Raw genomic sequence first — 57,671 nt, forward strand, 5'->3', positions numbered from 1 at the left:
CAGCGGCACGAGCGCCTTGACGACGCGGTTGCCGTGCAGTTCATCCATGGACTGGATCGAGCCACGACGCGAGTTCAGGTCACCGATGACGGTGCCCAGGTAATCCTCGGGCGTGGTGACCTCGACGGCCATGATGGGCTCCAGGATCGCCGGGTCCGCCTTGCGGGCGGCTTCCTTGAACGCCATGGAGCCGGCGAGCTTGAACGCCAGTTCCGAGGAGTCGACGTCGTGGTAGGCGCCGTCGGTCAGGGTCACCTTGATGTTGTCGACCGGGTAGCCGGCGAGCACGCCGAACTGCAGGGCCTCCTTGACACCCGCGTCCACCGCCGGGATGTACTCGCGGGGGATGCGGCCGCCGGTGACAGCGTTGATGAATTCGTACCCTGAGCCCGGTTCCGTCGGCTCGAGGTCGATGATCACGCGCGCGAACTGACCCGAACCGCCGGTCTGCTTCTTGTGCGTGTACTCGATCTTCTCGACCTTGCGGCGCAGGGTCTCGCGGTACGCCACCTGGGGCTTGCCGATGTTGGCTTCAACCTTGAACTCACGACGCATGCGGTCGATGAGCACGTCCAGGTGCAACTCGCCCATGCCGGCGATGATGGTCTGCCCGGTCTCCTCGTCGGTGTGAACGCGGAACGTCGGGTCCTCCTCGGCAAGACGCTGGATGGCGTGCGAGAGCTTCTCCTGGTCCGACTTCGTCTTCGGCTCGATGGCCTGTTCGATGACGGGGTTCGGGAAGGTCATGGACTCCAGCACGATCGGGCTGGCCGGATCGCAGAGGGTCTCTCCGGTCCCGGTGTCCTTGAGGCCCATGACGGCGCAGATCATGCCGGCGCCGATCGAGTCGATCTCCTCACGCTTGTTGGCGTGCATCTGGTAGATCTTGCCGATGCGTTCCTTCCTGCCCTTGGTGGCGTTGAGCACCTGCGTGCCCGCCTTGAGGACGCCCGAGTAGACGCGCACGAAGATCAGCTTGCCCAGGTGAGGATCGGCAGCGATCTTGAAGGCCAGGGCCGCAAGGGGCTCGTCCTCGGTGGGGTGGCGCTCGGCCTCGACCGACTCGTCGCTCGGCTTGAAGCCCTTGATGGCCGGAACGTCCAACGGAGAAGGCAGGTAGGCCACGACTGCATCGAGCAGGGGCTGGACGCCCTTGTTCTTGAAGGAGGTGCCACAGACGACCGCAGTGAAGGTGTTGGAGATCACACCTTGGCGGATCGCCGCCTTGACCTGTGCGACCGAAGGCTCTTCGCCCTCGAGGTAGAGCTCCATGATCTCGTCGTCGACGTCAGCGATGCGCTCGATCAGTTGAGCGTGCGCGGCCTCCGCGGCTTCCTTCAACTCGGCCGGGATCTCTTCGACGGTGTAGTCCTCACCGATCTTGGTCTCACCGCGCCAGGTGAGCGCACGCATCTCGACCAGATCGATGACGCCCAGGAAGCCACCCTCGGAGCCGATCGGCAACTGCAGCAGTACCGGGTCGGTGTTGAGGCGCTCACGGATCGTCTTCACGCAGTGGTCGAACGATGCACCGGTGCGGTCCAGCTTGTTGATGTAGCAGATACGCGGGACGTTGTACTTCGTCGCCTGACGCCACACCGTCATCGACTGCGGCTCAACGCCGGCCACCCCGTCGAAGACGGCGACAGCACCGTCGAGGACGCGCAGCGAGCGCTCCACTTCGACCGTGAAGTCGACGTGCCCCGGGGTGTCGATGATGTTGATGAGGTGGTCGTGCCAGAAGCAGGTCGTCGCGGCCGACGTGATCGTGATCCCGCGCTCCTGCTCCTGCTCCATCCAGTCCATGGTGGCGGCGCCCTCGTGAACTTCACCGATCTTGTAGGTCTTACCGGTGTAGAACAGGATGCGCTCGGTCGTGGTGGTCTTGCCGGCATCAATGTGCGCCATGATGCCGATGTTGCGAACCTTGTTCAGGTCGGTCACAGTTCGGTCCTTCTCGAGTATCGAAGAGTCAGGTCGTTAGACGGTGAGAGCCCCCGTACCCTGCGGTACGGGGGCAGCTGAATCACCAGCGGTAGTGGGCGAAGGCGCGGTTGGCCTCGGCCATCTTGTGCGTGTCCTCGCGGCGCTTCACGGAAGCACCCAGACCGTTCGAGGCGTCGAGAATCTCGTTCATGAGACGCTCGGTCATCGTCTTCTCGCGACGTGCGCGGGAGAAGCTGACGAGCCAACGCATCGCCAGAGTGTTCTGACGGCCGGGCTTGACCTCGATCGGCACCTGGTAGGTGGCGCCGCCGACGCGACGGGACTTGACTTCGATCGAAGGCTTGACGTTGTCGAGAGCCTTCTTCAGCGTCTGCACCGGATCGGTACCGGTCTTGGCGCGGGTGCCCTCGAGGGCGTCGTAGACGATGCCCTGGGCGACGGACTTCTTGCCGTCGAGCAGGATCTTGGAGACGAGCTGCGAAACGAGCGGCGAACCGTAGACGGGGTCGATGACCACGGGACGCTTCGGGGCGGGACCCTTGCGAGGCATTACTTCTCCTTCTTGGCGCCGTAGCGGCTGCGGGCCTGCTTGCGGCCCTTGACACCCTGGGTGTCGAGCGAGCCGCGGACGATCTTGTAGCGCACACCGGGGAGGTCCTTCACACGACCACCGCGGACGAGCACCATCGAGTGCTCCTGGAGGTTATGGCCGACGCCCGGGATGTAGGCGGTGACTTCGATGCCGGAGCTCAAACGCACGCGCGCGACCTTACGGAGCGCGGAGTTCGGCTTCTTCGGCGTGGTGGTGTACACGCGAGTGCACACGCCGCGACGCTGGGGCGAGCCCTTCAGCGCGGGCGTATTGCTCTTGGACGGTTTGTCCCTGCGGCCCTTCCGGACCAGCTGCTGAATAGTTGGCACCTGTTTGGTTTCACTTTCGTTGTCTGGATATTGGCGGGGGTTTCCCTGGCGCAGGTCTCCGTGTCATCTTTCCGGGTCACCGTTCCGGGCAGAAACACAGTTGGCTGCCGTGCGAACTCCGCACGCGTCAGGGTTCCTCGCAACGTTTAGGAACTGACCGTCATGCCAGGGCACGCACAATCGCGCCCTAGTCCGGGCACGCTTGCCAAGATTACTCCACCGGTGCCTGAGGGTCAAAAATCCCGCGTACCACCATGGCACCCCCCCAGTGAGGTGCCGCCAGCTCCCCGTCACACAGGCCGGCCACCCTCCCGTAGGGAAGGCCTGCTCACGGCAGATACGTCACGTTGTTGAACGCCCACCCCGACTCCGGGACGAACTCGCCGTTCTCAACCGTGACCACCGTCGCCCAGACCTCGGTGCCGCACCGCTCCGTCTGCGAATACGGCTCGCACGTGGTCATCCCTGACGACCGTGCGGCTGCCGTCGGTGAGCGCCGCAGCGGGACCCTCTGGAGTGCTGGACGAAGCGGTGACACTGGCATTGCGGCTCCGCTCTACGGTACCGGGCTGCGACACGGCACCGATGCTGGTCAGACCGGGGCCCCGCCCGATCCCGCGGATCCCCGCGGTGAACTCGGCGTAGGTGCGCGTCGGGGTCTGTGCATTCCACGTCTTCTGGGAGATGACAGGGAAGGAATCCTCGATCAGACCGTCGACGTCGAGTTCGGTGGAGTCGGCGTCCACCAGGTCGTTCCACACCGCGAACCAGGCGCCGTTGGGCCACCCGCCGGCACGATGTCGGTGGCGTCGAGCCGGTTGGGCAGGCACACGTCAATGGAGCCCCACGCGGCCGGCCACTCACCGTGGCTGCGGATGTACTCAGCCATCTCATTGAAGGAGTCCCGGTACTCCTCGGCCTCTGCCCGGCGCGCGTCTCACACAACACCGAGCCAGTGATTTCACCATGAATCCTTCGACGCCCCAGGACACTATCCCGGGGTTCCTCGTGTCTGCAGGTCGGGGCGATGTGCTCACCCACCTTGAGCAACACCGCCAACGGCAGCTCGGCCTTCCGCACCGGGTTCGGGGCGGGACCGATCGGCTCGAACGCGTCTGCGCAGGGCGCGGAGGGTACCGCAGCGCCACCTCGATCAGCAGTCGGGGTGGGCCAGGGATTCGTTATGAAACCGAGACTGATCGATTGCGCGATTCACGTTGACGGGGGCCTCTGAGTTGAGCAGCATGTGACAAAGAAAACCGTTTCACGGGTCCTCGTATGCCGCCCCGTGTCACACCATGCCGATTCGTCGGAGAGGGCATCAGAGCCCCACCCAGGGATGGCCAGAGTTGGCCTCCACTGAACCGTTTCTAGGAGGAAACGATAATGAAGCTCAATCGTCGCGGGTTCATCGGGCTGGGCGCTGCCAGCGTTGCCGTCCTCGGTCTGGCCGCCTGCGGAAATGACACCGCCGAAACCGGTACCGATCCGACCACCTCCGCCAGCGCCGGCGGAGGGGAAGCGGCAGCCGGCGGCAAGGTCGGCGTCTCGATGCCCACCCAGACCTCGGAGCGCTGGATCGCCGACGGCGACGCCGTCAAGTCGCAGCTCGAGGAGGCCGGCTTCGAGGTCGACCTGCAGTTCGCCAACGATGACATCCCGACCCAGTCGCAGCAGGTCGACCAGATGATCACCCAGGGCGTCAAGGTCCTCATCATCGCCGCCATTGACGGCACCGCGCTCGCACCGCAGCTGGATGCGGCGGCCGCAGCCGGGATCAAGGTGATCTCGTACGACCGTCTGATCCGCGACTCGGAGAACGTCGACTTCTACGTCTCCTTCGACAACTTCAAGGTGGGCGTCGCTCAGGGCCAGTCCCTCATCGACGGCCTCGCTGAGCGCTTCAGCGCCGAGAAGCCCGCCAACATCGAGCTGTTCGCCGGATCGCTGGACGACAACAACGCGCACTTCTTCTTCGACGGCGCCATGTCGGTCCTGCAGCCGAAGATCGATGCAGGCGAGTACGTCGTCCCGTCGGGCCAGACCTCCATCGAGCAGGCCGCCATCCTCCGTTGGCAGCAGGAGACAGCGCAGAAGCGCATGGAGGACCTCCTCACCGCCAACTACAGCGACAAGAAGCTCCACGGCGCGCTGTCCGCCTACGACGGTCTCTCGCGCGGCATCATCACCGCCCTGGAGAACAACGGCTACAGCGGTGACACCTTCCCGATCGTCACCGGTCAGGACGCCGAGATCGCCTCGGTCAAGCTCATCAACGACGGCATCCAGTACTCGACGATCTTCAAGGACACCCGTCTCCTGGCCGAGCAGGCCGTCAAGGCCGCCGTCGCGCTGCTCGAGGGCAACGAGCCCGAGGCCAACGACACCGAGACCTACGACAACGGCGTGAAGGTCGTGCCCTCGTACCTCCTCGACGTCACCACCGTCACCAAGGACAACGTCACCGAGGCCCTTGTGGACACCGGCTACTGGACCCAGGAGCAGGTCGACTCCGGCGTTGCCTGATCCCCGGTAACTGACGCGATGGGGCCGGTGGTTGAATACAACCGCCGGCCCCATCCCAATTGAAAGCAGGCATACCTTGAGCGACATCATTCTCGAGATGCGCAACATCACCAAGGAATTCCCCGGTGTGAAGGCGCTGTCAGACGTGAATCTCAGCGTGCGGCGGGGCGACATCCACGCCATCTGCGGTGAGAACGGAGCCGGCAAGTCCACCCTCATGAAGGTGCTGTCCGGCGTCTACCCGCACGGTACCTACGATGGCCAGATCTTCTTCGATGACGAAGAGGTCAAGTTCAACTCGATCAACCAGTCCGAAGCCAAGGGCATCGTCATCATCCACCAGGAGTTGGCGCTGGTCCCCCAACTGTCCATTGCGGAAAACATCTTCCTCGGCAACGAGCAGGCGGAGAGCGGCCGCATCAACTGGCACAAGACCAACCAGCGCGCCGCCCAACTGCTGCGCCAGGTGGGCCTCGACGAGAACCCCACCACCCTCATCCAGGACATCGGAGTGGGCAAGCAGCAGTTGGTGGAGATCTCGAAGGCGCTCTCCAAGAAGGTCAAGCTACTGATCCTCGACGAGCCCACCGCCGCCCTCAACGACACGGACTCGGCGCACCTCCTGGGCCTGCTGCGGCAACTGCGCGATGAGGGCATCACGTCGATCATGATCTCGCACAAGCTCAACGAGATCATCTCCATTGCCGACGCCAACACGATCATCCGTGACGGAATGACGATCGAGACCATCCAGAAGGGCCCGGAGATGCAGCAGAGCCGCATCATCAAGGGCATGGTCGGTCGCGACCTCGAGCATCTCTACCCCGCCCACGAGCCAAAAATCGGCGAGGAACTTTTCCGCATCGAGGACTGGTCCGTCATGCACCCCACCATCCCGGGGCGCAAGACCATCGGCGATGCCAGCCTCAACGTCCGCGCCGGCGAGATCGTCGGCATCGCCGGCCTCATGGGCGCGGGCCGCACCGAACTCGCCATGAGCGTCTTCGGCGAGGCGTGGGGCCACAAGGTCAGCGGAAAGGCATACCTGCATGGCAAGGAGGTTGACCTCTCCTCCGTACACCAGGCGATCAACGCCGGCTTGGCATACGCCACAGAGGACCGCAAACGGTTCGGCCTCAACCTGATCGACGACATCCGCCGCAACATCTCCGCCGCCTCCCTCGACCGGCTCAAGACTCCTCTCGGGTCGGTCAATGCCAACGAGGAGATCAAGCGCGCCGAGCAATTCCGGGGCAGCATGCGCATCAAGGCGCCGTCGGTGATGACGATCGCAGGGCAACTGTCCGGCGGTAACCAGCAGAAGGTCGTCCTCTCCAAGTGGATGATGACCGAACCAGAGGTGCTCATCCTCGACGAGCCGACCCGAGGAATCGACGTCGGCGCGAAATATGAGATTTACACCATCATCAACTCACTCGCCGACGCGGGCAAGGCCGTCATCGTGATCTCGTCCGAGTTGCCCGAACTGCTAGGCATCTGCGACCGCATCTACACGCTGGCCTTCGGGCGCATCACCGGCGTCCTGGATCGCGGCGAAGCAAACCAGGAGAACCTCATGACACTCATGACCAGGGAAAGGGAGGCTGTCTGACATGGCAAGCGTCAAGAACATGCTGGGGGCGGTGAACCTCCGCCAGAGCGGCATCTTCCTGGCCCTGGTGGCCATCATCATCCTCTTCCAAGTCTGGACGAAGGGCCTCCTGCTCAGCCCTCCCAACGTGACCAACTTGGTGCTGCAGTACTCCTACATCCTGGTGTTGGCGATCGGCATGCTGTTCGTCATCGTCGTGGGCCACATCGACCTGTCCGTGGGATCCGTGATCGCGCTCGTGGGTGCCATCGCGGCAACCCTCGTGATCAAGATGGGGCAGGCGTGGTGGGTCGCGGTGATCGCCGGCCTCGCAGTCGGTGTGCTGATCGGCCTCTGGCACGGCTTCTGGGTGGCTTACGTCGGCATCCCCGGCTTCATTGTGACGCTGGCCTCCATGCTGCTGTTCCGTGGCGCGACGTTCATGGTGCTGGGGTCGATTTCGCTGTCCCCCATGAGCAACGAGTACAAGCAGATCGCCACGGGGTTCCTCCAAGGACTCTTCGGTACAGTCCCCATCCTCGGCAAGAACGTGGATGTCTTCACGCTGCTGGTCGGCATCTTGGCGGTGGCCGGGTTCATCTTCAGCGCGCTGCGTACCCGCGCGGCCCGCATCCAGTATGAGCAGCCCGTGGAGAAAGCAGGCCTGATGGTCGCGAAGTTCGCCGCGATCGCCGTAGCGGTGCTCTTCTTCGCCTTCCAGCTCTCGGTGAGCCGGGGCTTCCCGATCGTGTTGTTCATCCTGGCCGCCCTGATCCTGCTCTACGCCTACCTGTCGCAGAACACGGTCTACGGTCGCCACACCTACGCCATCGGCGGCAACATCCATGCGGCCCGCCTTTCGGGCGTCAACGTGAAGCGCACCATCATGCTCGTGTACGTGCACATGGGTCTGTTGTCGGCCATTGCGGGCATCATCTACTCCTCGCGCGCGAACGGTGCGCAGCCCGCCGCCGGCAACGGCATCGAACTCGATGCGATCGCCGCCTGCTTCATCGGTGGCGCAGCCGTCACCGGCGGCGTCGGCCGGGTCGTCGGCGCCATCATCGGTGGCACGATCATGGCAGTCATGACCAATGGCATGCAGCTGCTCGGCGTGGAGGCACCCACTCAGCAGGTCGTCAAGGGCCTCGTGCTCCTCCTCGCCGTTGCGTTCGACCTCGTGAACAAGCGGCGCGCAGTGTCCAAGGGGTAACTGCCCGGACACTGCAGCAGGGCGGGAGACCGGTAAGCGGATCCTCGTGGTCCCTCGCAACACCTGCTGTAGGTGATCTGAAGCACATCATGCACACGCCCGGCTGGCTCGTCCCAGCCGGGCGTTGTGCGTGGTCAGCGCTCGAACCGATCCGGCGAGCAGCCTCAGCCGCGGCACGCAGCGCTGCGCAACCGAAGGACTCGGCCCCGCAACGCCACAAAAGGACACGGTCCCCGCAACTCCCAGAACTGGGTGTTGCGAGGACCGTGAGGAGTCGCCGTCAGTGCCCCCTTCGGGGCCAGGTTCAGCGAATCTCGCCGAAGTCCATCTCGTCGAGCGGCACGGCCGGGCCGACCACGTCAGAGCCGAACGCGTAATCGTACGGGTCGTAGCTCATCGTGTAGGCCGTGGCGCGGGCCTCTTCGGTGGGCTCCACCCGGATGTTGCGGTAACGCTCGAGACCGGTGCCGGCAGGGATCAGTTTGCCGAGGATGACGTTCTCCTTCAGGCCCATGAGCTTGTCGCTCTTGCCCTGGATGGCGGCATCCGTGAGGACCTTGGTCGTCTCCTGGAAGGACGCGGCGGACAGCCACGACTCCGTCGCGAGCGACGCCTTGGTGATACCCATGAGCACCGGACGACCCTCAGCGGGCTTGCCGCCCTCAGAGAGCGCCCGACGGTTCGAGGCCTCGTAGCTGGGACGGTCCACGAGCTCGCCCGGCATCATGTCGGTCTCGCCCGAATCGATGACGGTCACGCGACGCAGCATCTGCCGGATGATGATCTCGATGTGCTTGTCGTGGATGGGGGCACCCTGCGTGCGGTACACACGCTGGACCTCCTCCACGAGGTGCTCCTGCACCTTGCGGAGACCACGCACACGCAGCACGTCCTGCGGGTCCACCTGGCCGGCGGTCAACTGCTGACCGATCGACACGCGGACGCCGTCCTGGATGTGGATGCGCTGGCCCGTGTTGTCCTCGAACTCGAGGCGGGTGCGGCGGCCGACCGGGTACTCCAGGTCTTCGCCACCGTCGTCGCGCACGATGACGATCTTGCGCGAACGGTCGCCGTCCTCGATCCGCACGACGCCGTCGGCCTCTGCGATCGGGGCCTTGCCCTTGGGCTGGCGGGCCTCGAAGAGCTCCGTGACACGGGGCAGACCCTGCGTGATGTCGTCACCGGCCACACCACCGGTGTGGAAGGTACGCATCGTCAGCTGGGTACCGGGCTCGCCGATGGACTGCGCGGCGACGATACCGACGGCCTCGCCGACGTCCACCAGCTTGCCGGAGGCAAGCGAACGGCCGTAGCACATGGCACAGGTACCGGCAGCCGACTCACAGGTGAGCACGGAGCGGACCTTGACCGTGGTGACCCCGGCCTCAACCAGCTTGAGGATCTCGGCGTCACCCAGGTCCGTGCCGGCCTGGACCAGCACGTTGCCCTCGGAATCGACAGCGTCGACGGCCAGCGAGCGGGCGTAGACGGCGGTCTCCACGTCGACCGTGGTCTCCACAGAGGCGCCCTTGGCGAACGGCTCAGCGGGGATCTCGATCGGGCGGCCCGTCTCGTCCACACCTGCGGTGGTCCACTTGGCGATGACCTTGGTGAGGCCACGCTCGGTGCCGCAGTCTTCCTCGCGGATGATCACGTCCTGGGAGACGTCGACCAGACGACGGGTCAGGTAGCCGGAGTCTGCGGTACGCAGAGCGGTGTCGGCCTGGCCCTTTCGGCCACCGTGCGTCGAGATGAAGTACTCGAGCACCGACAGGCCTTCGCGGAAGTTGGACTTGATCGGGCGGGCGATGATCTCGCCCTTCGGGTTGGCCACGAGTCCTCGCATGGCGGCGATCTGGCGCATCTGCGTCATGTTTCCTCGAGCGCCCGAGTCCACCATCATGAAGATGGGGTTCTCGGTCGTGAAGTTCGCCTTCATGGCCTCCGTGAGTTCCGTGGTGGCGTCACCCCAGATGCCGATGAGCTCGGACCGGCGCTCGTCCTCGGTCAGCTGACCGCGGTCGTAGAGCGTGTCGATCTTGGTCGCGCGACGCTCGTAGACGTCAAGGATCTCGGCCTTCTGCGGCGGGGTCTGGACATCCGAGATGGACACCGTCACGCCGGAGCGCGACGCCCACTTGAAGCCCACGTCCTTCAGGTTGTCGAGCGCAGCCGCGACCTTGACCTTCGGGTACGTCTCCGCCAGCTCGTTGATGATCGGGCCCAAGACGCGCTTCCCGACGACGGTGTTGACGTAGTGGAAGTCCTCCGGCAGCGCCTCGTTGAAGAGGGCGCGCCCGAGCGTGGTTTCCACCAGCACCGAACCGTCGGGGCGGGGCTCGACGCCGTCCACGACGACGTCACGCAGCACGATGCGGCACCTGGCGCCGATCGACAGGTCGCCGCGGTCGAAGGCCATGATGGCCTCGGCCAGCGACGAGAAGAGTCGGCCCTGTCCCTTGCCCTCACGTTCGGAGGTGAGGAAGTAGTGACCGATGATCATGTCCTGCGTGGGCATGGTCACGGGGCGGCCGTCTGCCGGCTTCAGGATGTTGTTGGTCGAGAGCATCAGCACGCGTGCCTCAGCCTGGGCCTCGGCCGACAGCGGGAGGTGCACGGCCATCTGGTCACCGTCGAAGTCGGCGTTGAACGCCGTGCAGACGAGCGGGTGGATCTGGATGGCCTTGCCCTCGATGAGCTGGGGCTCGAACGCCTGGATGCCGAGGCGGTGCAGGGTTGGTGCACGGTTCAGCAGCACGGGGTGTTCGGTGATGACCTCTTCGAGGACGTCCCACACGACGGGGCGCTGACGCTCCACCATGCGCTTGGCGGCCTTGATGTTCTGGGCGTGGTTCAGGTCGTCGAGACGCTTCATCACGAACGGCTTGAACAGCTCCAACGCCATGGCCTTCGGCAGGCCGCACTGGTGCAGCTTCAGCTGAGGACCGACCACGATGACCGAGCGGCCCGAGTAGTCGACGCGCTTGCCCAGGAGGTTCTGACGGAAGCGACCCTGCTTGCCCTTGAGCATGTCGGAGATCGACTTCAGCGGGCGGTTGCCCGGCCCGGTGACGGGACGGCCACGACGGCCGTTGTCGAACAGCGAGTCGACGGCCTCCTGCAGCATCCGCTTCTCGTTGTTGACGATGATCTCGGGTGCACCGAGGTCGATCAGCCTCTTGAGACGGTTGTTGCGGTTGATGACGCGGCGGTACAGGTCGTTGAGGTCCGAGGTGGCGAAGCGGCCACCGTCGAGCTGCACCATGGGGCGCAGGTCCGGGGGGATGACCGGGACGACGTCCAGCACCATCGACGACGGCGCGTTCTGGCCGTTGAGGAATGCGCTGACCACCTTGAGGCGCTTCAGGGCACGCGTCTTGCGCTGGCCCTTGCCCGTGGCGATGGTCTCGCGCAGCGAGATGGACTCGGCCTTCAGGTCGAAGTCCTGCAGGCGCCGCTGGATCGCCTCGGCGCCCATGGAACCCTCGAAGTACTTACCGAAGCGCTTCTTCATCTCGCGGTAGAGGATCTCGTCGCCCTCGAGGTCCTGGACCTTCAGGCCCTTGAACCGCTGCCACACCTCGTCGATGCGGTCCAGCTGACGCTGCGCACGGGTGCGGATGAGGTTGGCTTCCTTCTCGCCGGCCTCGCGCACCTTGCGCTTAACGTCGGCCTTGGCGCCCTCTTCCTCAAGAGCGGCCAGGTCCTCTTCCAGCTTGCGCATGCGGGTTTCGATGTCCGCGTCACGCTTGCCGGCGACCTGCTTGGACTCAGCCTCGACCTTCGCCTGCAGCGAGGAGAGGTCGCGGTGGCGGCCCTCCTCGTCGACGGAGGTGATCATGTGCGCGGCGAAGTAGATGACCTTCTCGAGGTCCTTCGGCGCGATGTCCAGCAGGTAGCCGAGACGGCTGGGGACACCCTTGAAGTACCAGATGTGGGTCACGGGCGCGGCCAGCTCGATGTGCCCCATGCGCTCGCGACGCACGTTGCTCCGGCTCACCTGGACGCCACAGCGCTCGCAGACGATGCCCTTGAAGCGGACGCGCTTGTACTTGCCGCAGTAGCACTCCCAGTCACGGGTGGGGCCGAAGATCTTCTCGCAGAAGAGGCCGTCACGCTCCGGCTTGAGGGTTCGGTAGTTGATGGTCTCGGGCTTCTTGACCTCGCCCTCGGACCACTTCTGGATCTGCTCGGTGCTCGCGAGACCGATCCGGAGTTCATCGTAGAAGTTCACGTCCAGCACGTTTGGCTTCTCTTTCCCCTACTTCGGCAGTAGGCGCCTGTGAGACATCGGCGATCTCGCCTGTCTCGGATTTCAAGTGTGTGCGAGCGAAGCAAGCTCCGCTGGTGGGCTCACGTGGGGCGCAGCCCCCCGCGGATCAGACTTCGCCGACGTCCATGAAGTTGTCGCTACCGGGACGGCGACCGAGATCGATACCGAAGTCTTCGGCCGAACGCATGTCGTCCTCCGAATCAGTCAGGTCGATGACGGTTCCGTCGTCAGAGAGCACCTCTACGTTCAGGCAGAGGGACTTCATTTCCTTGACGAGCACCTTGAAGGACTCAGGGATGCCCGGCTCGGGGATGTTCTCCCCCTTGACGATCGCCTCGTAGACCTTGACGCGGCCAGGCACGTCATCGGACTTGATGGTGAGCAGTTCCTGCAGCGCCCAGGCGGCACCGTAGGCCTCGAGGGCCCACACTTCCATCTCACCGAAGCGCTGGCCACCGAACTGGGCCTTACCGCCGAGCGGCTGCTGGGTGATCATCGAGTACGGACCGGTCGAACGCGCGTGGATCTTGTCGTCGACCAGGTGGTGGAGCTTCAGCATGTACATGTAGCCCACGCCGATCTTCTCCGGGTACGGCTCGCCGGAGCGGCCGTCGAAGAGACGGGCCTTGCCAGTGGAGTCCACCAAGCGGTCACCGTCACGGGTGGTCAGCGAGTTGGCGAGGAGACCAGCGATCTCCTCCTCGTTGGCACCGTCGAACACGGGACTGGCGACCTTGGCGTCGCCGTCGACGTGGCCGAGGCCGACGTCACGGAGGCGCTCGGCCCACTCTTCCTGGACCCCGGTGATGTCCCACCCGGTCTTGGCGATCCAGCCGAGGTGGTTCTCGAGGACCTGGCCCACGTTCATTCGCGAGGGCACACCCAGCGGGTTCAGCACGATGTCGACGGGGGTGCCGTCCTCGAGGAACGGCATGTCCTCCACCGGAAGGATCTTCGAGATGACGCCCTTGTTACCGTGGCGGCCGGCGAGCTTGTCGCCGTCGGAGATCTTGCGCTTCTGGGCAACGTGCACGCGAACCAGTTGGTTCACGCCGGGGGGCAGTTCGTCGTCGTCCTCGCGGTTGAACACGCGCACGCCGATGACGGTGCCGGATTCACCGTGGGGAACCTTGAGCGACGTGTCGCGCACCTCGCGGGCCTTCTCGCCGAAGATGGCGCGCAGCAGGCGCTCCTCCGGGGTGAGCTCGGTCTCGCCCTTGGGCGTGACCTTCCCGACCAGGATGTCGCCGGCGGAGACCTCGGCGCCGATGCGCACGATGCCACGCTCGTCGAGATCAGCCAGCATCTCGTCGGAGACGTTGGGGATCTCGCGGGTGATCTCCTCAGCGCCCAGCTTGGTGTCGCGGGCGTCGACCTCATGCTCCTCGATGTGGATCGAGGTGAGGACGTCGTCCTGCACGATGCGCTGCGACAGGATGATGGCGTCCTCGTAGTTGAGGCCCTCCCACGGCATGAAGGCCACGAGGAGGTTCTTGCCGAGTGCCAGTTCGCCCTGGTCCGTGCAGGGGCCGTCTGCCAGCGGGGTGCCGATCTCGACCCGGTCGCCGGGGCCGACCAGCGGACGCTGGTTGATGCAGGTACCTGCGTTCGAGCGGACGAACTTGTCCAGCTTGAAGCTGGAGTACGTGCCGTCGTCGTTGGCGATCTCCAGGAGGTCTGCCGAGACGGAACTCACCACGCCGGGCTTGCGGGCCAGGGTGACGTCACCGACGTCGACCGCGGCGCGGTATTCCATGCCGGTGCCGACGACGGGTGACTCGTTGCGGAGCAGGGGCACCGCCTGGCGCTGCATGTTGGCGCCCATGAGGGCACGCGAGGCGTCGTCGTGCTCGAGGAACGGGATCAGCGCCGTGGCGATGGAGACCATCTGGCGCGGGGACACGTCCATGTATTCGACCTCGCCGACGGGGACCTCGTCGGCGTCGCCGTGCTTCAGGCGGACGAGCACGCGCTCCTCCGTCAGGCGGCCGTCCTCGTTCACTGCGGCGTTGGCCTGCGCGATCGAGTAGCGGTCCTCCTCATCAGCGGTCAGGTAGTCGATCTGATCGGTCACGTGACCGTCGACGACCTTGCGGTACGGGGTCTCGATGAAGCCGAACGCGTTGACGCGGGCGAACGAGGCCAGCGAGCCGATGAGGCCGATGTTCGGGCCTTCAGGGGTCTCGATGGGGCACATGCGGCCGTAGTGCGACGGGTGGACGTCTCGGACTTCCATGCCGGCGCGGTCACGGGACAGACCACCGGGGCCCAGCGCAGACAGACGACGCTTGTGCGTCAGGCCGGCGAGCGGGTTGTTCTGGTCCATGAACTGCGACAGCTGCGAGGTTCCGAAGAACTCCTTCAGCGCGGCGGTCACCGGGCGGATGTTGATCAGCGTCTGAGGCGTGATGGCCTCGATGTCCTGCGTGGTCATCCGGTCGCGCACGACGCGCTCCATGCGGCCCAGGCCGGTGCGGAGCTGGTTCTGGATCAGCTCGCCCACGGTGCGGAGACGACGGTTGCCGAAGTGGTCGATGTCGTCGGCCTCGACGGGGAGGTCACCCAGGAATTCCTTGTGCTCGTGCAGGGCGACGATGTAGCCGATGGCTGCGGAGATGTCGTCCTCGGTGAGCACCTGCTGATCGAACGGGAGCTCGAGGCCGAGCTTCTTGTTGATCTTGTAGCGGCCGACCTTCGCCAGGTCGTAGCGCTTGTCGTTGAAGTAGTAGTTCTCGAGCAGCTGCTGCGCAGCGTCACGTGCCGGGGGTTCGCCCGGACGGAGCTTGCGGTAGATGTCGAGGAGTGCCTCGTCCTGCGTCTTGACGGTGTCCTTCTCGAGCGTCAGCCGCATGGACTCCGCGTCGCCGAACTCAGAGAGGATGCGGTCTTCTGTCCAGCCGAGCGCCTTGAGCAGGACGGTGACGTTCTGCTTGCGCTTGCGGTCCAGGCGCACGAAGACCATGTCGCGCTTGTCGATCTCGAACTCGAGCCACGCGCCACGCGAGGGGATGACCTTGCAGGAGAAGATGTCCTTGTCCGAGGTCTTGTCGGGGGTCTGTTCGAAGTAGACGCCGGGCGAGCGCACGAGCTGCGAGACGACGACACGCTCGGTGCCGTTGATGATGAAGGTGCCACGGTCCGTCATCAGCGGGAAGTCGCCGATGAAGACGGTCTGGGACTTGATTTCACCGGTCTCATTGTTGGTGAACTCAGCGGTGACGAAGAGCGGTGCCGCGTAGGTGGTGTCGCGGTCCTTGCACTCCTCGATCGTCCACTTGGGCTCCTCGAAGCGGTGGTCGCGGAACGACAGCTGCATCGAGTCCTGGAAATCGGAGATGGGTGAGATCTCGGCGAAGATCTCTTCCAGGCCGGAGCGGGTGTTGACGTCGGTGCGGCCGGCAGCGAGCTGCTCTTCGACCTTCGCCCGCCAGGTCTCATTCCCGATCAGCCAGTTGTATGCGTCGATCTGCAGGTCCAGGAGGTTGGGAACCTCCAGAGGCTCGTGAATCTTCGCGAACGAGATACGACCGGTGGACGAGACGACATTGGTGTTCTTCAACGCAGAGCGCGAGGCGGCCAAGATTGGGTCCTTCCAAGAACGCTTGAAGCAAATATCCGTGCATGGCGAACTGCCCGTGTCAAATCACGGGCGCAACGCATAGCGGGGCAAAGAACCACTATAGATCAAATAGCCGCGGACGGCAACAACCGCCGGCCCCCGGATTTCGGCCTGCGGTGGAAGGGGCGACGTCGACCTCGCGGGACCGATGATACCGCTCCGGCTGGCGGTGGCAAGTGAAAACGGCCCGCCCCCTCGCGGGGACGGGCCGTCGGAAGAGTTGGTGACTCTAGATCACTTGAACTCGACGGTACCGCCGGCGGCCTCGAGGGCCTCCTTGGCCTTGGCAGCGGTGTCCTTGTCGACGCCCTCGAGCACCGGCTTCGGAGCACCCTCGACGAGGTCCTTGGCCTCCTTCAGGCCGAGGGAGGTCAGAGCGCGCACCTCCTTGATGACGGCGATCTTCTTCTCGCCGCCCGAGGTCAGGATGACGTCGACCTTGTCGGAGGCAGCTTCCTCGTCGCCGTCGCCAGCGGCGTCGCCGGCAGCGGCAGCCGGAGCGGCCGCAACGGCCACCGGAGCAGCGGCGGTCACGCCGAAGGTGTCTTCGAACAGCTTCACGAACTCGGAGAGCTCGATGAGGGTCATCTCCTTGAAGGCGTCAAGGAGCTCTTCGTTGTTGAGCTTAGCCATGAGGCTTTCCTTTCAGATTGGTCCGCAGCGTGCGGAACAGTGTTGTTATTCCGCAGCTTCCGCTGCTTCAGGTGCCGCTTCCGCGGCGGGGGTCTCGTCCGTGGCTTCGGTGGCCGGCGCGGAGCCAGCACCACCGATCAAGGAGGGGTCAGCCTGTGCGGCGTCGCGCAGCGCGCCGAGCACGCGAGCGCCCTGCGACAGCGGGGCAGCCAGCATGTAGGCGGCCTTGGCCAGGTTGGCCTGGAGCGCGCCTGCCATCTTGGCCAGCAGAACCTCGCGGGATTCGAGGTCTGCCAGCTTCAGAACAGCCTGGGCGTCGAGGAACTTGCCTTCCAGGACACCACCCTTGATTGCCAGAGACGGATTTGCCTTCGCGAAGTCACGCAGCCCCTTGGTGGCGGCTGCGATGTCACCCGTGACGAAAGCGATAGCCGTGGGGCCGGTGAGGGTCTCGTCGAGCCCTTCGATTCCGGCTTCCTTGGCAGCGATCGCCGTCAGGGTGTTCTTCGCAACGGCGTAGGTGGCGTTCTCACCGAGCGAACGGCGCAGCTGCTTGAGCTGCGCCACGGTGAGACCGCGGTACTCGGTCAGCACTGCCGCTTCGGACTTGCTGAAAGCCTCAGCCAGTTCCGAAACCTTGGCAGCCTTATCCGGCCTCGCCATATGAGTCTCCTTCCGGTCTAACACCTCTGCCCGCCGTGACGGGCGGCCCGAGGGCCGAAGTGACGCAAGACACAAAAACGCCCCGGCGCTCAGGCGGCGCGGGGCGGACAGGTATAACCTATTCTTCTCACGTTCACCTGCGCGGGTGCCATGTGGCTTTATGGCTGTTGAGCCACCTGCGGTCTTCGGCTCCCGAAACGATACCGGATGCCCACCCGGGCGCCAAATCGTCGGCGCCGGCCACCCCTGGGGCCGCACCCAATGCAGTCCCAGAGGCCTCGTCCATTAAGATTTGGCAGTTGAATCATCCCGTCTCCGCCTTGAGAGAAGAACTGACATGCGCCGAATCCTCGCCGCCAGCCTGCTGGCCGCACTCACGCTGACCGCCTGTGGCGGGCAGGACGCCTCCGGGCCCGCCGACGCCGCCGACTCCACGGACCGCAGCCACGACGTGTCCGGCGTCCAGAAGGTGGACGAGATCGCGGCCCTGCTGCCCGCCGCCGTCGCCGACAAGGGCACCCTGGTCGTCGGTGCCGCCGTGGACTACGCCCCGGCCGAGTTCCGCGCCGATGACCTGCAGACCGCCATCGGCTACGACGTCGACCTCAGCAAGGCGCTCGGCAACGTGCTGGGCCTCGAGGCCGAGGTCGTCGACGGCGAGTTCGCCTCGCTGCTGGCCGGCATGGGCTCGAAGTACGACATCGGCATCTCGTCGTTCACCATCACCCCCGAGCGCACCGCCAGCTACAACATGATCAGCTACATCACGGTCGGGTCCAGCTTCGCCGTCAAGAAGGGAAACCCCGACGGCCTCAACCCCGACGACGTGTGCGGCAAGGCCATCGGGGTCCAGACCGGCACATGGCAGGAGGAGGAGCTCGGCATGTTCAACGAGGAGTGCACCGCCGCCGGCAAGGACGCCATCGAGGTCCTCTCCTACCCCCGGCAGAGCGACGTGACCACCAATGTGGTGGGCGGCAAGGCCGACGCTTTCTACGCCGACTCCACCGTGGCCGGCTACTCCGTGGCCATCACCGGTGACCAGCTCGAGGTCGTCGGTGACGTCCGCGACGCGGCCCCGCAGGGCATCGTCGTGCCGCAGGACGATGCGGCCCTCACCGAAGCCGTGCAGAAGGCCATGCAGCACCTCATGGACGACGGCACCTGGCAGGCCATCCTCGATTCCTGGGGTGTCGACGAGGCCGCGCTGGACACTGCTGAACTGAACCCGGAGGGCTGATCCCCGTGCCCACCCGACCGGAGTTGATCCGCGCACGCCCTGTGCCCAGACCCAGCGTCTGGATCTGGGCGGCCATCGTCCTGGTGCTGTTCGCCCTTCTGGTCTACAGCCTGTTCACGAACCCCAACTACCGCTGGGACGTGGTCGGCCAGTACCTGTTCGACGCGCGGGTCATCTCCGGTGTGGGCTGGACCCTCATCCTGACGGTCCTCGCCATGGCGCTGGGCATCCTGCTGGCGGTCACCACCGCCATCATGCGGATGGGCACCAATCCCATCCTCCGCGCGGTGGCCTACGTCTACATCTGGTTCTTCCGCGGGACCCCCATCTACACCCAGCTGGTGTTCTGGGGCCTCATCGCGGTGCTGTACCCCCGAATGGGGGTGCCGTTCGGCCCCGAGTGGCTGCAGTTCGACACGCAGGACGTCATCAACGCCACCGTCGCAGCCGTGCTCGGCCTGGGCCTCAATGAGGGCGCCTACCTCTCGGAGATCGTGCGCGGGGGGCTCAGCTCCGTGGACAAGGGCCAGTGGGAGGCGTCGACCGCGCTGGGCATGAAGCGATCGACGACGCTGCGTCGCATCGTCATCCCGCAGGCCATGCGGGTGATCGTGCCGCCCACGGGCAACGAGACCATTTCCATGCTGAAGACCACCTCGCTCGTGCTGGCGGTGCCGTTCTCGCTGGAGCTGACGTTCGTCACCAACGCCATCGGCAACAAGAGCTTCCTGCCCGTGCCGCTGCTGATCGTCGCCGCCATCTGGTACCTGAGCATCACCTCGGTGCTGATGGTGGGGCAGGCGCGCCTGGAGCGCTACTACGGCCGGGGCTTCGACAACTCGGAGACCTCCGGCGGCGGCAGAGCCAAGGGCGTCTCGAAGAAGCAGCAGGCCATCCTCGCCTCCGGTACCGTCCATGAAGACCCCAATCTGGAGGTGACCCCGTGACCACCGCAACCCCCATGGTCGACATCCAGGGCGTGCACAAGTTCTTCGGTGAACTGCACGTCCTCAAGGGCATCGACCTCCAGGTGCAGAGGGGCGAGGTGTGCGTCGTGCTGGGCCCCTCAGGCTCCGGCAAATCCACCCTCATCCGCTGCATCAACGAACTGGAGCAGATCAGCGCCGGCCGCCTCTACGTCGACGGCGACCTCATGGGTCTCCGCGAGGTCGACGGGGTGCTGCACAGGCTCAGCGACAAGCAGATCGCCAAGCAGCGCGAGCGCGTCGGCATGGTGTTCCAGCGTTTCAACCTCTTCCCCCACATGACCGCGCGCGAGAACGTGATGGAGGCCCCCAGACAGGTCCGCGGCCTCGGGAAGGCCGAAGCCGCCACGCTGGCCGACGAACAGTTGGCCCGCGTCGGACTCTCGGACCGAGCCGACCACTACCCCGCCCAGCTCTCCGGTGGCCAGCAGCAGCGCGTGGCCATAGCCCGCGCCCTCGCGATGCAGCCGGACCTGATGCTGTTCGACGAGCCCACCTCCGCGCTCGACCCGGAGCTGGTGGGCGAAGTGCTCAGCGTGATGAAAGAACTTGCCGCCAGCGGCATGACGATGGTCGTGGTGACCCACGAGGTCGGCTTCGCCCGTGAGGTCGCGGACCAGGTGGTGTTCATGGACGACGGCGTGATCGTCGAACGCGGCACCCCCCGCGATGTCATCGACAACCCACAACAGCAGCGCACCGCGGAGTTCTTCGCCAAGGTCCTCTGAGGCCCCCTCCCCTGGTCACTGCGGACGCTCACGGCGAGAATTCTTCACCCGCCGTCACGCAACAAGGCCCCGGTCGATCCGTAGATCGCCGGGGCCTCGGAGTGGGACCAGGGGTGGTTACCAGACCCTGGTGCCCTTACCGCCGCGCATGGGGACGAAGTTGAGGATCAGGCCAACCACGATCAGGATGATTCCGATCCAGGTGAGGATCGAGATGTTCGCGATCAGGCCAATGATGAGGAGGATGATTCCGAGTACTACCATGATGGCCAACCCCTTCGGTTGATGGTCTTTCCAAGCGGGGTACCGCTCTTCCCAACTAGCTTTCCGGTGTTGGAGAGCGGGGCAACACATCCAAATGGGTGAGTTGCCCCGGTGTAATTTGCGGTACCCGACGTGGGGTCTCAGAGCCTCACAGGTTCCTCCACCCACGATGCCTCGCTGCGGACCTCTCGCCCGACGACCAGTTCACCGTCGACGCCAAACCCCTCCTCGCGCTCGGAGAGATGGCGGATCAGACGCTGCCGCCAGTGCCCAACTCGACCGCTCGTGCTGCGTCATGGGAGAGGTCCTGCAGCTCGGTGGGATCGGCGTCGAGGTCGAAGAACTCTTGGATGCCTGATCCGGACCACCACACGAACTTGCGGTGGCCATCCGTCACCCAGTGCATCGACTCCCACCCCTGCATGCTGTAGGTGTGCTCGCCGTGGATCTCCTCGCGCCATGACACCTCTTCACCCCGGATCAGGGGCAGGACACTGGCGCCGTCGAGCGAATCGGGGATCTCGGCACCGGCGATGTCGAGGATCGTCGGCATGACGTCGCGCAGTTCCACCACCTCGTCGACGGTGGACACCACCTTCTCGCCACCGGGGAGGCGCAGGATGAACGGGATGCGCGCGCTGCCCTCATACCCGACCGACTTCCGGTAGAAGTGGTGATCACCCAGCATGTCGCCGTGATCGGAGACGAACATGATCGCGGTGTTGCGAAGGAGGTCGAAGTCGCTCAGCGCCTCGACCATCCGGTTGAGTTGGTGGTCAATCTGGGTGATGAGCCCGAAATAACCGGCAAGGGCCCGACGGCGCACCTCAGGTCGCTGTTTCCCCAAGGAGGCGTCTGCCAGATGGTCACGCCGGTAGTCGGCGAACCGGTCGACCCAGTCCCCTACCGGCGCTTCCCCCAGGTCAGCGTCCAGGTACTGATCCAATGCCCAGGCAGGAGGGTCGTAGGGTGCGTGGTGCGGTGGAAGGACAGATACAGGAAGAAGGGCATCGTCGGATCTCGGCGGTGGAGCCAGTCAACGGCTTCAGACATGATCCACGACGTGGGGTGGTAGGCCTCATCCTTGTCCCACGGCCTGGCCATCATCGAGTTGCACCCCACCCCGTGGTCCGTTTCAGCGGCCGCCGCCATGCCCGGCTGCCTGCGCAACCAGGTGCTGTAGTCGTCGATGAGTTGCAGGTTGCGCCCAGCCCTCTGGCGGGCGAAGTGCAGGAAGCCATCATGCAGCCTGACATCGTCGAAGCCGATGCGGTCGCGTTCGGGGTAGACGTGCATCTTGCCGATGGCCTGCGTCTGGTATCCCGCCCGACCGAGTTCACGGGGCAGCGTGGTCTCATACAGGTCGCTGAAGGCCACCCCCTCGCGGTACCCGTACCGGCCGTGCGACTCCTGGTTCAGGCCGGTCATGAGCCCCACCCGAGCCGGCACGCAGGTCGGCACCGCCGAGTAGGCGTGCGGGAACGTCGTTCCTTCGGCCGCCAGGGTGTCCAGGTAGGGCGTCTGGACAACGGGGTGACCGGCGCCGGACATCGCGTCACCGCGCATCTGGTCGACGCAGACCAGGATGATGTTGGTCCGCTCGGTCATCCCCCCACCGCCCCGGAACGAGGCTGTGAAGGCAGACCGGTGACGAGAAGAGGGGTCATGCGCTGTGCTCCTGTGCACTCGATGCTGCTGGCTAGACGATTCACCGTGCGCAGCAGCACTGTCAAGCCCGACGGTGAAATGCGCAGGCGGGTCGGCTGGAGCGCTGCAGGCTACCCGGGGGTCGCGGAGAGGATGACGACCGCAACGGCGGCGCGCAATGCCGCAATGACTTCCTGGAGGGAGAGAGGTTCCTCGACTGCACGGCCCAGCACCGGCCCGTCCGTCTCGGATCCCACCAGTGCCGTCCCCGCTGCCCGGACCGCGGGCACGTGGATGAAGCCCGCAGGACCGTCGAAGCAGGTCAGCGCCGCACGGAACGTGGCGTTGCAGACATAGCGGCCGGCGTCGTCGCTGACCTCGGCCGCCACGCCTGCGGCGCGCACGGCCCGGACGATCCCGTCCACGTCCAGCCGTGACGGCAGACGCGGCGCGAGGTCGTCGATGGGCCCGGACGGTTGGGCGCCGTCATTGTCCGGGATGCGCGCCTGCCGCTCGTTGACCGCCCAGCGTTCGGGTGTGACGACGGGTCGGCCACCGGCCTCGCCGACACAGATCACGGCGTCCGGCCGCACCGCTCGGATCGATGCTTCCAGAGCATGAGGGGCCCGCTCGAACGACACCGGCAGGATCACTGTGTGCAACTCCACCGAGGGATCCCACCATGTGGCCCCGAGTTCACGGACGGCGTCGCCGCTCGCGTTGGCCGTGTCGCCACCGAACGGCTCGAACCCGGAAACAAGAATGCGCATGGGTGTCACTATGACACCCATGCGCATTCTGCGGAGCGGGAGGCCCGTTCACCCGGCCGCGAGCGGCTGGGGAATGGGACCGATCAGGCCTCGGCGGGCTTGAGGGCCGAGCCGTCGATGCTGACGGACGGGCTCATGGTGGCCGAGACGGCGACCTTGCGGAGGTAGCGGCCCTTGGCTGCGGCCGGCTTCAGGCGGAGGACCTCGTCGAGGACGGCGAAGTAGTTCTCAGCGAGCTGCTGCTCCGTGAAGGAGGCGCGGCCGATGATGAACTGGAGGTTCGCGTGACGGTCCACGCGGAACTCGATCTTGCCGCCCTTGATGTCGGCGACGGCCTTGCCGGTGTCCATGGTGACGGTGCCGGTCTTGGGGTTCGGCATCAGGCCACGGGGACCGAGGACGCGGCCCAGACGGCCGACCTTGCCCATGAGGTCAGGGGTGGCGACGACTGCGTCGAAGTCGAGGTAGCCGCCGGCCACCTTCTCGATCAGATCGTCGGTGCCGACCTCGTCAGCACCCGCCGCGCGTGCGGCGTCAGCCTTGTCACCGGCGGCGAAGACGAGGACCCGTGCCGTCTTGCCAGTGCCGTGCGGAAGGTTGATGGTGCCGCGGACCAACTGGTCCGCCTTGCGGGGGTCGACGCCGAGGCGCATGGCCACGTCGATCGACTCGTCGAACTTGGCCGTTGCCATCTCCTTGACGAGGCGGATGGCCTCTTCAGGGCTGTAGGCCTGGCCTTCGGCGCGCTTCTCGGCGGCCGCCTTGTATGCCTTGCTGTGCTTCATGCTGGTTCCTTGTGTTTGTGCCGGGCTCATGACCCGGTCCACCAGTTCTGGTGTGGGGAGCACTCCCCTACCAGGGATGTGTGTGTTCGGGCTTCAGATCACTCGGAGACGGTGACGCCCATGGAGCGGGCGGTGCCTTCGACGATCTTCATGGCGGCCTCGACGTCATTGGCGTTGAGGTCCGGCAGCTTGGTGGTGGCGATCTCGCGGACCTGGTCCTTGGTGATCTTGCCGACCTTGTCAGCCAACGGGTTGGCCGAACCGGACTTGAGACCCGCCGCCTTCTTGATCAGCTCGGACGCCGGGGGCGTCTTCGTGATGAAGGTGAACGTGCGGTCCTCGTAGATCGTGATCTCGACGGGGATGATGTTGCCGCGCTGGGATTCGGTCTGGGCGTTGTACGCCTTCACGAATTCCATGATGTTGACGCCGTGGGGGCCGAGAGCGGTACCGACCGGCGGGGCAGGCGTGGCTGCGCCGGCCTGCAGGGCGACCTTGACGAGCGCCGCAACCTTCTTCTTGGGAGGCATGGGTGGGTCCTTTACCTATACGGATGGATGGCGCGCCCGGAACAGGCGCGACGCACAATCTTAGACGACCTTCTCGACCTGCTTGAAATCCAGGTCGACAGGGGTCTCGCGGCCGAGGATCTCGACGAGAGCGATGAGCCGCTGATTGTTGGCGTTGAGTTCGGTGATCGTGGCGTGCACCCCGGCAAAGGGGCCGTCCGTCACCATGACGGAATCGCCGACCGCCAAGTCGACGACTTCGACCTTCTTCTTCCGTGCGGCCTCGGAACCCGCGTGAGCGGCGTTGACCTTGGCGACCACGGAAGGAGTCAGCATGTGGAGGACCTCGTCGATCGACAGCGGCACGGGCTGCTGCCCCTGGCCGACGAAGCCGGTGACGGAGGGGGTCTGGCGGACGGCGCTCCAGGAGTCGTCGGTCAGTTCCATCCGGATGAGAACGTATCCGGGGAGGACGCAACGCGTGACGGTCTTGCGGCCGTTGTTGCGTACCTCGACGACGTCCTCGGTGGGGACGACCGTCTCGAAGATGTAGTCCTCCATGTTCAGCGTGGTGACACGAGCGTCGACGTTCTGCTTGACGCGGTTCTCCATGCCGGAGTAGGTGTGGATGACGTACCAGTCACCGAACTTGGATTCGAGTTCCTCGCGCAGCTCGTTGATGGCTGCCTCGAGGGCCTCGTCGCGGTCCTGGGAGGCCTTGTCGGCGGCCTCGTCCGGCTCTTCCTCAGCCAGTTCGGCGAGTTCGATGGTGGTGTCGTCGTCCTCGGCGACGCCCAGCGAGCCGAGGTCGATCTCCAGGTCGTCGGTGGAGGTCTCTTCGATCGGGCCGAGGTCGACCTCAAAATCAGAGTTGTCAGTCATGGATTCAGCTCCCAAACAACTGCAGCAGCGACCAGCCGAAGAAGAGATCCAGCGAGCCGACGATGGCGATCATGATCAACACGAACACCAGGACGGCGCTGAACATCGAGATCGTCTGCGGCCAGGTGGGCCACACGACCTTCTTCAGCTCGGAGCCCGACTGCTTGGCGAATTCGACCGGGTTGGAAGCCCGGTAGGGGTCATCGTGCTCAGCGAGCGCTTCGGAGCGCTTGCGGGTGACGGTGTCCTTCTTGCGGACAGGGGCCTTGACGGTACGACGGACCGGTGCCAGCGCAGCGGCGGCTTCCTGCTCCTCCGGGGTGAAGTCCTTCTCCAGCTCGCCGAGGGTGATGTCCTCGTCGGCTTCGGCGACTTCCTCTTCGGCGGCAGCCAGCGCTTCGGGATCCTCGATCTCGACGGCGTCGTCTTCGGGCGCGTCGGGCTCCCCGGGGACGAAATCTTCGTTCTCCGGTACTGCGTCGTGCGACTTGTCGCTCACGCCGTGATCCCTTCGCTTGACAAACAAAATGCCTCCGGCTCGGAAGCCGTAGGCGGGGCGAGACAGCCATTGCTGACCATCTAGCAGGGCAGGAGGGACTCGAACCCCCAACCTGCGGTTTTGGAGACCGCTGCTCTGCCAATTGAGCTACTACCCTTTGGCGGTTGGATTACCGGATGGACCGTGTCGAGTGGACACGCTCCCACCTTGGCAAATTGAACCGGTGCTCGTCCACTATAGGGGTTTTCCGTGCCTGAGTCGAACCAACCTCGACCCGCGCAGTCTCAGTGATCGACCAGTCCGTGCTGATACGCCGACACGACCACCTGCACCCGGTCACGCAACCCCATCTTGCGCAGGATCGCGCCGACGTGGGACTTGATCGTGGACTCGGAGGCGAAGATCGTCTGACCGATCTCAACGTTGCTGAGACCCTGGGCCACCAGGGCGAAGACCTCGTGTTCCTTCTCAGACAGCTGTGTGAAGCCGGCCGGCGGGGCCGGCTTCTCCTGGAAGGACGAGTCGAGCAGCGCGGCGAGGTCCTCCGGCGCGATGACGCCGTTGCCGCTGTGCACCGTGCGGATGGAATCCGTGAGCATCTGCGGGGTGATGTCCTTGAGCAGGAACCCGCTGGCGCCGTACCTGATGGCGGTGGCCGCGCGGTCGTCGAGGTTGAACGTGGTGAGCACCAGCACCTTGACGCCGGAGCCGGAGGCGACGGCGTCGCCCAGGATGCGGCGGGTGGCCTCCACGCCGTCGACCCCGGGCATGCGGATGTCCATCAGGATCACATCGGGGTCGAGCTGTGCCGCCAGCGCCACGGCCTCCTCACCGTCGGTGGCCTCCCCCACCACCTCGAGGTCGTCCTGCGCGTTGACGATGACCCGGATGGCCGAGCGGAACAGTTCCTGGTCGTCGACCAGCATGACGCGGATGGGCACGCGGTACTCCTAGTTGGTTCGCAGTGGCAGCCAGGCGGTGGCGGTGATGACCTCACCGTCGGCGCTCTGGTGCCGGTTGAGTTCGAAACTACCGCCCACGGCGCCGAGCCGCGCGCTCATCCCGGCGATCCCCCCACCGTGGAGCGCCCTGGAGAGGGTGTGCCCGCCGTCGAGGTTGCGCACCTCCATGGTGAGCCGGTCCGCCCACGTCAACGCGACGGCGATGGGCCTGCCGTGTTCGCCGTGCTTGATGGCGTTGGTGAGCATCTCCTGCAGCACCCGGTAGGCGACTGTCTCGGCGTCGGGCGGCAACGCCCGGCTCTGCCCCAGTTGGGTGACCTCGAGGTCTACGCCCGAGGCCCGCACGCTGTCCAGCAGGGCGCCCAGGCCACCGGGAGGGGCGGGCACCGACGGGTGGTCGCCGCGGGCCGCGTGCAGCACCTCGCGGATCTCCCCGAGGGAGCGGCGGGCGCACACGGCGATGTTGTTCATGGATTCGTGCAGGTCCTGGGTGTTGGTCAGGTATTGCGCTGATTCGGCCTGCATCAGGATCACGGCCAGGGAATGCCCGACGACGTCGTGGACGTCGCGAGCGAGCCTGGCGTTGGCGGCCTCGGCCGCGGCGACCCTGGTGAGGCGCTGCTCTTCCAGGACGGCGTGCTGTTGCGCCTCGATGGCCCGGGTGCGCTGCCACTCGGCGTCCTCTGCCCGGGTCTGTTGCGCGCGGACCTGCGCCGTGGAGCGTTGCCGCAGACCCAGCAACCAGGGCGCACCGAGGAAGGACGCCACGAGCCCGAAGGCGAACGCGGTGCCACCCAGCCCGAAGTACTGGTGGCCCCAGAAGAACTCCTGCCCGAGGAGGGTGCCCGCGATGAGCGCCCCGAGCGCCAACGAGACGCCGGAGACGATGACGGTGGCGCGGGACCCGAACCGCGTGGCGGTGTAGGCCAGCCATGCGCCGGCGACTATCTGGACGAGCAGCGGCAGGGGTTCGTTACCCACCATCAGCAGGAAGAGGCTGCCCGCCCAGAAGATGCCGAGCGAGGTGCCCGGCTGGCGACGGGCGATGACGAGCACAGCGACCATGAACAGCGCCCCGATGGCCCGGTCAGGGGCGGGGCTGGCGAACGCGTAGAGGAGGACGGTGGGCGCCCCGAGGACCACCGCGACGCCGAGCGCGATCCGGTCTGCGAGGAGTCCCCACGCGACACTGTCGGGACGGGCGTGGGCTGCTGGCATGAGGCCAACATACGGTGCCACGCCCGCGGACGACATCCGACTCGAGGTCAGAGGCTCTGGTACTTCCCGGCGGGGTGGGCCGGATCAGCGGCCGCGACGACGCCCGCCGCCGGCGGCGGAGAATGCTGCGGCGCCACCCGCGCGCGGCTGGCCCTCGGTGCGACGGCCACCCCCGTCACGCTGTGAGCGCGGCTGTTCCCCGCTGCGCCTGCGCTGCGCACGGGGCTGTTCCCCGCTGCGCTCGCGCTGGGATCGAGACTGCTCCCCGCTGCGGGAACTCTGGCCGGACGGCTGCTGGTCGCCGCTCGCGGCACGGCGACGCCCGCCGCCGTTGCCGCCGCGCTGCTGTTGTTGCTGGGGCTTGGCCTTGGTGATGCCGCCGGGGTACTCGCGCTCCCCGGGCGCGATCTCCAGCAGCACGGGGTGCCGCTCGTCGGCGCGCGTGAGAGTGGGCTTGACCCCTGCCTTGCGGGTCAGGTCACGCACGTCGCCGCGCTGTGCGTCCAGCATGAGGGTCACGACGGTGCCCTCGGCCCCGGCGCGCGCCGTGCGGCCGGAGCGGTGGGTGTAGGCCTTGTGCTCGACCGGGGGGTCGGCGTGGATGACCAGGGCAACGTCGTCGACGTGGATGCCGCGGGCGGCCACGTCGGTGGCGACCAGGGTCTGGGCGGTCCCGGACTGGAACGCGTGCATGGAGCGCTCACGGTCGTTCTGGCTCATGTTGCCCTGCATCTCGACGGCGGGTACGCCGGCGGCATTGAGTTGGCGGGCGAGCTTCGTCGCGCGGCGCTTGGTGCGGGTGAACACCACCGTGCGGCCGGGCGCCGCGGTGAGGTTCACCAGGACCGGGAGGTGCTGCTGGTCGCTGACGTGCAGCACGTGGTGGTGCAGGGTCGGGACGGGCGAATCCGCGGAATCGGCCTCGTGGGTCTTGGGCTGGTGCAGGAACTGCTTCACGAGCGTGTCCACGGCCTTGTCGAGGGTCGCGGAGAACAGCATCCGCTGGCCGTTCGACGGGGTGGCCGACAGCAGACGGCGCACCGACGGCAGGAAGCCGAGGTCCGCCATGTGATCTGCCTCGTCGAGGATGGTGACCTCGACGGAGCCGAGGCTCACGTGGCCCATCTCGATGAGGCTCTCCAGGCGTCCGGGGCAGGCGACGACCACGTCGACGCCCTTCGTCAGGGCGACCACCTGGGGACGCTCCTTCACGCCGCCGAAGACGGTGCGCGAGGTGAGCCCGGCGACGGCTGCCAGCGGGGCGAGGGCCTCGTCGATCTGGTTGGCCAGTTCGCGGGTGGGCGCCAGGATGAGGGCGCGGGGGCGCTTGGGCGTGCGGCGGGTGCCGCTCGCCATCAGCCGGGCGACCATGGGGAGCAGGAACGCGTACGTCTTGCCGGAGCCGGTGCGGCCGCGGCCGAGGACGTCGCGGCCCAGGAGCGAGTCCGGCAGCGTGGCGGCCTGGATGGGGGTGGGGACGGTGATGCCGCGATCCTCGAGGACGGCAGCAAGCTGTGCGGGCACGCCAAGCGCGCCGAAGGACTGAGAAGTCAAAGGGGTTCTCCCGATAGGGCGATGCAGCGGTTCTGCCCGGCGCGGAAATCTCATCCGCAGCGCGATGGCATCAAAGAAAAAGATCAGAGTTTCCCCGGAGCAGAACATCCGGGTGCTGCGTCCACAGTAGCGCGCTCAGCCCCAAACCCCCGCATCGGCGACCCGGCGGCTAGGCCAGCGACGCCAACCAGGCGGCGTGGAGGTCGGCGTAGCGGCCTCCGCCGGCGATCAGTTCCACCGGCGTGCCGTCCTCGACGATGCGGCCGTGGCTGAGCACCAGCACCCTGTCGGCGATCTCCACCGTCGAGAGCCGGTGGGCGATGATGATGGCGGTCCGGTCGGCCAGGATCGTCGACAGCGCCGCCTGGACGAGGCGTTCGGTGGGGATGTCAAGCGAGCTGGTGGCCTCGTCGAGGATCAGCACCCGCGGGTCTGCCAGGACGACGCGGGCGAAGGCGACGAGCTGGCGCTGGCCGGCGGACAACCGCGAGCCGCGCTTGCCGGTGTCGGTGGCGAACCCGTTCGGCATGGCCTCGATGAACGTGTGGGCACCGACAGAGCGGGCCGCCGCGACCACCTCGTCTCGCGTGGCTCCAGGGCGGCCGAAGGCGATGTTGTCGGCGATGGTGCCGGCGAAGATGAAGTTCTCCTGGGTGAGCAGCGTGACGTGCCGGCGCAGGGTGGCGTCGTCGAGGTCACGCACGTCGACGCCGTCGAGCCGCACGGCCCCCGCCTGCGGGTCGTAGAACCTGGCGATGAGCTTGGCGATGGTGGTCTTGCCCGCGCCGGTGGTGCCCACGAGGGCGACGGTCTGCCCGGCCGGGATGTCCAGGTCGAGGCCCGGCAGCACCGGGGCGTCCTCCACGTAGGAGAAGTCCACGCCGTGGAGGCTCACCGCTCCCCTGACGTCCGGCAGCGCGACCGGGTGCTCGGGGTCTGCCACGTCGTCATCCTCGTCCATCACGCTGGAGATCTTCTCCAGCGCGGTGAGCGCCGACTGCAGGGTGGAGATGAACTGGCTGAGGTCCTGCATGGGGTCGAAGAACATGCGCAGGTACAGCACGAAGGCGGCCATGGTGCCGATCGAGACGCTTCCCCCCACCGCGAGGTAGCCGCCGGCGAGCACCACGAGCACGATGCCGAGGTTGCCGATGAACTGGATCCCAGGCATGGCGCGGGCGAAGATGCGCATGGCGCGCACGTTGGAGTCGCGGTAGGTCAGCGCGACGTCCTCGAAGATCTCGCCGGCGCGGGGCTCGCGGCGGAACGCCTGGACGGCCTTGATGCCGGTCATGGTCTCGATGAACTGCACGATGACGATGGCCGACTGCGTGCGTACGGCGCGGAATGCGCGGGTGGAGGCGCCGGCGAACCACCGCATGAGCAGCAGGAGCGGCGGGTAGCTGAGGAAGGCGACGAGGGCCAGGCGCCAGTCGAGGCTCAGCATGATGACGCTGGAACCGAGGATGGTCAGCGCGGCGATGATCACCACGTCGAGGCCCTGCAGCACGAGTTCCTGCACGGCCTCGACGTCGCTGGTCATGCGCGACACGGCGCGTCCGGAGGTGTAGCGGTCATGGAAGCGGATGCTGAGCCGCTGGAACTTCTTGTAGAGGCGGCGGCGCAGGTCCAGCAGGATGGCGTTGCCGATCCGGCCGGAGCTGCGCAGGAAGGTGACGCGCGCTGCCACCTGGACGACGATGGCGACCGCCATCAGGCCCAGGGTGGGGAGCAGCACGCTGTCGTCGGTGAGCCCGTCGTCGAGCACGTCGCGCACGAGCACCGGCACGACCAGACGGGCGGCCGCCTCGACGACCACGACGCCGACGAGGAGCAGCAGCCAGGTGCGCCATGGGCGCACGAGGGTGGCGAGTAGCCGACGCGACGGGGCGCGCAGGCCTGCGGACGAGTCACGTTCCTCGTCGATCTCCTGCTTGACCCCCCGCCACGCGACGTTCGGGTCATCGGGGTGCTGCGGCTCAGTGCTCACCGTTGTCGCCTTCCATCGAGATGGCGTAATCGGCCGAGAGCAGTTCGCGGTACTCCGGCACGGTGGCCAGCAGTTCGCTGTGCGTGCCGGTGTGGGCGATGCGCCCCTCGACCAACATCGCCACCCGGTCCGCCAGGAGGACGGTGGACGCGCGGTGCGCCACGACGACCCCGGTGACCCCGACCAGGGTGGACATGAGGGCCTCCTCCACCTCTGCCTCGGTGTGGATGTCGAGGGCGCTGAGGGTGTCGTCGAGCACGAGCACGCGGGGCTGGACGAGGATGGCACGGGCCAGCGCCAGCCGTTGTCGCTGGCCCCCGGAGAGGCTGAGCCCCTGCTCGCCCAGACGCGTGTCGAGGCCCCAGGGAAGGTCGTGGACGAACTCCGCGCGGGCCACGCGCACTGCTTCGGTGATCTCCTCCTCAGTGGCGTCGGGACGGCCGAGCGTGAGGTTCTCGCGGGCAGACATGGAGAACAGGATGGGGTCCTCGAAGGCGGTGCCGATGAGGCTGCGCAACTGCCGCAGGTCCAGGTCGCGCAGGTCCACGCCGTCGAGCAGGATCTGGCCGCCGGTGACGTCGACAAGGCGCGGGATGAGCGAGACGAGGGTGGACTTGCCGGAGCCGGTGCCGCCCACCAGCGCCACGGTCTCCCCCGGCGCGATGTCCAGGTCCAGGTCACGCAGGGTGGGTTCCTCGGCGTCGGGGAACTGGAAGGTGACTCCGCGCAGCTGCAGGTGCCCGCGCGGCTCCGCGATCGTCTTGTCGCCGCTGACGATCGTGACCGGCGCGTCGAACACCTCCGCGACGCGGTTGGCCGCCGTCGCCGCCTCACGGGCGAAGGAGAGCAGGAAGCCGAGGCTGCCCACCGGCCACGCCAGGGACAGCAGCAGCGTCACGAACGTGACGGCCGCGCCGAGGCTGAGCCCGCCCTCGGACACCCCGTAGCTCACGCCGAACAGGACGATCAACAACAGGACCGAGGGGAAGATCTCCAGCAGCGTCCAGAGCACGGAGGCCAGGTTCATGCGCTGCACCCCGCTCTCGGCGAGCGCGGCGGCGCGCTTGTCGAAGGCCTCGAACGAATGACGGGTGCGGCCGAACGAACGGATGACGCGCACCCCGTGCAGCGACTCCTCGGCTGCCGAGGCCACGTCGCCCGTCTGGTCCTGCACCCGCCGCGAGATGCGGCCGAAGCGGCCCATGAGCGCGAACACTGCGACGACGACGGGGATGACCGAGATCAGTACCGCCACGCCCACCTGCCAGAGCGTGACCACCATGATCCCGACCACCACGACGATGTGCAGCGAGCTCATCGCCAGCATCACCAGGCCGAAGGACATGAAGCGGCGCAGCAGGCCGAGGTCGCTCATGATGCGGCTGAGCAGTTGGCCGGATTCCCACGCCTTGTGGAAGCCCAGTGGGAGGCGCTGCAACTGGTCGAAGAGGTCGAGGCGGATGTTGGCCTCGATATGCGACGTGGCGCGCGACATGATCCACCGGCGCACAAAGCTCATGAGCGCCTCGAAGGCCCCCACTCCCAGCAGCGCCAACGAGTACCAGAGCACCCCGACGACGTCGCCGCTGCGGATGGGCCCGTCGACGACGGCGCCGAGCAGCAACGGGATGGCGACGCTGGCCAGCACCTGGAGCGGAGCCAGGGCGAACGACGTGATGAACTGCGGCGCGAACGGCCGGATGTACGGGAGGAAGCGCAACACGTCTGCGCGCTTCGGGTGTGCCGCGGCCAACGCATATCGGCGGGGGGACTCGGCAGGAAGCACCGGGCCACACTACCCGGTCGGCAGACGCTTCCGACGCCCCTTGCGACGACCCCCCAGTAGGGTTGCGGGGTGATCCCGATCCCCTTCAGCGTCGTCAGCAAACCGACAGGGGCTGCCTGCAATCTCGACTGCACGTACTGCTTCTTCCTGTCGAAGGACCTGCTGTACGACGAGGACAAACGGCAGTGGATGTCGCCGGAGCAGTTGGACACCTTCATCCGGGAATTCCTGGGGGGCCAGCCGGATGGCGAGGTCACGCTCGCCTGGCAGGGCGGCGAGCCCACTCTGCGGGGCCTCGACTTCTACCGGACGGCCGTCGAGCTCACCCGGCGTTACCAGCGCCCGGGCCAGCGGGTGCAGCAGTCCATCCAGACCAACGGCACGCTACTCGACGATGAATGGTGCCGGTTCCTGGCCGAGGAGAACTTCCTGGTCGGTCTGTCGGTCGACGGCCCGCAGCACCTCCACGACGCGCACCGCGTCAACAAGGCCGGCCGCGGCACCCACGCCCAGGTCATCCGCGGATGGGAGTTCCTCCGCAAGCACGGCGTCGAGACCAACATCCTGTGCACGGTGAACTCCGCCAACGGCGACCACGGGGCCGAGGTCTACCGCTACTTCCGCGACGTGCTGGGCGCGACCTTCCTGCAGTTCATCCCCATCGTCGAGCGGGCCGGCTACGAGGCCCCCGACGGCAAGAGGTTGCTGTACCTCCAGCAGGGCGACGACGTCACGGACCGCTCGGTCGGCCCCGGCCAGTGGGGCCGGTTCCTGAGCGAGGTCTTTGACGAGTGGCTCAAGGCCGACGTCGGCAGGGTCTTCGTCCAGCACTTCGACGTGATGCTCGCCGCCCGCTTCGGGCAGTATTCGCTGTGCGTCCACTCCCCTGAGTGCGGCACCGCGCTGGCCGTCGAACACAACGGCGACGTCTACAGCTGCGACCACTACGTCGAGCCGGGTTACAAGCTGGGCAACGTCGCCGACGGCGGGTTCCAGCAGTACCTCCAGCTCCCAGAGCAGCGCGAATTCGGGCGGTCGAAGAGAACCTCGCTGACTGAGCAGTGTCGCCGTTGCCCGGTGCGCTGGGCCTGCCACGGAGGCTGCCCCAAGGACCGCTTCGCCACCTTGGCCGACGGCGAGCCCGGCCAGAACTATCTGTGCGAGGGCTACTACGGCTTCTTCTCCCACGCCGCCCCCACCATCGAACTGATGGCCCGCGCCGTAGCCTCAGGCCGCCCCGCGTCCGACGTCACGGGCTGACCGCGCCGGGCGCCCGCACGGGTTCGCTGGCACTCCCAGCACAATGTCTTCTTCGGTAGCCTTGGCAGCTATGAGCCTGCTCGAGGAGCTGACTGCCGCCGTCGACGGCGTACTGCCCGACGCGGCCGCCCTCAGGCGCGCCATCCACGCTGAGCCCTACATCAGCGGCGAGGAGGGACCCACCCGTGACCGGCTGGTGCGGGCCATGGGCTGGCTCGACTGGACGCCCGTGGCGGGGACGGGGGCCTGGGCCCGGCTGGGCCCCGACGGCCCGGCCGTCGGGCTGCGCGCCGAGCTGGATGCCCTCCCGGTCATGGAGGCCACCGGCGTGGAGTGGGAATCACGGCGCCCCGGCGTGGCGCACGCCTGCGGCCACGACGTGCACATGGCGGCGCTCTGGGCACTGACGACCGCAGCCCGCAGCCTCGACCTGCCTGTCGGCCTCGTGCCCGTGCTTCAGCCGCGGGAGGAGGTGACCCCGCCCGGCGCCGGCGACGTCGTGCGCTCCGGCCTGCTGGACGAGCAGGAGATCGAGGCGATGATCGGTGTGCATCTGCAGCCGCAGGTGGACCGGGGCGTCGTCTCCACGGGGGCCGGCGCGGTCAACGCCGCCTACGACTCGTTCGAGATCGTGGTGCGGGGCCGTCCGGGGCACGGCGCGTACCCCCATGTCGCCGTGGACCCCATCAGCGCGTTGGCCACCATCATCGGCGAACTGCAGAGCCTGCCCGGCCGCATCATCAATCCCACGCATCCCACGGTGATCTCGGTGGGTCAGATCGCCGGCGGCACCGCGCACAACGTCATCGCGGACCAGGCCAGCTGCCAGGGCTCCATCCGTACCTATTCGGAGGCGGACCGCGCGCTGCTGCACGAGGCCGTGGCACGGCTGGCGTCGGCGGTCGCGGAATCACGCGGTGGGCAGGCGACGACGCGCTTTGTGCGGGGCGGCCCGGCACTGCTCAACGACCCCGGGCTGGTGAAACGCATCGATCCGCTGCTGCGCGGCCTGGGGCTGACGGTCGCGGAGACGCCGTTCCGGTCCTGCGGCTCGGACGACTTCGCGGAGTACGGCCGCGAAGCCGCCTCCGTCATGTGCTTCATCGGCACCGGCCACGTGGACGGCGTCGGCCTCCACCACGGGGCGTTCCTGCCGGGGCGCGAGGCACTGCAGTTGGCCGCGCACGCGTTCGCCGCCGGCTACGTCGCGGCCGCCGCCCTGATCGCGGCGTGACGCGGGGCTCTCAGCCGAGGAGGCGGGCCCAGGTGGCGTAGCTCGAGTGGCCGCTGCCCTCGATGCGGTGCAGCTGCTGGAAGGAGCGCAGCGCCTTGTCCGTGGCGGCGTCGAAGGTGCCCGTGACGGCGACACTGCCGCCCTTGAGCTGCAGCTGGGTCTGGAGGACGCGGACGCCCTCCCCCTTCGCCCCGGATGCGAGCTCCGGCAGCAGCGCCTGCCACGTGGCGTCGTCCATCTTGCCGGTCACGGTGAGCTTCTGGGCCCGCTGGAACGCGCTGACGGCGGCCGTCGTCTGCGAGCCGTAGATGCCGTCGACACCGATGCCGGCCTCGAGCGTGTTCAGCAGCCGCTGCAGCGAGCGCACGGCGTCGCCGCGGCTGCCGACGAGAAGTTGGGGGAACATCGTGTACGGGTCCACGGTAGTGACCGGCGGCGTGGGGCCGTCGGGGTCCATGCCCTCCGGGTAGCCGGGGCCCTGGCCACGCAGGTTGTACTGGTACAGGTTGTGGCTGCGCATGATGCCGATGACCTTTTCGGGGTACTTCGGGTCCGTCGCGTAACCGCCCTTCCACACCTCGGTGACGAACTGATCCGGGTAGTCGACGTACTGAAAGGCCGCGGCGTAACGCGTGGCGGTGCTCAGCAGGCGGGCGTAGTCCCGCGTCGAGTCGAGCCAGCTCGCGTAGGTGCGGAAATCCGCCACGATGTAGTACTTGGTGCCGTCGGAGCGGGTGTACTCGGCGGTACGGACCGGGACGCAACCCGTCTGGTACGGCGAAGGCGTGGAGGTGCACTTGATGTTGAACAGGGTGTTCACGTTGTAGACCACCCCGTCTACGGTCAGCTGCCCAGCCATTTTCGACTCGCCCCAACCCGACTCCAAGGCGGCCATGCCGATGGTCACCGACGCGGGAATACCGAATTCCCGTTCGGTCTGCTGGGCGTCCTTGACCAGCTTCGCGATGAAGTCGCTGGCCGGGCTGCCCGCCGCTTCCTGCTGCCGCTGGAGCATCGGGACGGCCACGATGGCGAGCACTACTGCCACCGCCGCCAGCTTGAGCCATCGTTTCATCTGCAATCACCCTCCGGGGAGGAGGCTAATGGCAGGGACACGTCGCCCGGAAATATCTCAAGCGTCACTTGAGGTCGGGCAACGCCGTTCCCACGAGGTTGACCTCCGGCACCAGACGGATCCCGAAACGCTCTGCCACGCCGTCGCGGACCTCGGCGGCGAGCGCCACCAGGTCTGCGGCGGTGGCCGAGCCACGGTTCGTCAGCGCCAGCACGTGTTTGCCTGAGAGCCTGGCCTGGCCGTCGCCATGGCCCTTCGCGAAGCCGGCGTGCTGGATCAGCCACGCAGCGCTGGTCTTGACCCGGCCGTCCGCGTCCGGGAACCGCGGGGCCTCAGGAGGCAGCGCCGCCGCTTCGTTCTCGCCGAGGACGGGGTTGGTGAAGAAGGAGCCCGCGCTCCAGGAATCGTGATCCGCCTCGTCGAGCACCATGCCCTTGGAGCGGCGGATTGCCAGTACGGTCTCGCGGACGCGGGTGGCGTCGACGCGACCGCCCGGCGCGGTGTCGAGGCGGCCCGCGAGCTCCGCGTAGCGGATGGGTGCCCCGAGCGAGCCCAACCGGAACTGGAACCCCACCTCCAGGACAAGGTAGCGGCCGGGCTCACGCTTGAAGCGGGAGGTGCGGTAGCCGAAGCCGCAGTCCGTGAGGGGGAAGGTGCGCTGCGTGCGTTCCTTCCTGTCCCAGGTGCGCACAGAGGTGATGGTCTCCGCGACGTCGGAGCCGTAGGCGCCGACGTTCTGGATGGGGGTGGCGCCCACGCTGCCGGGGATGCCGGACAGCATCTCGATGCCGCTCCATTCGTTGGCGACGGCGTGGGCCACGAAGGTGTCCCAGTTCTCACCCGCCGCGACGCGGACCGCCGCTCCCCCGCAGTCTGAGACGTCGGCGGTGATGCCGGTGGTGCCCAGCCGCACGACGGTGCCGGGGAAGCCGGCGTCGCTGACGAGCAGGTTGGAGCCGCCGCCGAGGACAAGGACCGGCTCAGCGCGGCGGTCACAGTCCGTCACGATGTCAATGAGTTCGCGCTCGGTGCGGGCCACGAGGAACCGCTGGGCCGGGCCACCGACGCGCAGCGTCGTGTGGCGGGCCAGCAGCGGGGAATCCGGGATGGGCGGGGCGTGGGTGTCGATCGCGACGCGGTCCAGGCTGCAGGACGCGGCCTCTCCCCCGGGCTCAGTCAAGACGCACCTCGGCGCGCGCGGCGCCCAGCACCGCGTCGTCGGCACAGGTGGCGGTGATGGCGAGCTTCGCCACCCCGTCTGCCACCTCGGTGACCTTGGCCGCGTAGACCACCTCGGTGCCCTCGTCGGTGTCCGGGACGACGACCGGACGGGTGAAGCGGACGAAGTAGCTGAGGACTCTTGCCGGGTCCCCCACCCAGTCCGTGACGATCTTCAGGCCGGCGCCCATGGTCCACATGCCGTGGGCGACGACGCCCGGCAGCCCGATGGCCCGCGCATGGCGGTCGGAGAAGTGGATCTCGTTGAAATCCGTGGAGGCGCCTGAGTAGCGCACCACGGTGGAGCGGGAGACCCCGACCCTGAGTTCGGGCAGCTCGGTGCCGACGGTGACCTCACTCATCGCTGTCCTCCCGGGGGCGCGTGTGCATCAGGGTGGAGCGCGCCTCGCAGACAGCTTCACCGTCGACGGTGAGGTCCACCAGCACGGTGATCATCTCCAGGTTGCCCCGGTTACGCACCTTCTCGATGCTCAGTTTGGCCACCACGGCGTCACCGGGGCGCAGCGGGCGGTGGAAGGCGAAACTCTGGTCCGTGTGCATGGTGCGGTTGAGCGCCAGACCGAGCTCCTCGTCGCCGAACATCGCGGCCCAGGCCTGGGCCGCGATGACCGCGGCGAAGGTGGGTGGGGCGATGGGGTCCTCGCCCGAGTAGGCGGGGTTGTCATCGCGCACGGCTGAAGCGAATTCGGCGATCTTGGCGCGGCTGACCACGTACGGCGGAGCGGCCGGGTAACGGCGGCCCACGTGTTCGGCGGAAATCGGCATGCGCGTAAGGTTACCGCCCACCAACGACAACGGCCGCTCCCTGGACGGGAGCGGCCGTTGTGGTGAGCGGTGGGGTTCAGCGGGTTTCGCGGTGTGCCTGGTGGGTGCGGCAGCGCGGGCAGAACTTCTTGAGTTCGAGACGGTCCGGCGTGTTACGACGGTTCTTCTTCGTCACGTAATTGCGCTCCTTGCATTCGGTGCAGGCGAGCGTGATGATCGGGCGGACATCCCCGGACTTCTTAGCCATGATCTTCCTTAGCTTGCGGCGCGTAGCGCGTGTTCTCTGCTGACAATGTGGTGACGAGGGCGGGAATCGAACCCGCGACACAGCGATTATGAGCCGCTTGCTCTACCGACTGAGCTACCCCGTCAGGAGTTCTTTCCCTGGTGGAGCAGGGAAAGAACAGAGCCCCCATGCGGAATCGAACCGCAGACCTTCTCCTTACCATGGAGACGCTCTGCCTACTGAGCTATAGGGGCCAGCCGACGACCAACAGTACATCACCCAATTCGGAGAGCACAAATCGGGGGTTCTCCTTCCTGAGACCCGTCCGATCGGGGTTTTCGGTCGATCTGCGGGACCCCCGCCATTTAGGCTTCGGGCCATGATCTGGCAACTGACAGCGATGGCCCTGTACATGACCGGCATGCTCTACATCGGGTACCGGGCCACCAAGCAGGTGGAGGACCTGGACGACTACATGCTGGGTGGCCGACGGCTGTCCCCCGCGGTGGCGGCCCTTTCGGCCGGCGCCTCGGACATGTCCGGCTGGCTGATGATGGGCCTGCCCGGTGCCCTGTACGCCGCCGGTCTGTTCCAGGCGTGGATCGCCATCGGCCTCACGGTCGGCGCGTGGTTGAACTGGCTGCTCGTCGCGCCGCGCCTGCGCAGCTACACGGAGATCGCCCGCAACTCGATCACCATCCCGTCGTTCTTCCAGCACCGCTTCCGCCACGACTCCCCCGTCATGCGCGTCGCCGCCAGCCTGATCATCCTGGTGTTCTTCACCTTCTACGTCTCCTCCGGCATGGTGGCCGGAGGCAAGTTCGTGGAGTCCACCTTCGGCCAGCCCTACCTGCTGGGCATGCTGATCGTCTCCGGCGTGGTCATCACCTACACCCTGTTCGGCGGCTTCCTGGGCGCAACGTACACCGACGTCGTCCAGGGCATCCTGATGTTCGTGGCGCTCCTGGTGGTGCCGGTCATCGGCCTCATCGCGGTGGGCGGGCCCGACGAGGTGATGGCGGGCATCCGAGCGGTCGAGGCGCAGGACGGGGTGCCGCGCCTCAGCCTCAGCGCGGGCGGCACGCTGATCGGCGGCCTCTCCGCGGCCGCGTGGGGCCTGGGCTACTTCGGCCAGCCCCACATCATCGTGCGCTTCATGGCCATTCGCTCCGCCCGGGAGACCAAGGTCGCCCGCCGCATCGGTGTCACCTGGATGGCGCTCGGCCTCGTGGGCGCCTGCGCCACCGCGCTGGTCGGCATCGCCTACTTCAACCAGCACCCCAACGAGTTCGTCTCCAAGGACCCCGAGCAGGTCTTCCTCGTCCTGTCCTCCGAGGTGTTCCACCCGTTCCTGGCCGGCCTCGTCCTGGCTGCCGTGCTGGCCGCCATCATGTCCACGCTGTCGTCGCAGCTCGTGGTGTGCTCCTCTGCCGTCATCGAGGACCTCTACAAGCTGGTCACGAAGCGGACGATGACCAAGAGTCAGGAGGTCGTCGCGGGCCGCCTCGGCGTGCTGGCCGTCTCCGTCATCGCGCTCCTGCTGGCCATCAACGACGACAACCCGGCGGTGTTGTTGCTCGTCGCGTTCGCCTGGGCCGGGTTCGGGGCCAGCTTCGGACCGACGATCATCCTGAGCCTGTTCTGGAAGCGCCTCACCTCACAGGGAGCGCTGTGGGGCATGGTGACCGGCGCCGTCGTCGCCTTCGTCTGGGGCCGGACGGAGGCCCTCAGCAGCACGCTCTACGAGATCGTGCCCGGCTTCCTGGCGAACCTGCTGGTGGCGGTGGTGGTGTCGCTGCTGACGGCTCCCCCGGCGCCCGAGGTGGTCGAGGAGTTCGAGGAGGCCGTCGCAGCGTCGAAGGCCTGACTCAGGCGCGCAGCGCCGCGACGGCGGCCTGCAGCGAGTCCGTGAACATGGTCTCGCGTTCTTCGGCCGTGAGGTCGCCCGAGCCGTCCTTGAGATGGTCCGACACGGTGAGCACTGCGAGCGCCTCCTTGCCGTGCGCGGCGGCGCAGGCGTACAGGCCGGCCGCCTCCATCTCGACGCCGAGAGTTCCCAGCTTGTCGAGCGTGGGGATGATGTCCATCCGCGAGGAGTAGAAGAAGTCGCTGGTGTAGACCGATCCGACGTGCACCGTCCGGCCGGCGCCCCGGGCCTGGTCCACGGCGCCGCGCAGCATGTCGTAGCTGGCGGCCAGCGACAGGCTCACGCCTGGCACGTCGATGGTGGCAACGCTCGAGTTGGTGTGGGCGGAGACCGCCACGATGACGTCCTTCACCTTCACCTTCGACGAGATACCGCCGCAGGTGCCCACCCGGCAGATGCGCTCCACCCCGAACTGCGAGTACAGCTCGTTGGCGTAGATCGAGAGCGAGGGCACACCCATGCCGGAGGCCATGGCGGTGACGGGCACGCCGTCGAACGTTCCGGTCCAGGCCCCGATGCCGCGCACGTCGGAGACCAGCCGGACGTCCTCCATGTGGTCGCGGGCGATCCGCTCGGCGCGCTTCGGGTCACCGGGCATGATCACCAGGGGGGCGATGTCGCCGGGTTCGCAGGCGATGTGGGGAGTGGCCATCGTGGGCACCTTTCTCAGTGGGGCTTGCGCATCACACACTAGGTGCGAAAACACGAATAAGGCCCCGAATCAATCCGATTCGGGGCCTGGTGGCAAGTGTTGGATTCGAACCAACGTAGGCTACGCCGACGGTTTTACAGACCGCTCCCTTTGGCCGCTCGGGCAACTTGCCATTCACCGGTTTGACCCGGCGACGCACAACTCTAGCAGGAGGAATCCGGCAGGTACAAAGCGCCTCCGGGGGAGTCCGTGCTGGCACAATGTGAGGACCGATCACCGACCGAACCCAGGAGAGACATGGCTGCGGACAGCTCATTCGACGTCGTCAGCAAGGTGGACCGCCAGGAGGTGGACAACGCCCTCAACCAGGCGGCCAAGGAGGTTGGCCAGCGCTTCGACTTCAAGAACGTCGAGGCGAAGATCGCCTGGTCCGGCGAGGCCATCGAGATGGAGGCGAACTCCGAGGAACGGGTCAAGGCCATCCTCGACGTGTTCCAGACCAAGCTGTTGCGGCGCGGCGTCAGCCTCAAGGCGCTGGAGACCGGCGACCCGCGCGTCTCCGGCAAGCTGTGGAAGATCACCGCCACCACCCGCGAGGGCATCAAACAGGAGGACGCCAAGAAGGTCTCCAAGCTCATCCGGGACGAAGGGCCGCGCGGCGTCAAGACCCAGATCCAGGGCGAGGAACTGCGCGTCTCGTCCAAGAGTCGCGACGACCTGCAGGCCGTGCAGCAGCTGATCAAGGAAGCGGACTTCGACTTCGCCGTGCAGTTCGTCAACTACCGCTGAGGCTAAGCTTCGGCACCATGCGCATCGGCACCCACAACGTCAACGGCATCCGTGCGGCGCTGCGCCGCGGCTTCCGAACCTACTGGGACGGTGCCGGGGCCGACGTCATCGCCCTGCAGGAGGTGCGCTGCCGCGTCGGCGACCTCCCCTTGGAGGCGTTCGCCGGCTACCACGTGACGCTCGACGCGGGGCAACTCGCCGGGCGCAACGGCGTGGCGGTGCTCACCCGGGAGAAGCCTGCCCACGTGCGGGCCCTCTCGGAGTCGGCCACGACGGTGGCCCCGGACGGCGAGCCGGAGGAGGTCGACGTGGAGCGGATCATCAGCCGCGATCTGGCGTCGTTCGCCGGCGAGGGCCGCTACGTCGAGGTCGACCTGTCCGACGCCCCGCTGCGGGTGGCGTCGCTGTACCTCCCGAAGGGCTCCGCGTGGCCCTACGAGGAGGACGGCGAGGAGAAGTACCAGCGCAAGATGCGCTTCATGCGCGGGCTCGCCCGGGTGCTGACCACGTCGCGGCGGGAAGCGGCGGGGCAGGGCCGCGAGTTCCTGGTGATGGGTGACTTCAACATCGCCCACACGCGCCACGACCTGAAGACCTGGCGCACCAATCAGAAGTCCGAGGGCTTCCTGCCAGAGGAGCGCGAGTGGCTCGACGCCCTGCTGAGCCCGCGCAGCCTCGTCGACGTCGTGCGACGCCTGCACCCGGACACCGACGGCCCCTACAGCTGGTGGTCGTGGCGCGGCCAGTCCTGGACCACCGACGCCGGCTGGCGCATCGACTACCACCTGGCCTCCCCCGGCCTGGCCGCGCGGGCGACCCGGGCCTGGGTGGGCCGGGAGGCCACCTACGAGGAGCGGATCAGCGACCACTCTCCGGTGCTGGCTGACTACTCTTTGTGATGGGTTGGCGCAGCTCGTGGGTGTGCACCGCCCAGTAGGACGCCCCGAACAGGATCAGCACCATCATCCACAGCCCGTTGCGGATGCCGAAGTTCATCGCGTTGAACCCCAGCAGGATCACGGTGGCGACGATCGCCCAGCGCAGCGCCCGTGAGGACGGGCGGGTCACCGGCAGGAGCACGGCTCCCCACAGCAGGTACCAGGAGTGGATGGCCGGGGCGCAGAAGGCGAACCACAGGAACGAATAGCTGATGAAGTGCAGCGGCCGCTTGCCCAGGTGCCGCCACGCGAACCAGCCGATGCCCGCCACGGCCGCCACGGCGCCGATGCCGCGGAACACCGTGATGACGGCGCGGCCGGTGGGGTCCAGGCCCGCCCAGGTCACCGGGTACTGCACGATGAAACCGGCGACGGTGAAGGGCGACACCGTGTCCACCATGCCGGGCACGTTGATGGCGTTGACCCAGCCGAAGCCGAGCCCCGACACCAGCGAGAATCCCGCGAAGACCGCCACTGAGATGGCGAGCGAGGCCGTCGCCTTCAGGGCCGCCCACACCGTCGGCCGCCACCGCCACGACGCCCAGGGGTGCACCAGGAAGGGCAGCGCGACCGAGACGAGGAACGCGGGCTGCTTGATGGCCGCGGCCAGGCCCAAGATGAGGGCGCCGAGCCACCAGTGTCGCCATTTCAGGGTGACCCAGATGCCCAGCAGCATCAGGCCTGTCATGTGGGAGTCGTTGTGCGCCCCGCCGATGAAGTCGATGACCAGGATCGGGTTGAGCACGGCGAACCAGCTGGCCATGGCGGGATCGACGCCCACCCGCTCCGCGATCCGCGGCACCATCAGGCCGATCAGCACCACGCCCACCAGCGCGGGGATCCGCATCAGCACGGCCGAGAGGTACGGGTCGAACGCCGCCAGGTTGACGAGCCCCTGGCTCATCCACAGCGACAGCGGGCCGTACGGCGCCGTCGTGCCGCGCCACACCCACGCGACCTGGTCGGCGTAGTAGCCGGGCAGGATGCCGGGGCCGACGGCGTAGGGGTTCAGCTGGTTGTGGAGCAGCCAGCCGTGGGCGGCGTAGGAGTAGGCGTCGTGCGAGAAGACCGGTGGGCCGAACAGCAGCGGCAGCGACACGATGGCCAGCACCGCCCAGTGCCGCAGTTGCGGCTGCCCCATGGCCCGACGGCGGGCCGGCCGGAGCCTGAACCACGCCTCGAGCATCAGCATGAGGCCCAACAGCGTGGCGATGGTGCCGAACCAGCGGGTGGTGGGCCCTTCGATGCGCCAGGCCCGCAGCACGTCCCAGATGGGCGAGGCCTGCGGGAGGTACGCGGGGCTCAGCGAGCCGATGAGGATGCCGAGGCTGCCGAGGAAACCGAACCAGACGCCACGCGTGGCGGCGGCCTGCCTCAGATCTGACCACGCGCCCCGGGCAATCTCACCCGTGCGTCGCACCGGGGGCCAGTTGCTCGCGGTGGTGCAGCAGGTCCACCAGGCGGTCTGCCGAAGGCACGTGCGCCCCGCCCCACACGAGCGCGTCGGTGGGGCACTGCTCGATGCACACGCCGCAGTACATGCACAGGGACCAGTCGATGGCGAAGGTGTCGAGAACGTTGTGGGTGCGTGGGCGGGCGCCGGGCGCGGGCAGCGTCTGCTCCTGGTGCGAGGTGAGCGTGATGCACCACGTGGGGCACTCCCGGGCGCAGATCATGCAGGAGGTGCAGCGGTCCTCGATGAGGTCGATGGAGCCGTGGATCATCGGGCGCCCTCCACTCCTGGTGGCAGCAGTTTGCGGCGGCCCGGCTCGGAGGAGCCCGGCTCGACGGCACCGGGCCAGGGCTTGGCCTGGCGCGGCGCGAGCAGGACGTCCTTGCGCAGGGGGGCGCCGCCCGCGTGGTGGATCAGGGGGCGGTTGTCGCCGCCGTCGAAGGTGACGCCGAAGAAGTCGTGCACCTGGCGCTGCAGCCAGGCGGCCCCGGGGAAGACCGTCGCCACGTCCGGGAGGTGCGCATCCGTGCGGGGGGTGCGCGTCACCAGGTCCGCGCGGCCGCGGGTGACCGGGTTCTCGAGCGTGAGGATGACCCGGATCTCGTCCGAGCGGCCCAGTTCATCGACGGCGGTGAGGTTGATCAGCAGGCTGAACCCGGCGCGGCGGGCGGCCGCCGCCTCGTCGGCCCACTCCTCCACCGGGATCTGGTACTCAGCCACGCAGGCCCGCCAGGTACTCGTCGAGCGCGGACGGCGGCGGTGGGCAGCCGGCGATGAAGTGGTCCACGGGCACCAGCTCCTCACCGCCCTTCACGACGGCGTACGAATCCCAGTAGGGCCCGCCGACGCAGGCGCAGGCGCCGAAGGCGACCACCGTGGCGCCCGGCACCTGGTCGAGCGCGTGCCGGATGGCCGGGACCATCGGCGCGGTGATCGTGCCGGAGAGCGTGACCACGATCCTGGCCCCGTCGGGGATGGACGCGGTGTCGACGACGGGGCGCGAACCGGCCGCTGACTGCGATTCGAGCGCGCAGCAGGCCAGCGGGACGTCGACGACGAAGATGTCGCCGTCCCCGAACCAGTCGCGCGCCATGAGCATGCCGAGAGTCTAGTGCGATACGGCACTGTCGGCTCGGGCAGCTAGACTCGCCCGAGCAATGACGACGACCTACCCGGACTGGGTCCCGCGACTGACCGACGCGGACCTCACTCTTCACTTCGGCGCACCGACGGTGGCGCGCGGGGCGCACTATGCCAACCTGGGGCGGGTCTCCAACATCCAGACGGCCGGTGTGCTGGCCACTGCGCAGGTGCGCGGTAGCAACTTCCGGCAGTACCAGACGAGCGTCGCGCTCAACCGCGGCGTGCTCACCGCCACGTGCAGCTGCCCCATGCGCGCCAACTGCAAACACGCGGTGGCTCTCATCCTCAGCATGCGCACCCCGGCGCTCACCCGCCCCCAGGTGTCCTGGCGGGCGCTGCTGCAGCCGCTGATGGATCAGCCAACCGTGGCGGACGGCTCGCCGATGGCGTTGGTCTTCAGCGAGGACGGCGCGGAGCTCGGCATCGCCCCCGCCCGGTTGGGCGCCCGCGGCAACTGGGTCCGCTCCGGTGTCGGCTGGGCCGAGATCATCAGGGACCCGGGGAACCTGGAACCGTCCCACCTCGAGGCCGTCCGGGCCGTCCTCGAATCACGCGACCTGTCCAGGGGCGGCGGCAACTGGGTGCCGCAGGTGCTCGCGTTCAACGACCTCAACCCGGGCGTCTGGGAGGCCCTGCGCCGCGCCTCCGCCGCCGGCATCGAGTTCATCCCGGGTACGGCGGCCTCGGGCCGCACGATGGCGCCGCCGGTGGTCTCGGCCCAGCCCTTCGAGCCAACGCTGCTGCTGCGCCGCGACGACGGCGGCCTGAGGCTGGTCCCGGCCGTGCACGACGGCGAGGACACCGTCGAGGTGACCGGCCGGGCGCTGCTGGGTCGCCCGGCGCACGGCGTGTCGTTCCCGCGTGAGGGCGAATTGGTCCTGGGCGCGCTGTCGCGCCCGCTGGACCTGTCGGAGCAGCGGGTGTTCGCGCACGGCTCCATCACCGTCCCCGAAGCAGAGGAGGCGGCGTTCTCCGCCGGCTTCCTGCCGCAGTTGCGCCGCCGGCTCCGGGTGAAGCTCGCCGAGGACGTGCAACTCCCTGAGCCTGAACCGCCGAAGCTGCTCCTCCGTGCCGAGTTCTCCCCGGACGCTGCCACCCTGCAGTGGGGCTTCCGATACCGCATCGGCACCACCGTCGTCGACGTGCCGCTGCAGGCCCGCGCGTCGGAACCGCACCCCCGCGACTACGCGGCCGAGGCGAAGCTGCTCCCGCTGGCGGCGAGTCCCTGGTTGCAGCCGCTCTCCCAGCGGCGCCCTGAACCCACCACCCTCACCGGGCGGCCGCTCATCGGGTTCGTCAGCGACACCCTCCCGGACCTGCAGGCGCACCCGGCTGTCGAAGTTGAGTCCACGGGCAGCGCCCGCACCTACCGCGAGGCTGACGACCAACCGGACATCGAGCTCAACGTCACCGAGTCGGAGAAGGGCGACTGGTTCGACCTGGGTGTCAACGTCACCGTCGGCGGCGAGCCCGTGCCGCTGGCCGAACTGCTGGCGGCCCTCACGGCCGGCGACGACCATCTCGTCCTCGATTCGGGCGTCTGGTTCTCGTTGGACGTGCCGGAGCTGGTCCAGCTCCGCGAACTCCTCGACGAGGCGAGGCTGCTCGTCGAGCACGACGGCGACACCATCCGCCTGCGGCCCGAACACGCCGGCCTCTGGGACGAGCTGGTCTCGCTCGGCGTCGTCGCAGAGCAGTCCGCCGCGTGGCGGCAGTCGGTGCAGGGTCTGCTGGACCCCGAATCGCTTCCCCCCGTGGACCTCCCGAGGGGCCTCGACGCGGAGCTGCGCCCCTACCAGGACACCGGTTTCCGCTGGCTCACGTTCCTGTGGCAGACGCGGCTGGGCGGCATCCTCGCCGACGAGATGGGCCTGGGCAAGACCCTCCAGTCGCTCGCCTTCCTGCAGTCGGTGCACGAGCGGGGAGAGCTGACGCACCCCGCGCTCGTCGTGGCCCCCACCTCCGTCATCGGCACCTGGGTGGCGGAGGCGGAGCGGTTCGCCCCCGGCCTCACAGTGGTGCCCATCACGGAGACCCACGCCCGACGTGGCACCCAGCTGTCGGAGGCCATCGAGGGGGCAGACCTCGTCGTGACCTCCTACACACTGTTGCGGCTCGAGGAGGAGGCCTACCGGGACCTGGAGTGGTCCGCGGTGCTGCTCGACGAGGCGCAGTTCGTGAAGAACCACATGTCGAAGGCGTACAAGGCCGTCCGCCGGCTACGGGCACGCCTGAAGGTCGCCCTCACCGGCACGCCGCTGGAGAACAACCTGATGGACCTGTGGTCGCTGCTGTCGATCGCCGCCCCCGGGCTGTTCCCGGATCCGAAGGCGTTCACCGTCGCCTACCGCAAGCCCATCGAGAACGGGAACCGCGACACCCTGGCCCGGCTCCACCGCCGGACGCGCCCGCTGATCCTGCGGCGCACCAAGGCCGCCGTCGCGGAGGAACTGCCGGACAAGCAGGAGCAGTTGGTGCCGGTGCAACTCGCCCCGGCGCACCGACGGATCTACGACAAGCACCTGGCCCGCGAACGACAGAAGATCCTCGGCCTGGTGGGAGACCTGCAGCGCAACCGCATCACCATCCTGCGCTCGCTCACCCTGCTGCGCCAGCTGAGCCTCTCGCCCGTCCTGGTCGACGGCGACTACCCGGCCGTCTCCGCCAAGATCGACGCCCTGCTCGACCTGCTCGACGAGGCCCTCTCCGAGGGTCACCGGGCCTTGGTTTTCTCGCAGTTCACCGGGTTCCTGGGGTTGGTGCGGGAGAGACTCGACGCCGAGAAGATCAGCTACGAGTACCTCGACGGCAGCACCCGCAACCGGGCGGAGCGGATCTCCGCCTTCCGCGGCGGTGAAGCTTCCCTGTTCCTGATCAGCCTGAAGGCCGGCGGCTTCGGCCTCACCCTGACGGAGGCGGACTACGTCTTCATCCTGGACCCGTGGTGGAACCCCGCCGCGGAGGCGCAGGCCATCGACCGGACGCACCGCATCGGGCAGGACAAGCTCGTCAACGTCTACCGGCTCGTCGCGGAGGGCACCATCGAGGAGAAGGTGGTGGCGCTGCAGGAACGCAAGCGCGCCCTGTTCGACGACGTGGTGGGCTCCGGTTCAGACACGGCGGCCCCCATGAGCGCGGCAGACATCCTGGGGCTGATTCAAGACTGACAAGGGCCTTGGGTTCCGTGATCGGGGAAAGCGTCGCGAGAGCCCCTGGGGAGAAGAACCTGATGAACCGCCTGAAGACCGTCGTGCTGGTCACGCTCATGGCAGTGGGCGGCGTGCTGCTCCCCACCGTCTCGCAAGCCCCCGAAGCGGCCGCGCTCGATGTGTACACCACTCCCGGCACCCACACGCTCAACGGTCGCCACTGGAAGACGACGTGTGCCGCGTACTCACCGACGATCGACCGCTGCCGCACGGAGATCTTCGCCACGCAGATCACCCGCGACGCGGCGGGGCGCTTCAGCCAGGCCAACGGCTGGGCCTTCAACAACCTCACCTACAAGCCCGTTGCGCACAAGCTGTGGGGCGCCAACCCCCTGGCCAACCCCGGCGAGTGGACGGAGGGCGGCCGCAGGTGGCGCACCGAGTGCGGCACCGCGGCCACCGGCAAGGACGGCTGCCGCAGCTACATCCACGGCACCGGCTACACCTCCGTGGGCGGCCGGGTCGAGGCCGTCAACCAGTGGATGTTCAACAACATCGTCCGCGTCACGCCGGGGTCGATGAAGGTGGACCTGGAGGCGGACCAGATCCGGCAGGCGCCGGCCTTCCTGCACGGCCGGCGGTTCTTCACGCTCGGCACGATCATCACCGACCCGAACGAGGGCGGCCAGGCACGCGGCACCGGCCGGCTCAGCCAGGTCGAGCTCGACCCGGGCGGCCAAGTGGGCACGTTCAGGGAGAGCCACTGGTCGTTCACCTGGGACATGGCGCGCGAGTCCGATTACGGCGCCTTCCGCACCTCCATCGGCAACCGCCCCACCGGCTGCACTGTCAGCGCCCAGGACAACGCCGACCGCACCCGCATGGGGCTGCCCGCGTTGCCCGCCGGCACCTGCGACGTGCGGGCGGCCCGGTCCTTCACGGCGAAGCCCACCGTGCGCTACGGCACCTACGACCACTCGGGCGGCAACCGCCTCCGGTTGTTCTGGAACAACTCGTTCACCACGGAGACCTACCTCGACACCAGCGCCCCCGGCGCCGCCCACAGCGAACTGCGCCTCGCCGCCCACACGCACCAGGGCAGCGTCAACGCGCTCGGGTTCATGTTCGGCTCGACGAAGGCCCCGGCGGCCGGCCGCTCGATGGTCCCCGAGACCCAGAAGGAGCCGCCGTGGCTGCCGCCGCGCTCGGTCAATCCGGCCGTCGTGTCACAGTCGCTCTTCCCGAGCCCGGCCGGGGGCGCCGACAAGACCCTCTGGGTGCAGAACCTGGCCACCCCCGCCCTTCTCCCGGTGCGGCAGTCCTTCCAGTTCCGCGATTACCAGGACGCCGGACGCGGCTGCATCGTGACGAAGCCGGAGTTCCGGGGGCGGGTGTCGCCGTCGGGCTGGCACTCCTACTTCTGCCCCCTGGCCGACAACGGCAAGCTGGTCTGGCACCACATGGCCGCGTCGCTCGTGGCGGAAGGTCACGGCCTCTGCGGGATCGGAGACTGGAGCAAGTGCGCCGCCGCCAGCCCTCAGACCGTCCGGTACGGGCTCCCCGCACGGGCCGGCGGCCACGTCTACGCCGGGCTGCAGCTGATCGACGACGACAACGAGCTGGCCGCGATCGTCGGCCTGGAGACGAGCATGTACAACCACAAGGCCAGTTCGCAGTCGGCCATGGCACTGTTCGCCGCCGTGTCCCCTGACAGCTGAACGGGGATTCTCCCGAGCGATCGGGACTAATCGGGTGCCGCCCGGTGTTATGCGCTGAGGGACCCGCGAAACACCGGGTCTAAACTCTGACCGGAGACGATTCGTCTCCTGCGACACGACAAGAGGGAACAGACAGTGGCAGACCAGCTCTCGCTCGACCGGGTGGTCATCCGTTTCGCCGGTGACTCCGGCGACGGCATGCAGCTCACCGGAGACCGCTTCACGGCCGAAACGGCCGCGTTCGGCAACGACATCGCGACGCTGCCCAACTTCCCGGCGGAGATCCGCGCGCCGCAGGGCACGCTGCACGGGGTGTCCAGCTTCCAGCTGCACTTCGCCAACTTCGACATCGTCACCCCGGGTGACCGGCCGGACGTGCTCGTCGCGATGAACCCTGCGGCCTTGAAGGCGAACCTGAAGGACCTGCCCACGGGCGGCGTCATCATCGTCGACACGGCAGACTTCACGGCCCGCAACCTCAAGAAAATCGGGTGGCAGACCAACCCGCTCGAGGACGGCAGCCTCACCAATTACTCCGTGCACTCGCTGGACCTCACCGGCCTGGCCACCGGCGCTGTCGAGGGATTCGGGCTGACCCGCAAGGACGCCTCGCGCACCAAGAACATGTTCGCCCTGGGCCTGCTGAGCTGGCTCTACTCGCGCCCCGTCGACGGCACCCTCCGGTTCCTCAGCGAGAAGTTCGCCTCCAAACCGGACATCCGCGACGCCAACATCGCGGCCTTCAAGGCCGGTCACGCCTACGGCGAGACCACGGAGGCGTTCGAGGTCAACTACACCATCGCCCCGGCACCGGTCGCCGCCGGTCGCTACCGCCAGGTGTCGGGCAACATGGCCACGGCCTACGGCCTCATCACGGGCGCCCACAAGGCGGGCCTGCAGCTCTTCCTGGGGTCCTACCCCATCACCCCCGCGTCGGACATCCTGCACGAACTGTCGCGCCGCAAGGACCTGGGCGTCATGACCTTCCAGGCGGAGGACGAGATCGCCGCCGTCGGCGCCGCGCTGGGCGCGTCGTTCGCCGGCTCCCTGGGCGTCACCACGACGTCGGGCCCCGGCATGGCGCTGAAGGCTGAAACCATCGGTCTGGCGGTGATGACCGAGCTCCCGCTCGTCGTCGTCAACGTGCAGCGCTCCGGCCCGTCCACGGGCATGCCCACCAAGACCGAGCAGGCGGACCTGCTGCAGGCGATGTACGGCCGCAACGGCGAGTCGCCGCTGCCCGTGCTGGCCGCAAAGTCCTCGACGGACTGCTTCGACACGGCGCTGGAGGCCTGCCGCATCGCGGTGAAGTACCGCACACCGGTCATCATGCTGTCCGACGGGTACCTCGCCAACGGCGCGGAACCCTGGAGGCTGCCGGACCTCAGCGAGATCGAGCCCATCGAACCGGGCTTCGCCACCGAACTCAACGGCACCGACGCCTCGGGCAAGGATGCATTCCTGCCCTACGCGCGTGATCCCGAAACCCTCGCCCGCGCGTGGGCCGTGCCAGGTACCCCCGGCCTGGAGCACCGCATCGGCGGCCTCGAGAAGTCCGAGGGCACGGGCAACATCTCCTACGACCCGGACAACCACGAGGCCATGACGCTCACGCGCCGGGCGAAGTTGCGGGGCATCGCCCGCGACATCCCGGACCTCGTCGTCGACGACCCCACCGGCGACGCCCGCGTTCTCGTGTTGGGCTGGGGTTCGACCTACGGCCCCATCACCGCGGCCGCACGGCGCGTCCGCCTCTCCGGACGCAAGGTCGCGCTCGCCCACCTGCGTCACCTCAACCCCATGCCGGACAACCTGGGCGACATCCTGCACCGCTACGACAAGGTCGTGGTGCCCGAGATGAACCTCGGTCAACTCGCCGTCGTGTTGCAGGCCCGGTACGCCAAGGCCATCACCCGTTACTCGCGCGTCCGCGGGCTCCCGATCTCGCTCACCGAGCTCGAAGTCGACCTGTGCGCGGAGATCGACGCCACCACCAAGGAGGACAACTGATGTCGGGTCTCGTCGGAGTTCCGCTGAGCGTCGAACCGCTCAGCAAGAAGGACTTCACCTCCGATCAGGAGGTGCGCTGGTGCCCCGGCTGTGGCGACTACGCCGTGCTGTCGACCTTCCAGTCCATGATGGCCACGCTCGGCATCAAGCGGGAGAACACCGTCATCATCTCGGGCATCGGCTGTTCGTCGCGGTTCCCGTACTACGTGGACTCCTACGGCATGCACTCCATCCACGGGCGCGCGCCGGCCATCGCAACGGGCGTCGCCATGACACGGCCGGATCTCAACGTCTGGGTCGTGACGGGAGACGGCGACGCCCTCTCCATCGGCGGCAACCACCTGATCCACACGCTGCGCCGCAACGTGAACCTCACCATCCTGCTGTTCAACAACCGGATCTACGGCCTCACCAAGGGCCAGTACTCCCCCACCTCGGAGCTCGGCAAGCTCACCAAGTCGACACCGTACGGCTCGGTGGACACGCCGTTCAACCCCGTCACGCTCGCGCTCGGCGCCGAAGCGACCTTCGTGGCCCGCACCATCGATTCGGACCGCGCCCACCTGTCCGAGGTGCTGACGGCGGCGGCCAACCACCGCGGCACGTCGCTGGTGGAGATCTACCAGAACTGCCCCATCTTCAACGACGACGCCTTCTCCACGTTGAAGGGCCCGGACGGTCTGCTGATCAAGCTGGTGCACGGCGAGCCCATCACGTTCGGCAACGGGGAACTGGCGGTTGCCCGGGGAGTCGACGGCGACCTCAAGGTGGTCCGCACCGCGGAGGTGGACCAGGCCAGCATCGTCGTGCACGACGAGACGCGCCAGGACCCCACGCTGGCGTTCGCACTGTCGCGCCTCACGGAACCGGGCGTGCTCCGGCAGGCCCCCATCGGCATCTTCAGGCGCGTTGAGCGCCCCAGTTATGATGACCTCGTCCGGGACCAGATCGGTACCGCCAAGGCCGAAGACACCGAGGCAGCGCTGGCCGCGGTACTCGCCGGGCCAGATACCTGGGAGGCAGAGACGCGATGACAGACCGGCAGCCGGGTTTGCATCAGCCGATGCCTCCCGACGGCCCCACGTCACCCACGACGCCCACCCGCCCCATGACCGGCGACGAGGCGCCGCCCCCCGCTCCGGACACGTTCGACGCCGTCGGCATGCAGTCCGTGCTCACCCGCACCCGGAACCACAGCCGCTTCGTCGCGCCTCCCCCTGGGGACGCCGCCGTCCGGCGACCCTTCCCCGTGCGGGCGTTCGTGTGGGGGATGGCGCTGATCCTCGCCGTCGGTGTACTCACCGGTTTCCTCTACGTGAACCACTTCAGGCCGGTCGCCGATGATCCTGACACGATCGTCTCCCTGCCCAGCCCGACGGCGAGCATCTCGGAGGTCACGGCACAGACGCCGCAGGAGATCGTCTCGGAGTATTTCGAGGCACTCTCCACCGGCGACCTCGGCCGCGCGCTGGCGATGGGCGACACCGGCGGCAACGGCTCGCAGGCGCTGCTGAACGCGGACGTCTACGCCCGCTCCCGCGAACTGAGCCCCATTACCGATGTCGAGATCCTGTCGGACAGCCTGACGGCCACCGACGTCCCGGTGCGCTACCTCATCGCGGGCCAGCCGTTCGAGACCACCATCTCGCTCAACCTGCTGGACAACGGCAGGTACCGCTTGGCGCAGACCACCGTCACTGCAGAGTTCGTGCTCGCCGGCGGACAGAACCTCCCGGTGCTGGTCAACGATCAGCGGATCGACCCGTCGCTCACCTACGAGGTGGTGCCCGGCACCTACGAGGTCTCCACTGGGCTGCCCTTCCTCGATTTCACCGAGACCAGCGTGCTGCAGGTGGCCTCCCCGTCCCGGGCCGACGCCGTGAAGGTCAACATCACGCCCGAGCTCACAGAGGCGGGCCGGGACGCGCTGATCGGGGCCGCCAGGGCCTCCCTCAACGCCTGCTTCAGCACTCCGAGCATCGCTCCGGCCGGGTGTCCCAACCAGGCGGAAGCAGCCGGTGGCGCGACGGTCTCCTCTGCGAGATGGCGCCTGACCAACAACCCCTGGTCCGATGTTTCCCCCACCCTGGTGGCAGACGACCAGAGCGTGGCCCTGATCCGGCTGCGGCTGGCCACCGCGCTCGACATCACCTACAGCAACGGGTCCGCCTCGCACCCCACACCGACGATCTCCGCCGACGTGCGCGCCTCCATGCTGGGCCGCGATCCGTCGGCCATCGAGGTGACCTGGAGCACCGGATAGCGACGGTAGGGTGGCCGCCATGACCCCTGCGATCGACTTCGAACATTCCGACCCCGCCGTGCGTCCACAGGACGATCTCTTCCGCCATGTCAACGGAACCTGGCTGCGGACGGCCACCATCGAGCCTGACCAATCCTCGGCCGGCGGTTTCGTGGACCTGCGCAACGCCGCAGAACTGGACGTGCGCGCGATCGTGGAGGAGCAGCAGCAGAGCGACCCCACCAGCGACGAGGGCCGCATCGCCGCGCTCTACGCCTCCTTCATGGACACGGACCGCATCGAGGCGCTCGGCATCGAGCCGGTGCGCCCCATCCTGGACACGATCGACGCGATCGACTCGCCCGTCGCCCTGGCCCGGCACCTCGGCTGGTCGCTGCGCCATGGGTTGAGCCCCTTGGTGCACCTCTACGAGGAATCAGACCCGGGAGACCCCAGCCGCTACGCCGTGTTCGCCTCCCAGGGTGGCCTGGGGCTGCCCGACGAGGCCTACTACCGCCTGGAGGAGCACGGCGAAATCCGGGAGAAGTACCTGGCGCACCTGACGCGGGTCTTCGAACTGGCCGGCTTCGAGCTGCCCGAGCAGCAGGCCCAGGCCGTCCTCGCCGTCGAGACCGAGATCGCGTCACACCACTGGGACAGGGTCCGGTGCCGCGACCTGCGGGCGATGTACAACCCCACGTCGCTGGAGGACGTCATCTCTGCCACGCCGGGGTTCGACTGGGACGCGTTCCTCGAAGGCGCCGAGATCCCTCGCGGGAAGCTGGCTGAACTGATCGTCAGCCAGCCGTCGTTCCTCGAGGGGGTGGCCCCGGTGCTGGTGTCGGCACCCCTCGACACGTGGCGGTCGTGGGCACGGTGGAAGGCCCTTTCGGGGCTGTCGGCCTACCTGTCCGAGGACTTCGTCGAGGCCCGCTTCGACTTCTACGAGAAGACGCTGGCAGGCAACGAGGAGCAGCGCCCCCGCTGGAAGCGCGGCCTCGCCCTGGTGGAGGGCGTGCTCGGTGAAGCCGTCGGCCGCCTCTACGTGGAGCGCCACTTCAAGCCCGAGGCGAAGGCCGCCATGGACGAGCTCGTGGGCAACCTGATGAGGGCCTACGCGAACTCCATCACGAAGCTGACCTGGATGACCGAGGAGACGCGGGCCGAGGCGCTGCGCAAACTCAGCAAGTTCACTCCCAAGATCGGTTACCCGGTGAAGTGGCGCGACTACTCGGCGCTGCCGGTCACCGCCGACGACCTGGTCGCCAACGTGCTCGCCGCCAACTCCTTCGAGCTGGACTACACCCTGGAGCGCATCGGTGGGCCGGTGGACCGCGACGAGTGGCAGATGTTCCCGCAGACGGTCAACGCCTACTACCACCCGCTCCGCAACGAGATCGTGTTCCCGGCCGCAATCCTGCAGCCGCCCTTCTTCAACGCCGACGCGGACGACGCGGTCAACTACGGCGCCATCGGCGCGGTCATCGGCCACGAGATCGGGCACGGCTTCGACGACAAGGGCAGCACCTGCGACGGCGACGGCCGCCTGCGTGACTGGTGGCAGCCCGCAGACCGGGAGGCCTTCGAGGCGCTCGCCGAGCGGCTGATCGGTCAGTATGAGGGCCTCATCCCGGAAGGCATCGAGGGCGCCGGCGTCAACGGCAGGCTCACCGTCGGGGAGAACATCGGCGACCTCGGCGGCCTGGGTATCGCCTACGACGCCTGGCTGCTGGCCGGCGGCGAGCCCCATGGCGAGGCGGTTGACGGCCTGACCCCGGCCCAGCGCTTCTTCACCGGCTGGGCGCAGGCCTGGCGCGGCAAGCGGCGCCCCGAAGCCATGAAGGTCCTGTTGGCGACAGACCCGCACTCCCCCAACGAGTTCCGCTGCAATCAGATCGTGCGCAACCTCGACGCCTTCTACGGCGCCTTCGAGGTCAGCGACGACGACGCTCTCTGGCTCGCCCCTGAGGACCGCGTCACCATCTGGTGATCTCGGAGGAGAGGGCTGGAGCGCTGATCATGGCGCTCCAGCCCTTTTTGCGTTTACCCTTGTCAATGCCATTTCGCGCAGTTTGAGATCGCTCTCATGTCTCGATTTGATAACAGAACCCCGCTTCAGCTTGACGTACGGCGCGCGAACGATGACAGTTGCTCCATGAGAGCGCTCCCACGGAGCGCACGGACATTGACGAAGGAGTCATAGTGAAGAAGCGTTCCATCGCCCTGGTCAGTGCGCTGGCCATCGGGCTCACCGCCTGTTCCGCCAGCGCGGAGCCTGCCGACAACGAGACCGGAGCCAGCAGCGACGAGCAGATCACCCTGCGCGTGGCCACGTTCAATGAATTCGGCTACGAGGATCTCTTCCAGGACTACATGGATGAGCACCCCAACGTGAAGATCGAGCACAAGAAGGCCGCCACCACCGATGAGGCCCGCGACAACCTCAACACCCGCCTGGCCGCCGGCTCCGGCCTCTCCGACATCGAAGCCGTCGAGGTCGACTGGCTGCCCGAACTGATGCAGTACGCCGATAAGTTCGTCGATCTCAAGAACGACGACGTCGAGGGCCGCTGGCTCGACTGGAAGGAAGCCTCCGCCACCACCGCCGACGGCCAGCTGATCGGCTACGGCACCGACATCGGCCC

The 57,671-nt window shown here is 67.5% G+C and carries 47 protein-coding genes, 4 tRNA genes and 1 pseudogene (2 of these 52 cut by a window edge); 18 read left to right on the plus strand and 34 right to left on the minus strand.

All coding sequences use genetic code 11. The features are described from left to right. The 4 genes from fusA to ACX1DX_RS06590 all read right to left on the minus strand — a co-directional run. Positions 1 to 1,944 carry the 5' portion of an elongation factor G gene (gene fusA, locus ACX1DX_RS06575; protein WP_459398020.1) on the minus strand. Its footprint begins 138 nt before the window's first position, so 1,944 of the gene's 2,082 nt are visible here — the first part of the coding sequence; it begins with the start codon at positions 1,942 to 1,944; its stop codon lies off the left edge, out of view. Positions 1,945 to 2,026: 82 nt separating this feature from the next. Next, on the minus strand, positions 2,027 to 2,497 hold the full coding sequence (gene rpsG / locus ACX1DX_RS06580) for a 30S ribosomal protein S7 (RefSeq protein ID WP_182763802.1): 471 nt from the start codon (positions 2,495 to 2,497) through the stop codon (positions 2,027 to 2,029). Beyond that, positions 2,497 to 2,868 carry a 30S ribosomal protein S12 gene (gene rpsL / locus ACX1DX_RS06585; protein ID WP_076060716.1) on the minus strand — a complete coding sequence of 124 codons (372 nt, stop codon included), beginning with the start codon at positions 2,866 to 2,868 and terminating at the stop codon, positions 2,497 to 2,499. Before rpsL ends, rpsG begins: the two co-directional genes overlap by 1 nt. A gap of 389 nt (positions 2,869 to 3,257) precedes the next feature. Continuing rightward, positions 3,258 to 3,698, minus strand: coding sequence for a hypothetical protein (locus tag ACX1DX_RS06590; RefSeq protein WP_459398021.1), 441 nt, complete (start codon positions 3,696 to 3,698; stop codon positions 3,258 to 3,260). A 556-nt stretch (positions 3,699 to 4,254) separates the two neighbouring features. Here ACX1DX_RS06590 and chvE point away from each other — a divergent pair. The 3 genes from chvE to mmsB all read left to right on the plus strand — a co-directional run bounded on the left by chvE (position 4,255) and on the right by mmsB (position 8,198). After that, a complete protein-coding gene (gene chvE / locus ACX1DX_RS06595) occupies positions 4,255 to 5,394 on the plus strand; it encodes a multiple monosaccharide ABC transporter substrate-binding protein (protein WP_459398022.1) in 1,140 nt (379 codons plus the stop codon). Positions 5,395 to 5,470: 76 nt separating this feature from the next. After that, complete coding sequence (mmsA, locus tag ACX1DX_RS06600) at positions 5,471 to 7,006, plus strand: multiple monosaccharide ABC transporter ATP-binding protein (RefSeq protein WP_459398023.1); 1,536 nt, start codon at positions 5,471 to 5,473, stop codon at positions 7,004 to 7,006. A gap of 1 nt (position 7,007) precedes the next feature. Next, on the plus strand, positions 7,008 to 8,198 hold the full coding sequence (gene mmsB / locus ACX1DX_RS06605) for a multiple monosaccharide ABC transporter permease (protein ID WP_459398024.1): 1,191 nt from the start codon (positions 7,008 to 7,010) through the stop codon (positions 8,196 to 8,198). A gap of 304 nt (positions 8,199 to 8,502) precedes the next feature. On the opposite strand, the gene rpoC is transcribed toward mmsB, so the two are convergent. The 4 genes from rpoC to rplJ form a co-directional block, all read right to left on the minus strand. After that, the gene (rpoC, locus tag ACX1DX_RS06610) at positions 8,503 to 12,441 is read right to left on the minus strand and encodes a DNA-directed RNA polymerase subunit beta' (RefSeq protein ID WP_459398025.1); all 3,939 of its coding nucleotides are present in this window, start codon (positions 12,439 to 12,441) and stop codon (positions 8,503 to 8,505) included. A gap of 136 nt (positions 12,442 to 12,577) precedes the next feature. Continuing rightward, on the minus strand, positions 12,578 to 16,051 hold the full coding sequence (gene rpoB, locus ACX1DX_RS06615; protein WP_143570923.1) for a DNA-directed RNA polymerase subunit beta: 3,474 nt from the start codon (positions 16,049 to 16,051) through the stop codon (positions 12,578 to 12,580). A 273-nt stretch (positions 16,052 to 16,324) separates the two neighbouring features. Beyond that, a complete protein-coding gene (rplL, locus tag ACX1DX_RS06620; protein ID WP_182763807.1) occupies positions 16,325 to 16,723 on the minus strand; it encodes a 50S ribosomal protein L7/L12 in 399 nt (132 codons plus the stop codon). 45 nt (positions 16,724 to 16,768) lie between these two features. Next, positions 16,769 to 17,386 carry a 50S ribosomal protein L10 gene (rplJ, locus tag ACX1DX_RS06625; protein WP_182763808.1) on the minus strand — a complete coding sequence of 206 codons (618 nt, stop codon included), beginning with the start codon at positions 17,384 to 17,386 and terminating at the stop codon, positions 16,769 to 16,771. A gap of 337 nt (positions 17,387 to 17,723) precedes the next feature. Here rplJ and ACX1DX_RS06630 point away from each other — a divergent pair, with 337 nt between their 5' ends. The 3 genes from ACX1DX_RS06630 to ACX1DX_RS06640 all read left to right on the plus strand — a co-directional run bounded on the left by ACX1DX_RS06630 (position 17,724) and on the right by ACX1DX_RS06640 (position 20,340). After that, entirely contained in the window at positions 17,724 to 18,626 is a 903-nt protein-coding gene (locus ACX1DX_RS06630) for an ABC transporter substrate-binding protein (RefSeq protein ID WP_459398026.1), read from the plus strand. Between the two features lie 140 nt (positions 18,627 to 18,766). Further along, a complete protein-coding gene (locus tag ACX1DX_RS06635) occupies positions 18,767 to 19,573 on the plus strand; it encodes an amino acid ABC transporter permease (RefSeq protein WP_459398188.1) in 807 nt (268 codons plus the stop codon). A gap of 14 nt (positions 19,574 to 19,587) precedes the next feature. Then, positions 19,588 to 20,340 (plus strand): amino acid ABC transporter ATP-binding protein, encoded by a 753-nt coding sequence (locus ACX1DX_RS06640; protein ID WP_182764231.1) that lies wholly within the window; start codon positions 19,588 to 19,590, stop codon positions 20,338 to 20,340. A 117-nt stretch (positions 20,341 to 20,457) separates the two neighbouring features. Here the strand turns inward: ACX1DX_RS06640 and ACX1DX_RS06645 are convergent, their stop codons facing one another. The 13 genes and pseudogenes from ACX1DX_RS06645 to ACX1DX_RS06705 all read right to left on the minus strand — a co-directional run bounded on the left by ACX1DX_RS06645 (position 20,458) and on the right by ACX1DX_RS06705 (position 33,206). Beyond that, positions 20,458 to 20,604 carry a hypothetical protein gene (locus ACX1DX_RS06645; protein ID WP_182763810.1) on the minus strand — a complete coding sequence of 49 codons (147 nt, stop codon included), beginning with the start codon at positions 20,602 to 20,604 and terminating at the stop codon, positions 20,458 to 20,460. 250 nt (positions 20,605 to 20,854) lie between these two features. Further along, positions 20,855 to 22,212: pseudogene (locus tag ACX1DX_RS06650) on the minus strand (arylsulfatase). A gap of 170 nt (positions 22,213 to 22,382) precedes the next feature. Continuing rightward, complete coding sequence (locus ACX1DX_RS06655; RefSeq protein WP_459398027.1) at positions 22,383 to 23,021, minus strand: pyroglutamyl-peptidase I; 639 nt, start codon at positions 23,019 to 23,021, stop codon at positions 22,383 to 22,385. A gap of 83 nt (positions 23,022 to 23,104) precedes the next feature. Further along, the gene (rplA, locus tag ACX1DX_RS06660) at positions 23,105 to 23,806 is read right to left on the minus strand and encodes a 50S ribosomal protein L1 (protein WP_459398028.1); all 702 of its coding nucleotides are present in this window, start codon (positions 23,804 to 23,806) and stop codon (positions 23,105 to 23,107) included. 98 nt (positions 23,807 to 23,904) lie between these two features. Further along, entirely contained in the window at positions 23,905 to 24,336 is a 432-nt protein-coding gene (gene rplK / locus ACX1DX_RS06665; RefSeq protein WP_076060749.1) for a 50S ribosomal protein L11, read from the minus strand. Positions 24,337 to 24,396: 60 nt separating this feature from the next. Then, positions 24,397 to 25,197 (minus strand): transcription termination/antitermination protein NusG, encoded by an 801-nt coding sequence (gene nusG, locus ACX1DX_RS06670; RefSeq protein WP_182763814.1) that lies wholly within the window; start codon positions 25,195 to 25,197, stop codon positions 24,397 to 24,399. A gap of 4 nt (positions 25,198 to 25,201) precedes the next feature. Continuing rightward, positions 25,202 to 25,696, minus strand: coding sequence for a preprotein translocase subunit SecE (gene secE, locus ACX1DX_RS06675; protein ID WP_245243951.1), 495 nt, complete (start codon positions 25,694 to 25,696; stop codon positions 25,202 to 25,204). Positions 25,697 to 25,780: 84 nt separating this feature from the next. Then, positions 25,781 to 25,853, minus strand: a tRNA-Trp gene (locus tag ACX1DX_RS06680). Between the two features lie 127 nt (positions 25,854 to 25,980). Then, complete coding sequence (locus tag ACX1DX_RS06685) at positions 25,981 to 26,637, minus strand: response regulator (protein ID WP_245243953.1); 657 nt, start codon at positions 26,635 to 26,637, stop codon at positions 25,981 to 25,983. A gap of 9 nt (positions 26,638 to 26,646) precedes the next feature. Further along, a complete protein-coding gene (locus tag ACX1DX_RS06690) occupies positions 26,647 to 27,876 on the minus strand; it encodes a sensor histidine kinase (RefSeq protein ID WP_459398029.1) in 1,230 nt (409 codons plus the stop codon). An 84-nt stretch (positions 27,877 to 27,960) separates the two neighbouring features. Next, on the minus strand, positions 27,961 to 29,430 hold the full coding sequence (locus ACX1DX_RS06695) for a DEAD/DEAH box helicase (RefSeq protein ID WP_459398030.1): 1,470 nt from the start codon (positions 29,428 to 29,430) through the stop codon (positions 27,961 to 27,963). 169 nt (positions 29,431 to 29,599) lie between these two features. Continuing rightward, positions 29,600 to 31,420 carry an ABC transporter ATP-binding protein gene (locus tag ACX1DX_RS06700; RefSeq protein ID WP_459398031.1) on the minus strand — a complete coding sequence of 607 codons (1,821 nt, stop codon included), beginning with the start codon at positions 31,418 to 31,420 and terminating at the stop codon, positions 29,600 to 29,602. After that, positions 31,410 to 33,206 (minus strand): ABC transporter ATP-binding protein, encoded by a 1,797-nt coding sequence (locus ACX1DX_RS06705; RefSeq protein ID WP_459398032.1) that lies wholly within the window; start codon positions 33,204 to 33,206, stop codon positions 31,410 to 31,412. Before ACX1DX_RS06705 ends, ACX1DX_RS06700 begins: the two co-directional genes overlap by 11 nt. Before the next feature lie 69 nt (positions 33,207 to 33,275). Here ACX1DX_RS06705 and ACX1DX_RS06710 point away from each other — a divergent pair, with 69 nt between their 5' ends. Then, positions 33,276 to 34,466 carry an anaerobic sulfatase maturase gene (locus ACX1DX_RS06710; protein WP_459398033.1) on the plus strand — a complete coding sequence of 397 codons (1,191 nt, stop codon included), beginning with the start codon at positions 33,276 to 33,278 and terminating at the stop codon, positions 34,464 to 34,466. Positions 34,467 to 34,536: 70 nt separating this feature from the next. After that, entirely contained in the window at positions 34,537 to 35,700 is a 1,164-nt protein-coding gene (locus ACX1DX_RS06715) for a M20 metallopeptidase family protein (protein ID WP_459398034.1), read from the plus strand. Positions 35,701 to 35,710: 10 nt separating this feature from the next. Here the strand turns inward: ACX1DX_RS06715 and ACX1DX_RS06720 are convergent, their stop codons facing one another. The 7 genes from ACX1DX_RS06720 to ACX1DX_RS06750 all read right to left on the minus strand — a co-directional run bounded on the left by ACX1DX_RS06720 (position 35,711) and on the right by ACX1DX_RS06750 (position 39,259). Beyond that, the gene (locus ACX1DX_RS06720) at positions 35,711 to 36,775 is read right to left on the minus strand and encodes a glucosaminidase domain-containing protein (protein WP_459398035.1); all 1,065 of its coding nucleotides are present in this window, start codon (positions 36,773 to 36,775) and stop codon (positions 35,711 to 35,713) included. A 64-nt stretch (positions 36,776 to 36,839) separates the two neighbouring features. Beyond that, positions 36,840 to 37,919 carry a UDP-N-acetylmuramate dehydrogenase gene (locus ACX1DX_RS06725; protein ID WP_459398189.1) on the minus strand — a complete coding sequence of 360 codons (1,080 nt, stop codon included), beginning with the start codon at positions 37,917 to 37,919 and terminating at the stop codon, positions 36,840 to 36,842. 28 nt (positions 37,920 to 37,947) lie between these two features. Continuing rightward, a complete protein-coding gene (locus ACX1DX_RS06730) occupies positions 37,948 to 38,355 on the minus strand; it encodes a MaoC/PaaZ C-terminal domain-containing protein (protein ID WP_182763821.1) in 408 nt (135 codons plus the stop codon). Next, a complete protein-coding gene (locus tag ACX1DX_RS06735) occupies positions 38,348 to 38,779 on the minus strand; it encodes an FAS1-like dehydratase domain-containing protein (protein ID WP_459398036.1) in 432 nt (143 codons plus the stop codon). Before ACX1DX_RS06735 ends, ACX1DX_RS06730 begins: the two co-directional genes overlap by 8 nt. A 76-nt stretch (positions 38,780 to 38,855) precedes the next feature. Continuing rightward, the gene (gene rpmG / locus ACX1DX_RS06740; RefSeq protein WP_076060775.1) at positions 38,856 to 39,026 is read right to left on the minus strand and encodes a 50S ribosomal protein L33; all 171 of its coding nucleotides are present in this window, start codon (positions 39,024 to 39,026) and stop codon (positions 38,856 to 38,858) included. Positions 39,027 to 39,074: 48 nt separating this feature from the next. Then, positions 39,075 to 39,150 (minus strand) — tRNA-Met (locus ACX1DX_RS06745). Positions 39,151 to 39,186: 36 nt separating this feature from the next. Then, a tRNA-Thr gene (locus ACX1DX_RS06750) sits at positions 39,187 to 39,259 on the minus strand. A gap of 125 nt (positions 39,260 to 39,384) precedes the next feature. Here ACX1DX_RS06750 and putP point away from each other — a divergent pair. Continuing rightward, positions 39,385 to 40,872, plus strand: a complete 1,488-nt coding sequence (putP, locus tag ACX1DX_RS06755; protein WP_459398037.1) for a sodium/proline symporter PutP — start codon at positions 39,385 to 39,387, stop codon at positions 40,870 to 40,872. A 1-nt stretch (position 40,873) separates the two neighbouring features. Here the strand turns inward: putP and deoD are convergent, their stop codons facing one another. Beyond that, on the minus strand, positions 40,874 to 41,584 hold the full coding sequence (deoD, locus tag ACX1DX_RS06760; RefSeq protein ID WP_182763823.1) for a purine-nucleoside phosphorylase: 711 nt from the start codon (positions 41,582 to 41,584) through the stop codon (positions 40,874 to 40,876). Positions 41,585 to 41,671: 87 nt separating this feature from the next. Beyond that, a tRNA-Tyr gene (locus ACX1DX_RS06765) sits at positions 41,672 to 41,756 on the minus strand. A 125-nt stretch (positions 41,757 to 41,881) separates the two neighbouring features. Between ACX1DX_RS06765 and ACX1DX_RS06770 the strand changes: the two genes are divergently transcribed. After that, entirely contained in the window at positions 41,882 to 42,373 is a 492-nt protein-coding gene (locus ACX1DX_RS06770) for a YajQ family cyclic di-GMP-binding protein (RefSeq protein ID WP_182763824.1), read from the plus strand. 17 nt (positions 42,374 to 42,390) lie between these two features. After that, positions 42,391 to 43,272, plus strand: a complete 882-nt coding sequence (locus ACX1DX_RS06775; protein WP_459398038.1) for an exodeoxyribonuclease III — start codon at positions 42,391 to 42,393, stop codon at positions 43,270 to 43,272. Here the strand turns inward: ACX1DX_RS06775 and mptB are convergent. From mptB to ACX1DX_RS06795, 4 genes are read right to left on the minus strand one after another with little or no spacing between them, the layout of a single operon-like run. Then, entirely contained in the window at positions 43,232 to 44,731 is a 1,500-nt protein-coding gene (gene mptB / locus ACX1DX_RS06780) for a polyprenol phosphomannose-dependent alpha 1,6 mannosyltransferase MptB (protein WP_459398039.1), read from the minus strand. The two genes, ACX1DX_RS06775 and mptB, sit on opposite strands and share 41 nt — an antisense overlap. After that, on the minus strand, positions 44,715 to 45,035 hold the full coding sequence (locus tag ACX1DX_RS06785) for a 4Fe-4S binding protein (protein WP_182763827.1): 321 nt from the start codon (positions 45,033 to 45,035) through the stop codon (positions 44,715 to 44,717). The genes mptB and ACX1DX_RS06785 overlap by 17 nt, the downstream gene beginning before the upstream one ends. Next, entirely contained in the window at positions 45,032 to 45,484 is a 453-nt protein-coding gene (locus tag ACX1DX_RS06790; protein ID WP_459398040.1) for an NADH-quinone oxidoreductase subunit C, read from the minus strand. Before ACX1DX_RS06790 ends, ACX1DX_RS06785 begins: the two co-directional genes overlap by 4 nt. Then, complete coding sequence (locus ACX1DX_RS06795; RefSeq protein ID WP_182763829.1) at positions 45,477 to 45,863, minus strand: NADH-quinone oxidoreductase subunit B; 387 nt, start codon at positions 45,861 to 45,863, stop codon at positions 45,477 to 45,479. Before ACX1DX_RS06795 ends, ACX1DX_RS06790 begins: the two co-directional genes overlap by 8 nt. A gap of 58 nt (positions 45,864 to 45,921) precedes the next feature. Between ACX1DX_RS06795 and ACX1DX_RS06800 the strand changes: the two genes are divergently transcribed. From ACX1DX_RS06800 to ACX1DX_RS06830, 7 genes are all read left to right on the plus strand, one after another. Continuing rightward, positions 45,922 to 49,074 (plus strand): DEAD/DEAH box helicase, encoded by a 3,153-nt coding sequence (locus tag ACX1DX_RS06800; protein WP_459398041.1) that lies wholly within the window; start codon positions 45,922 to 45,924, stop codon positions 49,072 to 49,074. A 62-nt stretch (positions 49,075 to 49,136) separates the two neighbouring features. Then, on the plus strand, positions 49,137 to 50,774 hold the full coding sequence (locus ACX1DX_RS06805) for a hypothetical protein (RefSeq protein WP_459398042.1): 1,638 nt from the start codon (positions 49,137 to 49,139) through the stop codon (positions 50,772 to 50,774). A 135-nt stretch (positions 50,775 to 50,909) separates the two neighbouring features. Beyond that, on the plus strand, positions 50,910 to 52,784 hold the full coding sequence (locus ACX1DX_RS06810) for a 2-oxoacid:acceptor oxidoreductase subunit alpha (RefSeq protein WP_245243958.1): 1,875 nt from the start codon (positions 50,910 to 50,912) through the stop codon (positions 52,782 to 52,784). Beyond that, the gene (locus ACX1DX_RS06815) at positions 52,784 to 53,818 is read left to right on the plus strand and encodes a 2-oxoacid:ferredoxin oxidoreductase subunit beta (RefSeq protein ID WP_459398043.1); all 1,035 of its coding nucleotides are present in this window, start codon (positions 52,784 to 52,786) and stop codon (positions 53,816 to 53,818) included. Before ACX1DX_RS06810 ends, ACX1DX_RS06815 begins: the two co-directional genes overlap by 1 nt. 29 nt (positions 53,819 to 53,847) lie before the next feature. Further along, positions 53,848 to 55,047, plus strand: a complete 1,200-nt coding sequence (locus ACX1DX_RS06820; RefSeq protein WP_459398044.1) for a hypothetical protein — start codon at positions 53,848 to 53,850, stop codon at positions 55,045 to 55,047. A gap of 19 nt (positions 55,048 to 55,066) precedes the next feature. Continuing rightward, on the plus strand, positions 55,067 to 57,016 hold the full coding sequence (locus ACX1DX_RS06825; protein WP_459398045.1) for a M13 family metallopeptidase: 1,950 nt from the start codon (positions 55,067 to 55,069) through the stop codon (positions 57,014 to 57,016). A gap of 212 nt (positions 57,017 to 57,228) precedes the next feature. After that, positions 57,229 to 57,671 carry the start of an ABC transporter substrate-binding protein gene (locus ACX1DX_RS06830; protein ID WP_245243959.1) on the plus strand. It continues 838 nt past the right edge of the window, so only the first 443 of its 1,281 coding nucleotides appear in the window; the start codon lies at positions 57,229 to 57,231; the stop codon falls past the right edge of the window.

This window comes from Tessaracoccus zhenghani, from assembly GCF_054552775.1.

Bases quoted from the DNA above. Each gene is read 5' to 3' on its own strand.
- mmsB (WP_459398024.1), top strand. From the start codon at position 7,008: ATGGCAAGCGTCAAGAACATGCTGGGGGCGGTGAACCTCCGCCAGAGC.
- putP (WP_459398037.1), top strand. From the start codon at position 39,385: ATGATCTGGCAACTGACAGCGATGGCCCTGTACATGACCGGCATGCTC.
- rpsG (WP_182763802.1), bottom strand. From the start codon at position 2,497: ATGCCTCGCAAGGGTCCCGCCCCGAAGCGTCCCGTGGTCATCGACCCC.
- rpmG (WP_076060775.1), bottom strand. From the start codon at position 39,026: ATGGCTAAGAAGTCCGGGGATGTCCGCCCGATCATCACGCTCGCCTGC.
- ACX1DX_RS06720 (WP_459398035.1), bottom strand. From the start codon at position 36,775: ATGAAACGATGGCTCAAGCTGGCGGCGGTGGCAGTAGTGCTCGCCATC.
- ACX1DX_RS06805 (WP_459398042.1), top strand. From the start codon at position 49,137: ATGAACCGCCTGAAGACCGTCGTGCTGGTCACGCTCATGGCAGTGGGC.
- ACX1DX_RS06690 (WP_459398029.1), bottom strand. From the start codon at position 27,876: ATGCCAGCAGCCCACGCCCGTCCCGACAGTGTCGCGTGGGGACTCCTC.
- ACX1DX_RS06640 (WP_182764231.1), top strand. From the start codon at position 19,588: ATGGTCGACATCCAGGGCGTGCACAAGTTCTTCGGTGAACTGCACGTC.
- ACX1DX_RS06645 (WP_182763810.1), bottom strand. From the start codon at position 20,604: ATGGTAGTACTCGGAATCATCCTCCTCATCATTGGCCTGATCGCGAAC.
- nusG (WP_182763814.1), bottom strand. From the start codon at position 25,197: ATGACTGACAACTCTGATTTTGAGGTCGACCTCGGCCCGATCGAAGAG.
- ACX1DX_RS06630 (WP_459398026.1), top strand. From the start codon at position 17,724: ATGCGCCGAATCCTCGCCGCCAGCCTGCTGGCCGCACTCACGCTGACC.
- ACX1DX_RS06825 (WP_459398045.1), top strand. From the start codon at position 55,067: ATGACCCCTGCGATCGACTTCGAACATTCCGACCCCGCCGTGCGTCCA.
- ACX1DX_RS06820 (WP_459398044.1), top strand. From the start codon at position 53,848: ATGCCTCCCGACGGCCCCACGTCACCCACGACGCCCACCCGCCCCATG.
- rplK (WP_076060749.1), bottom strand. From the start codon at position 24,336: ATGCCTCCCAAGAAGAAGGTTGCGGCGCTCGTCAAGGTCGCCCTGCAG.
- ACX1DX_RS06770 (WP_182763824.1), top strand. From the start codon at position 41,882: ATGGCTGCGGACAGCTCATTCGACGTCGTCAGCAAGGTGGACCGCCAG.
- ACX1DX_RS06815 (WP_459398043.1), top strand. From the start codon at position 52,784: ATGTCGGGTCTCGTCGGAGTTCCGCTGAGCGTCGAACCGCTCAGCAAG.
- chvE (WP_459398022.1), top strand. From the start codon at position 4,255: ATGAAGCTCAATCGTCGCGGGTTCATCGGGCTGGGCGCTGCCAGCGTT.
- ACX1DX_RS06730 (WP_182763821.1), bottom strand. From the start codon at position 38,355: ATGAGTGAGGTCACCGTCGGCACCGAGCTGCCCGAACTCAGGGTCGGG.
- ACX1DX_RS06715 (WP_459398034.1), top strand. From the start codon at position 34,537: ATGAGCCTGCTCGAGGAGCTGACTGCCGCCGTCGACGGCGTACTGCCC.
- ACX1DX_RS06800 (WP_459398041.1), top strand. From the start codon at position 45,922: ATGACGACGACCTACCCGGACTGGGTCCCGCGACTGACCGACGCGGAC.
- ACX1DX_RS06655 (WP_459398027.1), bottom strand. From the start codon at position 23,021: ATGCGCATTCTTGTTTCCGGGTTCGAGCCGTTCGGTGGCGACACGGCC.
- rplA (WP_459398028.1), bottom strand. From the start codon at position 23,806: ATGAAGCACAGCAAGGCATACAAGGCGGCCGCCGAGAAGCGCGCCGAA.
- rplJ (WP_182763808.1), bottom strand. From the start codon at position 17,386: ATGGCGAGGCCGGATAAGGCTGCCAAGGTTTCGGAACTGGCTGAGGCT.
- rplL (WP_182763807.1), bottom strand. From the start codon at position 16,723: ATGGCTAAGCTCAACAACGAAGAGCTCCTTGACGCCTTCAAGGAGATG.
- ACX1DX_RS06775 (WP_459398038.1), top strand. From the start codon at position 42,391: ATGCGCATCGGCACCCACAACGTCAACGGCATCCGTGCGGCGCTGCGC.
- deoD (WP_182763823.1), bottom strand. From the start codon at position 41,584: ATGGCCACTCCCCACATCGCCTGCGAACCCGGCGACATCGCCCCCCTG.
- ACX1DX_RS06735 (WP_459398036.1), bottom strand. From the start codon at position 38,779: ATGCCGATTTCCGCCGAACACGTGGGCCGCCGTTACCCGGCCGCTCCG.
- ACX1DX_RS06795 (WP_182763829.1), bottom strand. From the start codon at position 45,863: ATGCTCATGGCGCGCGACTGGTTCGGGGACGGCGACATCTTCGTCGTC.
- ACX1DX_RS06785 (WP_182763827.1), bottom strand. From the start codon at position 45,035: ATGATCCACGGCTCCATCGACCTCATCGAGGACCGCTGCACCTCCTGC.